Source organism: Couchioplanes azureus (genome assembly GCF_014648355.1).
Classification (GTDB): domain Bacteria; phylum Actinomycetota; class Actinomycetes; order Mycobacteriales; family Micromonosporaceae; genus Actinoplanes; species Actinoplanes azureus.
On sequence record NZ_BMQY01000010.1, the window covers coordinates 91567 to 148255 of the forward strand.

Sequence of the window (56689 nt, forward strand, 5' to 3'; positions counted from 1 at the left end):
AACTTCCCTCGGTCGGCGACTTCAACAATGACGGCCGCGACGACATCGTGACGTTCACCCGCGGCAGCGCCGCCGACGTGTACGTCGCCACCTCGAACGGGTCGTCGTTCCAGGGCACCGGCTGGAAGTGGCACAACTACTTCGCCGTCGGCACGGAGATCCCGGGTACGGGCGACTTCACCGGCGACGGCCGCACCGACATCGCGACGTTCACCCGCGGATCCGCCGCCGACGTCTACATCGCACGGTCGACCGGCAGCACGTTCCTCGGCACCGGATGGAAGTGGCACAACTTCTTCGCCGTCGGCGCCGAGATTCCGCAGCCCGGAATTCTCTGGTGACCTGACGGCTCTGGAACCGGGCCGGAATGCGGATGTGCCGCTCCGCATTCCGGCCCGGGGTCGCGGGCGTGCCGATCGAGGAACCACTCGCTCGGACCGTCCGGTCGATCCGGCCGCCCGCCCACGCCGGGGCCACCGGACCTTCCGCCGCCTGGAAACGCCACGGCCGGCGGCAAGCCATGTTCTCTCGCCATTTCCACGTCCCTGGGCCGGAGGCGACACCGATGTCGCGTCGGAGGGGCATTCATTCGAGGAGACAGCCGTGGAAGATCAGACCTGTGGAAGGTCGGGTGGCGGCGTACCGTCAGTATGCCGAGCCACGCAAGAGCGAAGAAAGGGCACGGCGCAGATTCATCGTGAACTCTTTCTTGCGATGATGACGCCGGCCGATCGCCGTTCCCCGCATGCCGTCAGCCTTCGCCATCTGTCGTCCCGCGCTGCATCGCGCTGATCTCGTTGACGATCCGGGCCAGGGAACGGCGCGTCGCATCGTCCATGCACAACGCCCGCAATGCGATGTCCCGGACCGCCGAGTCCCGCAGCGCGGCCGCGAGCGCGAGTTGCGAGTTGACGTCGTCGACCACCTGGTCGTCGAAGAAGTAGGACACCGGCACGCCGAAGAACGCGGCCAGGGCTTCGAGGTGGCGCTTGGTGGGGTTGTCCCGTTGGCCGGTGCGCAGCTGCCAGACGTACGTCTTGGAGAACGTGCCGACGGTCAGCGCCTCACAGCCGCGGGCGACCTCCTCGTAGCTGTATTCACGGCCTTTCGGCTGCACCGCCTTGAACAAGTGGTCGATGCGCCGCGCCAGAGATCCGTCCTTCGGCTCGGTCACGGCAGTCGCCGGCGTTCGCTGTTGTGGACGGATGCCATGCTCGTCACCGTACCATCACATTGACAGACATCAGTCACCCACTATCGTGGAGACTGCCCGTCAACTGAGATGAACGGCGAGCCGGCCGGTATCGGCAGCACGGGGGTGCCCGATGCCGGCCGGACGACCGGCTCTGGCCTTCCCGTCCCCCACGTCGTATAGTTCCATCTCGATGTAGCCGACTCCTTCCCCCGTGGGAGCCGGCTACATCACCACAATGGCGGCAACGCCATTCACCCAGTGCCACCATCGACGCGCGAGACCCCGGGAAGAGGCTCGGTCGGATGGTCCTCCCGTCTCGGCGCCTGAAGGCCTTCTGGCAGTTCCGGACGCTCCGGCGCCGGTGCCGGCGCCGGCTGACCGCCCTCGACCTCCCGGCCACGCCGAGCATGGCGGCACTCTGCGAGCAGCTTGCCCGGCGACGCCGGCGGCCCATCCATCTGCTGGCGATGCCCGCGCAGGACGCGCAGCCGTGCGGCGTCTGGCTGTCGCTCTCCGACGCCGACGTGATCGCGTACGAGGCCGGCACGAACTCCCGGCACCAGGACCACATCATCGCGCACGAGCTGGCGCACCTGATCTGCGGGCACTCCATGATGGACGGCTCCGGTCCGCTCGACACACGGCGGCTGTTCCCCGATCTGGACCCGGCTATGGTCCGCGCCCTGTTGCAGCGCGGGCACTACTCCGACGAGCAGGAACAGGAGGCGGAGGTCATGGCCTCGCTGCTGCTGAGCCGGGCCCGCCGGACCGCGGTCGCGCCGGGCGGCACCGAGCTCACCACCCGATTGGCGCAGGCACTCCTGCCGCCGCAGAGACGAGGACACCGCACCGATGCATGACCTGATCTACGGGATCGGCGCACTGGCCGGATGGATCGCGTTCGCGTACAAGCTGAATCACCTGCGGCAGGACTGGCACAATCCCGGATTGCGTACGATCACCGCGGCGTTCGGATTCTCCGCGCTGGCCTTCACCCTCACGGTCGGCATCGTCTACCAGCCGATCGACGCCGCCCTGGGCGTACCCAATCTGACGAAGTTGTTCATCCACTCCAGCATGGTGCTGTTCAGCATGCTGATCCTGCAGATGCTCGGCTACTGGCGTCATCCGGTACGGCGGGCCCGGCGGCGCGCCCGCGTCTATCTGGTGCTCGGCCTGGTGGTCGTCGGTGCGATGTCGGCGCTCATTCTCGTCGCGCCCATCCACGACCGGTACACCATCCACTTCTGGAAGAGCCACGCGGGCCAGACGTCGATGCTCTGGTATCTGACGATCTTCCTGACCGCGCTGAGCGTGGCGCTGGTCGCGATCGCGTACCGTGCCTGGCGTTTCGCGGCCGTGACCCGGCAGCTGCCGTGGCTGCGCCGCGGGTTGCTGACCACGGCGCTCGGCGCGGTGCTGAGCTTCGGCTACTGCGCCTGCCGCGGCGGCTTCCTGCTGCTGCTCGCCGCCGGCGTCCGGGTCGATCCGCTGGTGGACATCGCGATGCCGTTCGCCACCGCCGGGCAGATCGTCTTCTTCACCGGGCTGACCATGCCGAGCTGGGGCCCGCGTACGGGACTCGACCAGCTCGCCGCCTACCGGGCGCTGGAACCGCTGTGGTCGGCGCTGCACCGGGCGTTCCCGCAGATCGCGCTGCACTCGTCCGCCGACGGCGAGTCCACCGTGGGCGGCGTCGACTACCGCCTCTACCGGCGTATGGTCGAGATCTGGGACGGGCAGCTGGCCTTGCGGCCGTACCGCGCCGGCACACCGTCGTCCGCGCGGGAGGAGGCCGAGGCGATCCGCGACGCGTTGCACCGGCGGCGGGAGGGCCGCCCGGCAGCGGTCTCGGCCGGCGTGCACCGGCCGGCGCCGCGCGAGGACGAGCTCGAATGGCTGGTGGACGTCAGCCGGTCGTTCGCCGCCCTGACCCCGGCCCGGGAACTGGACCGTGCCTGAGACCGCGCCCGCGCGCCCACGCGTCTCCTCGGGCGCGGTCTTCTTCGACGACGACGGCCGGGTCCTGCTCGTGGACCCGACGTACAAGGATTTCTGGAACCTGCCGGGCGGCGCGGTCGACGCCGGCGAGAGCCCGCGCGAGGCCTGCATCCGGGAGGTCCGTGAGGAGCTGGGCTTGAGCGTGCCGATCGGTGCGCTGCTCGTTGCCGCGTGGACGCCCGGGAAGCTCTACTTCGTCTTCGACGGCGGCACGCTCACGCCCGCGCAGCGCGCGGCGATCGTGCTGAGCCCCGGCGAGCTCGCCGCCCATGAGTTCGTCGGCGAGCAACGGGCCAAGCTTCTGCTCGCGCCCGCACTGTGGCCGCTGATGGGCGAGATCCTCCGGGCCCGCGCGGACGGTACGACCCGCTACGTCGAGATCTCCTGACCGCTCCCCCACCGAACGGCAGTTCATACCTGCCGTTATGGTCAATTGTCATCGTCCGAAAGGCCCGTTAGCGGAGCGAGCTTCCCATTCGCCGAACCGCCGCGGGCAACCGGCCTACGCTCCGTGGTAGCCCGCTGCCCTCTCCTTCCGAGACGCCGGCGCGCTCTGGTCAGCGACCGATTCAGCACACCCGTGCCGCCGACGCGGCATCCGCGACCATGCCCGGAAAACACCACGTGGAGGACCATCATGACCAAAGTACGTACGTCCCTGTGCCGCAGGATCCTCATCGCGGCCGCCGCGGCGACGATCAGCTTCCCGCTGCTGCTCGCGCCGGCCCACGCCGCACCGGCACCGCAGGGGCAGGCCGCGCTCGCCCCCACGGGCGCCGCGGCGATCTCCGTGGCACGCAACAGCAACGGACGTCTGGAAGCCTTCGTCCGCGGCACCGACCAGGGACTCTGGCGACAACGTCAGACCGGCGCGGGCAGCGCCACCTGGACCGGCTGGACGAGCCTCGGCGGCGGCCTCGCCGGCGCACCTCGCGCGGCCGCCAACGCCGGCGGCCGGCTCCAGGTCTTCGCCCGCGGCACCGACAACGCCCTGTGGTACCGGCGCCAGGTGGTGGCCGGCAGTGCCGCGTACACCGGCTGGACCAGCCTGGGCGGCGGACTGACCAGCGACCCGACGGTCGTCCGTGACGCCCTCGGCCGCCTGGTGGTCTTCGTCGAGGGCACCGACCAAGCCCTGTGGATGCGCCGGCAGGTGGTCGCGGGCAGCGGCGCGTTCACCGCATGGAGCAGCCTCGGCGGCACCCTGAACGGGGAGACGAGCGCCGCGCTGGACCGGTTCGGCCGCCTGCACGTCTTCGTCCGCGGCACCGACAACGCCCTCTGGACCCGCCGGCAGAACTTCGCGGGCAGCAACGCCTGGATGTCCTGGACCAGCCTCGGCGGCGGCCTCACCAGTGACACGGCGGTCTCCCTCGACGCCGCCAACCGCCTGCACGTCTTCACCCGTGGCACCGACAACGCCCTCTGGACGCGCCGGCAGATGTTCGCCGGCAGCGGCGCCTGGACCGGCTGGACCAGCCTCGGCGGCGGCCTGTCCAGCAACCCCGCCGTCTGGCGCAACACCAACGGCCGCCTGCAGGTGTTCGTCCGTGGCACGGACAACGCGCTGTGGTACCGCTACCAGACCGGAGGCGGCGGCTGGAACGCCTGGACCAGCCTCGGCGGCGGACTGACCAACGAGCTGGCCGGCGCCCTCAACAGCAACGGCCGCCTGCAGGTCTTCGTCCGCGGCACCGACAACGCCCTCTGGACCCGCCGGCAGAACTTCGCGGGCAGCAACACCTGGACGGGCTGGGCCAGCCTCGGAGGCATCCTGACCTGAACCGGCTCTCCGCAGTGACGCGCACCCCGGCCGCCCGGCCGGGGTGCGCTGCGGTGTCCCGGCGACAGCCGGCACGGACGGGAAAACCACTGGTCGCGGCCGCCCACCGTGGCCTAGCGTGCTTCTCGCGGAGGCACCGAGCGGCGCCCCGGCATCGCCGGACCGCGTTCCGCGCGTGCGGTTCCTCCGACTTCCTGGCTGGCCTGAAGAGCCGAGGTTCGACTCCTCCACGGGCTGCCCCCACGACCGGTCCCCCGGGAACCGGCGGCACGGCTCTGCGGGCTTGCGACTCCGTCGCAGACGCCCCCGCCGGGCCGGCGGCGGTCGTGGGGGCCGCTCCCGGCCCGCTCTCCCCGTACCCGCGAAACCCCGAGGTGGACGACATGGCGACGATCACGGTGATGGAGTGGCAGCGCACGCTGCTCTTCACGGACGGCCGGTTCACCCGCGTGCTCGGCCCGGGCCGGCACCGCTACCGGCGCCGGCGCGTCACTCTGCACACGGTGGACGTACGGCCACGTGCCACGGCCGTGCAGGGTCAGGACGTGCTCACCGCGGACGGCGTCACGCTGAAGCTGTCGGCGCTCGCGCACTGGCGGATCGCCGACCCGCACGCGTACCTGACCGGTGCCGCCGCGGCGGATCTGCGGCTGTACTCGGCGGTCCAGCTGGCCGTCCGGGACGCCGTGGCCGCCGTGACCTTCGACGAGGTGCTGGCCGACCGGTCCCGGCTGTCGGCCGGCCTGGTGGAGGCCGCGAGCCCGGCGCTCGACGGGCTCGGCATCGAGCTGACCTCCGCCGTGGTCAAGGACCTGATGCTTCCGGGGGAGCTGCGCCGGGCCGCCACCGAGACGCTGCTCGCCCGGGAGAACGGCCGCGCCGAGCTGGAGCGGGCCCGGGCCGAGGCGGCCGCGCTGCGCACCCTGGCGAACGCGGCGCGGCTGCTGGAGCAGCATCCCGCGCTGCTGCGGCTGCGGACGATCCAGGCCGCCGCGGCGCCGGGCGCCACGGTGGTGCTCAACCCGGACCCGCACTCCGCGGTGCCGCACGGCTGAGCGCCGGGTGGGGCTCCACGATGGACCTGCCGCGGTGGATCGGGTCAGGCCGCCGCGGCCGGCGGCGCCTGCCAGGGGCCGGGCAGGAGCAGGGCGTCGAGCGGCAGGCGGGTGCGGGGTGCGCGCTCCCGGGCGGCCAGGTCGTCCGGCAGCGGTGCGGCCGGGTCGTGGCGGCCGATCGCGAGCACCGTCACCGGTCGCACCGTCGGCGGCAGCGCCAGGGCGGTGCTGACGGCGGCGGTGTCGAAGCCGCCCATCTGGTGCACGGCCAGGCCGAGGTGCTCCGCCTGCAGGACGAGCGTGGCGGCGGCCTGACCGGTGTCGTACAGCGCCCACGGCCTGGTGCGGCCGGTCTCGTCCTCGGTCTGCGCCGCGACCAGCAGCAGCATGCCGGCCGACGGCGCCCAGACGCGGTTGCCGTCGGCCAGTGCCGCGGCCAGCAGGTCGAACGTGTGCTCGCCGCGGCGGGCGGGCAGGAACCGCCAGGGCTGGCTGTTGTTGGCCGACGGCGCCCAGCGGGCGGCCTCCAGCAGCGCCGCGAGCGTGGCGTCGTCGAGGCGGTGACCGGCGTCGAAGCCGCGGGGACTCCAGCGGCGGGCGACCAGCGGGTGCAGCGGGCTCATGGCAGAACTCCTTGTCGCGTACGAGGAAGGCCGGGTCAGCCGAGGTCGGCGTGCATCTCCCAGACGAGGATCTCGGCGGGTTCGGTGGCGGTGATCCGCTGGCCCCCGGTGGCGGTGAACCGGACGGCGTCGCCGGCGCCCAGCACCCCGGTGCCTTCCAGGGTCACGGCGCCGCGCGGCACGAACAGGTGCAGGAACGGCGCGTCGGGCAGCCGTACGCTGCGGCCCGGTTGCAGGCGGGCGGCGTGGAGCGCGGCGTACTTGTTCCTGATGCGGATGGCGGCGTCGTTGCGATGCTTGTCCATGCCGGAGGCGACGGTCACCAGACCGCCGGCCAGCAGTTCGCCGTCGATCTCCAGCTGCTCGTAGCCGGGCGTGATGCCGGGCTCGTCGGGCACGACCCACATCTGCACGAAGTGCACCGGGTCGCTGTGCTGCTCGCCGGAGAGCCGCCAGGAGTCGTTCTTCTCCGAGTGCAGGATGCCGGTGCCCGCACTCATCCGCTGGGCCAGGCCGGGATAGATGACCCCGGAGTGGCCGGTCGAGTCCTGGTGCACCAGGGAGCCCTGCAGCACCCAGGTGACGATCTCCATGTCGCGGTGCGGATGGGTGTCGAAACCGGCGCCGGGGCGCACGACGTCGTCGTTGTTGACGAGCAGCAGGCCGTGGTGGGTGTTGCTGCGGTACCGGTGCTGGCCGAACGAGAACGAGTGCTTGGAGTCCAGCCAGTCGATCTTGGTCGCGTAGCGCTTCCCGGCCGGGCGGACATCGACCTTCGGCGTGAGCAGAGCGTTCATCGTGGTGCCTCCTCATGAACATGACGTGTCATGCAGTAACCAAGGTACATGACATGTCATCAGCTGGCTAGATGATGCGTCATGCAAATTGGGTATCATGGGCGTCATGGGCACCGTCTGGCTCACCGACGAACAGCAGCGCGCCTGGCGCGCCTACCTGCGCATGCAGGCCCGGCTGACCGCCGAACTCAACCGGCAGCTCCAGGCCGAGTCCGGCCTGTCGCTGCCCGACTACGAGGTGCTGGTGCAGCTCACCGACGCGCCGGCCGGCCGGCTGCGCCCGTACGAGCTGCAGAAGCTGCTGGAATGGGAGCAGAGCCGGCTGTCGCACCACCTGGCCCGCATGCAACGGCGAGACCTCATCGCCCGGCAGGAGTGCCACGACGACGCCCGCGGCGCCTACATCGCCATCACCGGCACCGGCCGCGAGGCCATCACGGCCGCCGCACCCGGGCACGTCGACACCGTCCGGCGGCTGTTCTTCGACCACCTCGACGGCGACCAGGTCCGCCTGGTCGAACAACTGAGCGGCGGCGTGCTCGCCGCCCTCGACCAGCCACCCAGCAGAAAAGGAACTCGCCGCGCTCGCAGGCCCGGTCCGCAAGGACGGTGAAGCCGGCACCACCTCAGGCAGAGACTCCGGATCGGCACACCGACCGACGGACCCTCGTGCGCCGTGTCCTGCGTCCGACTGATCACCGGCGCTGGTCGCGGTTGGCGATTCCCGACGAGGTGATCTAGCTTTTCAGTCCTTCACGGGAGGGGCGACGCATGCTGCATGACATCGACGCGGCGGCGGACTGGCTGGATTCCTGGGCCGCCGGGGTCAGTGCGCAGGCGGAGCGGGCCGCGGCGTTGTCGCGGCGGGTCGCCGGACTGACCGCGAGCGCGGCGAGCGCCGACGGGTCGATCGGCGTCACCGTCGCCGCGTCCGGCCAGGTGGAGAAGCTCGAGCTCGACGACCGGGTGCAGCGGCTGCCCGGCGCGGAGCTGGCGCGGCAGATCATGGCGGTGATGCGCTCCGCACAGGGAAAGCTCGCGAGCCGGGTGGCCGACGAGGTGCAGGCGACGGTCGGCGCGGACAGCGAGACCGGCCGGGCGGTACTCCACTCGTTCGAGTCGCGATTCCCGCGGCAGGACGAGGACGCTGCGGACAGCGCCGGCGATGGGCGCTGACGGATCGGTGCAGTTTCCGATCGACCAGGTGCACCGCCATGCCGGCACGGTGACCAGGTGTCCGACGCGATGCAGACCGCCCGCGCCGCGGTGCGTGAGGCGACCATGGACTCCCAGGCGAGCCACTTCTGCGGGTGCGGGTCGTTGCCACGTACATGCAGGCGACAGAGATCAGTGCGGCAATGTCGGCCGTGTCGGCGACGACTGCCGTCGCCGTGCTGGGGTGGACGGTGTGGCGAGCCAGAAACGACGAGAGGCAGAAGGCACTGGACCGCCGCCGCGCGCAGGCGGAGGCGGTCACGTGGTTCCTGGACGAGAATCCGCCGTCCGGCAGCCACCACACCAGGAAGGCCATCGATGCGGCCGAATTCGGTGCCTCGACCGAGGGAATGGAATTCGCCGACTTGGTGGTGTTGAACGCGAGCACGGGTTGTCTGTACGAGTGCGTCGCAGTCTTCAGCGACTTCAGCCGGCACCCAGAGACCGAGCCACTGGCGCGCCGCCTCCTCGGCGTGATCCCCCCGGGACCGACCCGGATAAGACTACCGATGCGATTCTTCCCGGGCGAAGGATCCGGGGCCTGGCGGCACATCGGCGCTTTCCAGCAGAACCGGCCGATGGAATATCTCCAGTTCAGGGATCACGACGGCATCACGTGGAAGCGGACGTGGCTCGGAGAGCTCCAGGAGCTCCCGTACCGGAAGCCGGGAACAGACCTTCCCGACTATGCGCCTTAGTCACCGAGCCATTTTCATCCTGACGGAGCAGGTCACGGAGGGACGGATTTGATGCCGAGGGTGGCCCGCTCTCGGTGGGTGCGACCGCGCACCGGTGGAGGCTGCCGTGGGACCAAGGGCGGCAAGGTGGTGTGGGCGAGCCTGCGCACCCGGATGGCTTCCCTCGGGTGACCCGGATCCGGCTCGCGCGGATCAGGCAGGATGGTCGAGTGGCACTCACACCCTGCTCCGACCTGTCCCCCGCGAGCTGGCTCGTGTCCGGCAATCGACGGTGGAACGAGTTGGTCGTCTTCGGGCCCGCCGGCTTCCCCGCGTACGCGAGGCTGCGGTTCCTGCCCGACCCAGCCTTCGAGGGGCAGAGCGAGAACGACGTCGACGACGATGGGATTGACCCATCCACTGCGCTGCGTACCGTGCTGGAGACGCTGTCACGCCACACCCGCACGCCTGACGAATGTTACTTCTGCCTGTGGGAGGGCTGGGGAAGCATGATCTGGGGCGAACACATCGACGAGGATCGACCGGCTGACACCCCTCGGCGGCCTCGGATCGCACCAGCATTCCCGTCCTCGGTGCTGAACGGGCCGAAGGTCGTGGTGCCGCACCGCTCCTACTTGCTGTTCCGCGGCCGATTGGCGGACATCGGGGACTGGGACGCGGCCGAGTTGTGGCCGGGGCAGCCCAGACCGGACATGCCCGACCCCGCGTTCATCTGGCCGGCCGACCATGCGTGGTGCGTCGCCAACGACGTCGACCCGCACTGGGCCGGAATCGGTGCGGACCTGCCGGCGATCGACGAGCTGATGGCGAATCCGGACGTCGACGTCGTTCCGGCGGACCCGCGTGAGGACCAGCCCTGCTACCGGTAGACCGCCCGCGGCCGAAGCGGGTCACTGAGCCTTCCCAAGCTGATCTTGCAGTCAGGGCAGGTACGGCCGACCCGCCGATCGATGGATGCAGTGCTCCAAGTAGGACAGCTGTCGACCAAGACCCGAAGCACCGCCCGGCAGCCTCGCCATGCTGTCCTCCCCCGCCGCTGTCGGCGTTGTCCAGCCGAACCCTGAATGACCTCGCCGACCGGAGCGCTGCCGGGCGTGACTCACGACCTGACCGCGGCCCGAGCCCACGGGATCATCGACGCACTGACCAGCGCAGACGTGATGACATTTGCCGAAAGGGCTACCAAGGTGCCCGGCGGCAGCGTGCGCACCCCGTTCAAACGACGCCACTACCGGCCGAAGCTGTCCCGCCGACAGAGGGCCGGGGACCGGGCTCACGCGAAAGTCCGTGCCCGCGGCGAACGAGCGATAGCCACCCTGAAGACCTGGAAAGTACTGGCCAAGCTGCGCTGCTGCCCACGCCGCGCCACTGCGGTCGTGCAGGCCCTTCTCTCTCTGCACCACGTCGAGGCCAACCACTACGCAGGATGAGAAGGGCTCACTGCTGCGTACCGTTCGACCGTGGCCGCTGGTCATGATGGCGTGTTCGGCGTCAAGGTGCTTATTTCGAGTCCAAGAGGCACGGTGTGCTGACCGACAGTCGCACCGTGGTCGGCGGCTCGCCGCTCGTCGCCGAGTAGACGACCGACTTCTCCAGCTCGTCCCCGCCTACCGAAAAGCGACCATGGCCGAGCGGCGTAAAGATGTCGAACCGTCCAGATCTGTGCAGCGCCAGCATGGTCCGCTCCTGATCCACCGCCGCCAGCGGTAGCTCCCAAGAGCCCTGCATCACATAGGCGCGGTCGACGTCATGCCATCGAGCGCTGTCGCAACGGGACTCGAACTCGCGCTTCGGTGGCGGCAATGTCCCGAACTGCTCCTGGAAAGCGTCGGCGGCGGTCTCCCGCACGATCGCCCGTGCCCGGTCCCGAGCCATCTCCTCCGGCGGTCGCGGCGCCTCATGATCGTCCGCGATGCAGCCCGCTGCCAGTCCGACGCCCACCAGGGCACCCACCATTCCAAGGAGACGCTGCATGCGCGGCATCCTATGAGGCGTTGGCGAACTCGCCTCACCCCTGCCGCGGCGAATCCCCGCCAGCGCCGGTTGATGCAGCGGTTGGCGAGGGCTCTTGGCACTGGCTTGTACGCGCGGCTTCCCGCCCGACCGCGTCGTCAGGTGGGCCAACGATGTCGGATCAGCGCAGCGACTCGTCCAGCCGACGGACGAGTTCTCCGACCCGTCCACCACCGGCGGGGGCGGCCGGATAACGCCCCAGGACTTCGACCACGACCGGAGATGCGAGGGCCTGCGCCCGCGCGATGTGGTCCGCACCGACTGCGGGATCGTCCCCGGCGTCGAGTTCGAACGCCCGTGCGGCATGCGCGGCGGGTCCAAGGATGTGCTTGACCTGGGTGGCCTTCGCCAATGGGTGCAGGAACGCCGCACCGGCCGCGGCGAGGGCCGCGCGGGCCGCGTCGTGCGCCGCGACCAGCCCCGCGTCGCGTGCCGCGTGGGCGGCCCGCTGGGCTGCCCACGCGCTGTCACGGATCGCCTTGGTCCGCTCGGCTCCCGCAGCGAATGCCTCCGCCGCCTCGATCGCGGCTCGCGGGCGCCGATCGTCGGGACGTTCGCGCTCGAAGATCACCAAAGCGGGCCGAGCACACGCCACCGCGTACCCGGCGACGTCGCGAAGCTCGGGGAGGCTGAGTTCGATAGGTGCAGAGTCATCCGTCACGACGCCCATTCTCCTGGTCAGCCGTTGACGGTGGACCACGCCGGGGCGTCGTCGGTGGGTCGTCTGGAAGGCGACTTCACCGTCGCAGAGAGGACGTTGATTCCCTCGCAGCCCATGCTTGAGCGTCGCAAGGCTCGTGCCATGTCATGACCGACCGACCAGAGGTGAACGCTCGTGGCGTCATCGAGGTCTTCGAGGCCCATCGCATGCTCGCGTGACACGACGAGAAGATGGCCGGGTGTGACGCGGTTCAGGTCCATGAAGACGACAACGGTCTCGGCCTCGTACACCATGCTGGCCTCGGCCTGTCGCGCCGCAATGGCGCAGAAGATGCACTTCCTGCGCTGACGATGTCGCGTTCTGTGTCGTGCGCGCAATCGTTCCGGTGGGCCCCAGACAGGTGCAATCCAGTATTGGCCTACACCTGATCGTAGCTGTCCAATCGGTGCGCGCGCTTCCGTAGCCGTCCGCGCTCGTAGCCTACGGTTGCCATCCAGTTGGACATCTACACTGCCAGGACGGTACTCGAACCAAGATCGCTGATCTGGAATCCGCTGATCGATACGGACGTAGATCGAGTGACCGTCGTTCCGTCACTCGACTACCGCTGCCCCGAGCTTGACACGAGTTGCCCTGCCGACCAACCCGCCATGGCCGTCGCGCGCGGCGACGGGCTCGCCGTGACCACCACCGCATACACTATCTAGATGGCGAGCGGAGACAGCCTGAACATCGGTGAGCTGCTCGACGGTCCCGGCACTCCGGCAATCCCCGACGGATGGGCCGTTTGTCCGCCCAGCTTCTTCGCCGGTCTCACGCCCGAGTCGAATCTGACGAAGTTCTTCAACGGTGGCGATCCCTACTGGGAAGCGGTGGTGAACCCCGGGCTCGTCCGCATCCAGCTGACGCGGGCCATTCTCGAACGCACCCGCCGACGCATCAACGAGAACAAGACCGGCATCGAGCTCGTGATCGGACCGACCGGCGAGGGCAAATCCACCGCGATTCGCCAGGCGGCGGCAATACTGGGGCTGGAGGATTCTCGTACTGTCCTCTGGCGCGAGCAGGGCTACGCCATCCTGGATGAGAGTGTGTTGGCCGCCGCCCGGGCGCTGGGCGCGAACACCGTGTTGGTGTCGGACGATGCGCACCTCGTTCTCCAGCCCCTCAACGAACTCGTCATGAACGGCAGTGTGCCGCGCGAGGGCCTGCAGATACTGCTGGCGAGCCGCGACACGGACTGGATCCGACAACGCCGCGTTCTAGGCTTCAAGCTTGACCCGAAGGACTCGTGGACGTCGAAGCTGCCCCTCGTGTCCACGAAACACCCGTTCGGACGGGTGACCGAGGACGACGCCCGCAAGATAGTCCGCAGCTGGCGCACCTTGGAACCGGACCCACCCAGCACCATCAGCAACCTTGACGACGTCGATGCGGCCAAACTGCTCAGCGAGGCCAGCACGGGCGCCGACCCTGAGAACGGCGCGCTACTCGGCGGCCTGCTGAAAATTCGCTACACCCCGGAGGAACTACGGGCCCACTTGAGGGACCTTCTGGAGTCGCTGTCGCAGGACGCCACCGAGAGCCCGATGACGCTCGCCGACGTCGTCTTCGTACTGGCCTTGGTCAACGTCGCTGGCATCGACGGTGTCCCCACCGAAGTCGTCGCCCGCTTCTGCGGCGTCGACCAGTCGCTGTTCCGCCGCGACGTGGCAAACCGGCTGGGCCGCGAAGCGGTCGCCAACTACAGCGACGACGTCATGCGGACCCGCCATCCCACAGTAGCATCGACGATTGTCGAGATCGCCATGTCGCATGACAGCGATATCGCCGCGGAGGCATCCGCGTTCCACCTGCTCGCCGCGGTGGAGCAGGCCGGCTCCAACAGCCAGTTCAGAGTCGGGTACGGGCAACTATTCGGGCTTGGCCGCAAGCTCTACAAGGCAGCCGTTCCGGCAACCGTTGCCCCGCAGAGCAGGGCGCTTGGCATCGCACTCGCCCGGCGGGTCTGCGAGCTGAGGCCCAAAACGCTGGCCAACTACATGGCGCTGTCGGAGTGCCTCCGACTAGAGAAGCAGGCACCAAAGGCGCTCACCACCGTCTGGGCACCGCTCGCCGACGAGCTCATCAGCCGAGGCGCATGGGAAGACTGGAACAAGAATTGCCGCACAGCGGTCAATGAGTTCGCCATAACCGCCAGCCTCTGCGGCGACGAGCGTGAGGCGGCGATCATCCGAATGGCCGCGTTGTCGGACATCTACCAGGCCAATCGCCTCGAATACGACAAAGTATCGTTCAGCATGCGCGGGCTTGTTCTACACTTCTCGCGGCTGTATCACAACTATGGCCAGCCCTGGGCGGAGGAAGCGCTCGGGGAGATCAACGGGTGTCTTGCCGCGTTCTTTCCCGAGTCATACCCGGTCGAGCACGGCACAGAGCAACCACTCACTCCGTTCACCACTGCCGGGACGCTGATCCGGCAGCTCAACGCCTTACAAAGCACGCTCAGGACGCATGAAAGCGACTACCTCGACATCCCTCTGTGGGTGGCGCGAAGCACCTTCTCGGAACTCGACAAATTCCTGACCAAGGCCATTCGGGAAAGCCATGGCTGACCGCAGCCGACGCCTGGCCGTCTACTGGCTCGCCGCAGCGGTCATCGGCGGCGGCATCGCGGCCGGGGCAATGCTCAACGCAACTGCGACGACAGCCCGGGCTCAGGCACCCGCGCCTTCCGCCGCACCCGCTGCGCCCATCCAGATAATAGTGCCTACGCCGACCCAACAACCGTCATCGTCGTTCGGCACCAAGGACCTCCTCGCGCCCATGGGCACCTTGCTGGGCGCGGTGGTCGGATTCCTGGGAGCAGTGACCGGCGCCCGGCTCACAGCCCGAGCCCAGGACAGACGGTCTCAGAAGGAGGCGGAACTGAAGAGAAAGGACGAGGACCGCGCCCGGGCGCATAAGAGAATCGAGGCGTTTGGCGATCAGGCCCGGGAGCTCTTCGCGGACACGGCCAAGGTGGCCAGAGGGGCCTCGTCCGCGTGGACCACCGAAACGGCAGTCGGTCGAGACGCGCTCAGGTTGAGCGCAGCACAATTGCTGGCGACTAGCCGCCTACTCGACGTCGAAATCCAGAAGATGGCGGAGGAGTTCATCCGAGCCGCGTCAACAGTCGCCAGCGCAACGACGCCCCAGGCAGCACAGGTACCGGCCCGGCAGTGCGGCGAGAAGCTGGATGACCTGATGAAGGGAATCGGCAGCAGACTCACACCGACTGCGACAGAGGCTGCGAAGCCGAGCAGGTGGTCGCTCTTTCGTCGACTCAGCTCAAGACATCTGAACTAAGGAACGCGACCATTCTAGCCAGCCCCGTTGATTCGGGGTTTTCATCTACCGGGCGGCTTGCCGTCGTAGATATGCAAGAACGTCTTCCTATCAAGGAAAAGGCATGATTGCTTCATCTGCATCGTTTCTCTTAACAGAGGCTCTTGCGAGGTGCAGGTACGGCCTGGGCGAAGGATCTGCGACCCCGGGCACCGGACGGGGATAGGGTCGCACGTCAGCACGGCGCCAGTGCGGATGCTGGCGGACCGGGTCGGGCTGACCGCAGCGCTGACCCGCGCTGCCCGTGGCCAGTCCGTCGCCCTCGACCCGCCGGTAGTGGGAGCGGGCCGGCGCCGACGCACACCACGTCAAGACGGCCTGGACGTTCGGCAGCCAGGCTGACGCGCGCCGGCGGCGGTCTGGTGCGGCATGGCACGAGAACGGCCTGGTAGTCACGACCAAGTGGGGTCGAACCCCGCAACTTCCTGCGGTTCTTGGACCGGCGCTGCGAGCTGGCGGGCGTACCCCGGATACCGGTGCATGACGCCCGGCGCACCTGCGGGTCGCCGCTGGCGGGCATTGATGCTCATCATTTGTTGTTGCTGCAACGGTCCCGCCGGGCCCATCTCCATCGATGGAACCGAACCCCCGCACCGTGGGGCGTCCGGGGGCCCGGCCCCGGAGCAGACATGACGAGTGGACTCGGACCGCGCTTCCCGCAGACAGACTCCACCCCTTCACTCGTGGGGCCGGCGGGACTCGAACCCGCGACCGAGGGAGTACCGGCGAGATGGTTGGATCAAGCCGCGTACGAGGTCGGAGCACTCGACGGAGGCTCGCATCGGTCGGTGCGGTTGCTGGCGTTGCTGTACTTCGCTGCTGTACCGCGGCAGGCTCGCACCCTGCGTTGCGAAGCGATCAGGTTGGCGGACCATCAGAGCAAGGGCCTGTAGACACCCTGGACTCCGGGGGCGGGGGGTCTTCATACGCTCGGTACCGTCGGGCTTCATGCCGTCGCCTCTAGAGAAGCGGCGTCGCCGAGCGTTCAGAGGAAGTCCATCGATTGGGTGAAATGCAGCGACGTTGTCGCTTGTAGGGTAGTCGCATGCCCAGACACCTGATGGGAGCCGCCGAAATCCGCCTACGGCTCGGAGGGATCAGCCGTCAGCGCGTGTACCAGCTCACGCATCGGTCGGACTGGCCGACACCTTACGACGAGCTGATTCAGGGCAAGGTGTGGCGCCGGGATGACGTTGAGTCCTGGATCAAGCAGCATCGGCCGGACTTGAACGACCAAACCCCTTGACCTCCGCGCAACGTACAGCGGCATAGTGCGGGCCGCCGAAGGGGTCGGCCCGTCGCCCGGGTGGTGGATGACTAGGTCCGTTGTCCAAGGGGCGGATCGGTTCGTTCGACGGACTATTGCCGTATCCTGGAGCCCGTGGTTTCTGCCGCCGAAGCGCCGAATGTCACCGATTGGATGCAAGGCTGGGGCTCTGTTCTCGGCCTGCCCCTTGCGTTCGGCGCGATGATCTTTACCGGACTCCTTCTCCTTCATGAGATCCGTGTCCGGCGTCAGGAGCGGTACCACAACGACACAGCCCAGGCTAGGTTGGTCCGCGTCGACAGAATTCATCACGATGACGGCGTGGATCGGGCAAGCGCGAGAATCACATATCGGGTGCATAATCGAAGCGCTGCTCCGGTCTTCGACGTCCACGTTTTACACCCATCGCAGGACGGCGACAGGTACGATTCACCGAGTCGAATGATCACTATAGAGGGTGGCGAGAAGGGATCAGTGTCCATCACAGACCCTTCGCTCGTTGCCGACGTCGGGCCGAATGCTAAATATTCCCATTCGCTGGACCTCCCATTCGTGCTTGTCTTCACAGACGCGGAAGGTCGCAGATGGTCGCGCTACTTAGGTGCAGGGTTGCCTGAAAGGATGCTTCGCGAGCTAAGTCCGGGACCGGGAAGCATCTTCGGGCTGCTCTTGGAACTGTTGTACCTTCGAGGCAAACTGCAAACGGCATTGCAATGGATCGATCGTCCGAGGCGCTGGGCGAAGAGTACGCTTCGACGTAAGATCTGGAAGCGACGCCAAGAGGGCATCCATCGGACAACAGAAGAAATCAAGGCATTTCTTAAGCTTCAGGATAATGCGATGGCGGCCGACGAAGGTGATGCGAAACGGGATGCGCCTTGAGGTCGCAGACGAGCGAACTGACACCCGCCTCAATACGGCGAAGATGCTCTTTGAGGATTGCAACAAGGACCATTTCGGGGAGTGATGGCCACCGCTACTGCATGCTCCTCCGATTCACCATCGGCCTACCTGCCCGATCCGTGCCCGCGGCGCTTACCAGGCGCTTACCTCCCATCCCGTCGGCCTTCGTCCACACACCGTGGTGCAGACAGGGCCTGCCTGGGCAAGGTGGAGCACCCTACGTCTGAACGACCTTGACCAGGCAGGCCCTGTCTGATCGGCTTCGCCTGGACGAAGGGTGACGGGATGGGAACCCCATCCCAGAGCGCCCGAGCGCCCCGCCGGAGGCGTAGTGCTTCACAAGCTGTAAGCCCCGGATCCGCCGGCTACCTCGGCGGCCCGGGGCTTTCCATGTTCGCGTCTGCCGCAGGGCTGTAACCGACGACGCCGTGGACGCAGTCCTAAGGCGTCGGCGGCGGGCCTCCGGCCCGGCCCTGCTGGGCGGCGCGAGCGGCCTGCGAAGCGGGCCGCCTTGAACCCGTACAGAAACTTCTCACAAGCGCTGATTGCCATGGTTAGTATCGGTGCTTGAAGCGGACGCATCTCCGTCAAAGTGCTTCGTGTCAGGTGGGCAGCGCCTGGATCGCAGCATCTGCGTACGACCAACGCGGACAACTGAGCAAACGGGGCCTACGTGTAGGTGTGGCAAACTGGTGAGCGCTCGTGCCGCAACCGTTTAACCTGGAGCTGTGGCTCAGCTCGTCTACATCGACGAAACAGGTTCAGTTGGTAGGGGCGCAAGGACCCAACCCCTTCTCACGGTCGTCGCCGCACTCGTGGACGAAAACCAGGTTCAGCCGCTAGGTGCGGCATTCAAGAAGATTGCATGGAAGCATCTGAGATGGCTCCCCGTAGACTTCGAGTTCCACGGCGCCGAGGTCTGGAACGGCATGCGTCACTGGCAGGGGAAGACTCCCACGGAGTTGATTGCGGCGTACGAAGAAGCCATAACGGTCCTCGATCAATTAAGTATCGAGATATCGTATGCGAGTATTGACAAGGCGCGTCTTCATGCGCGCCATGAAGGCGCCGCTGACGACAATGCATACCTACTGGCGCTTCAGTTTCTTCTGGAAAAGATTGACGTTTACTCCACGAAGAAGATTCTTATAGCAGACGAACAGAAAGAACATCAACTGCGGGCAATCAAGATGGTAGCCGACCTGCAGGATTGGGGAGTGGGCGAGGTTCGAGGCCGGAAACTGGAGTCGATCATCGATTCCATGCATTTCGTTAGTTCCCGTGCAAGCCCGGGTGTGCAGCTTGCGGATATGGTGGCGTTCGCATTGCAGCGCAAGTGGAATGAGCGGGACAGCCACCCCGAGGCGAGGAATGCCCTCAACCGCATCGTTGCAGTGATCCAGAATCATACCTCCACTTGGCGGGAGCCTTGGCCAGCCTCGACTCCATGACCGTCCCGGAGAGCGTTGGCGTGAGCCAGGCCACGCCCGCCTGGCGTGCGAGGGTTAGGAGTCAGTTCGCAGGCTTAAGCCAGCTGGAACTGGGCGACAGTTGCATCGTCGTGCCGCTTGGTTCGTGGATAACGCTCCCCATCAGGATCAGCGACCTCGATAGCGCGGACGTGCTGGATTAGACCTGCTGGACCGAGTTCGTCGAGGAGGTCGAGGTAGGCGCGCCAGCCGAAGCAGCCCATCTGGTCGACCGGGCGCGTCGCACCGTCGGTGAAGGCGCTCGCTCGCAGCATTGCTGCTCTTGGGTAGCTCCTCATGTGGGCGTACTGAGCCGCATTCGGGTCGGCTGCAGCCACCCACCAACCGTCTGGGCGGTTACGTGTTGCGGTTTGTCTGGCGACAAGGTCCGCCAAGGCTGCCTGGTGGCCGTCGGTGCCAAAGCGGAGGCCTGCGACGGCGTCCGGTTCGGTCCCGCTGATGTGTTCGATCGAGAGATCGCACGTCACCTCAGTGCCCGTTTCGAGGTCCACCACGATGCTGACATCGGAGAGTGCCAGGGTGTCGACCTGGTGCTCCCGAATGCGAAGAATGCCAATGGCCGCGCAGGGTGTGCCAGGGTTTGCAAGGTCGCAGGTGTCATCGTGCATGCCTGCTACCGCCGCTATGCCTGCTGCGAGTCCGTCTGCTAGCGAGATGACGGGATCCTGGGTCAAGGCTGCCAAGGTTCTTATGCCAAGTTGCCTGGCGTACCACGCGACTCCGTGGTGGCAGCCGCTGTATGGGATGCCTGCGCCGTCGACGACGACGGCGATCTCGGGGGTCGCTACGACGAAGTCTTCGTTGGGCCGGCCGGGAGCGGCGTCGGTAGCTAGCGCGAACACTCGGCGGGTACCTCCGTCACTTCCTGCCGGCCGTGCCTTGAGCCTACGACCGTTAAGTACTGCAGCCAGCGTTCCAGGTGCTGTGGTTCTTACAGCGCGCACGGCTGACGGTAGGCTTCGTCCCGTGGCAGCGGATACGACGGCGGAGTGGTGGACAACCTCCGACGTGGCTGCTTACCTGGGAGTTCAGGTAGCGACCGTGAGCAGTTACCGCAACCGGGGCCAGATGCCGGAGCCGGAGATGAGGCTCGGTCGAACCCAAGCGTGGAAGCCGTCAACCATCATCGAGTGGCACGCGTCACGGCCGCGTCCAGGCGTCGGCGGCCGGCCTTCCTCCAAGAGCACGGAAAGCGACGAAGCCAAGGAGTAGGAGCGTCAGGATCTTGGCAACAGCGGCCCCGTCCTTCGACAAGACCACTGCTGACGTCTCCCTGGCGGCTGCCGCCTTGCGGCTTGGCATCTGCTCCGAGGATGCCGAGCTGATCCGGATCGGGTCTGCGGCGGTCTACTGGCTCAGGAACCGCACCATCGTTGCTCGGGTTTCGCGGTCGCTCGACCTGCTGCCTGTAGCCGTGAATGAGATCGCGGTCTCCAAGTGGCTCGCCGGAGCGGGTGTGCCGGCCGTCATCGCACTCGAGGTGGCTCAGCCTGTCGTGGTGGGCACGCATGTCGTCACCTTCTGGGAGTCGGTGTCAGATCGCGAGGCGTACGGGACGACCTCCGAGTTGGGTCGACTTCTTCGGGCACTTCATGATCTGAATGCCCCGGAAGGCATCACGCTTCCCGACTTGGAGCCATTCGGCCGTCTCGAATCACGGATTCGAGGTGCGGTAGCACTCGATGAAGCGGATCGGGAGTTCCTGCTCCGGCGTGCTCGCGACCTATCCATGGCTTACGAGCGGCTGGCATTTCCTCTGGGGGTTGGGGTGGTTCATGGGGACGCCAGCGTCGGTAACGTCCTGCGAACCTGGACCGGCACCGCTGTGTTGTCCGACCTGGACGGGCTCGCCTACGGACCGCGGGAGTGGGACTTGCTGCTGACGGCGATGTTCTTCGAGCGCTATGGGTGGCACACGGAGGACGAGTATCGCGCGTTTGTTGACGCCTACGGCGTGGACGTCATGGATTGGGACGGCTACAAAGTGTTGGCCGATACCCGCGAACTCTCGATGGTCGCGTGGCTTTCGCAGAACGTGGCAGCAAGCGTTTCAGCCCGGCAGGAGTTCGCGAAGCGAATCCAGTCGCTGCGAACGGACGGCAGTCGCCAAGAGTGGAAGCCGCTTTAACGCTGGGCTGACAATGCCCACATCTCGTTCTCTGCGAAGGATTCTATGAACTCCTTGGCTGCCGAGCAGCTCTCGAAGGGAACGATGAGGGATCGGAAGTGACGCACATAGTCCAGACACCGGGCAGATTTCAGCGAAAGCCCCGCTGTCAGCGCCTCCCCCGCTGCACGAAAGGCCGCCTCCGGGTCGCCTTGGCCGGCGTGCCCAGCCGCGAGAACCATCGAAACGAAGAAGTCGCTACGAGCAGAGGCTCCGGCGTTCGCTAGAGCTTCGCTCGCGTACATCGCGGCTTCCCGATGACGTCCAAGATCCCTCAAGCAGTGGCAGAACTCCGCGTTCAACTCGGCCACGTCGAAGTACGCGATCCACTCCGGGTCGTCCTCCGGTCGTCGCCGCTCGAACAAGCGAGATGCTTCGGAAAGCGCGGACAGACTGCCTTTCGCGTCGCCGCCGCAGGCGAGTGCGCGAGCCTCCATGGCGTAGAAGTGGGCGGTCAAGGTTGCCGTCGCCTTGCCTTGAGTACCGGTCCGAGCGGCGCGTGCAAGATCTGCCGCCTCGCGGTGACGCCGCAGGAACGTTGCCTGGTGACTCATCGCATCGAGCACGCTGCCTGCGAGCAGCGGGTTGCCCGCCTCCTGCGCCAGACGCAGGGCCTGAATGAAGTAACGCTGGGCAGCGCCGTGCACGCCTGCGTCATATGCGGTCCATGCGGCCAAGAGGGTGGCCTCAGCGACTGCCGCATGGAGATGGCGCCCGATCGCGTCGGAGTAGCTGCCTCTGAGTAGCGCCGCACCTTCGGTGCTGAGGAACTGAATGAGGGCTTTGCGGGCCTGCCCGCCTCCGTAGGCATTGTCGAGGTTTGAGAAGGCTTTGACGGTGGCTCGGAAGGCCTCGATATCAGGCAGTCCTACACGGCGTCCAGCCGCCGACGGTGGCGAGGTAGCGCTCTGCCCTCGGACAAGCCAGGACAGCGCCGCGGCGATGCCCGCATTGCCATGCGCCGGCACGCAAAGGATCTGCGGATCGTCGGCTACGTCCGCGCGCCAAAGTTCCGCAAGCTTCTCAGTAGCGTCGTCAACGGAGTCTGCGTATACCGTCCCGAAGTCGTCGGGCAACGTTTCCATAGAGGAGAAGCCGACGTCAGCTGGTGTGACGCTTCGTGACAGGCGGGCGCTTAGGGCCTCCGCGATGTACATGGGGACTCGTCCGCGCGGGCGCATGCCGCTCAGCCAGCGACTCACTGAAGTGTGGTCGCAGTTGATCGGCTGGCCATGGCGTGCGGACACCTCGCGCACCGCCCGCGCGAACGCCTTGTTGGACAGCGCGGCCTCACTGAGGACCTGGGCTAGCTCCTCGTTGCGCTTCGGCACGCGGCACCTCCTGCCACTGCAACTGCGTCTGCACGAGTGCGCCCCCGAGTGCGCCCTCCCTGGAGGAGTCGTTCGGCGGCAACCTTGGGTTGTGTAAGTGATCGTACTCAATATCAACGACATGCGATCCTTGCCGAATACAAACCTAGTTTGTACTCTGATCCATGGGGCGACCGCCCCGCGGCCCAGGCGCCGAGGCCGGCGCCGTCGTGAACAAGAGGAGTCAGCCGTGAATCAGCCTCGTATCAGTACTCAGCCGCGTCTGATGCTGGACACGACCAACGTCATCTTTGAGATGGCGGACGACATCATGCCGAAGCTCGACCCGGATGGTGTGCAGAAGCGGGATCGGGAGACTGGTCTGCCGATGTGGACTGCACCGATGTTCGGTCGTGGTCGCGCGATCGGTCGTAAGTGGTCGGGTCAGCTCACCGTCACGATCGTGTCGGCGGAGAAGCCGGCCGCCGAAGACGGCGACCAGGTCGTGCCTCTGGACTTGGAGGCGCTGCCGTGGGTGTCGGAGCAGAACGGCAAGGCGCGCAACGGTGTCGCGTTCAAGGCCTCGGGCCTGGACGTGGTGTCCGCCCCGGTGGTGAAGGCCGCCTGAACCCTCGACCTACCTGGCTTCTGTAGCCACTGAATACAGGACGCGGGGCCGCCAGAGATTGGCGTCTGAGTGCGGCCCCGCACCTGTGCGAACTCATCCAGCCCTGTCGTAGGGAGGAATCGTCGTGTCCAAGTCTACTGGCCGTCGCCTGTTCGGCTCGCACACTAAGGGCCACACCGTCACGGTCATTGAGGCCCCGACCCGTTACAACCAGCGGCGTAAGGCCATCATCGCGTTCTGGGTCACTGTCGTGATCGTCGCCCTGTTGGGCGGCACCGTCGCCGCGCATTACATGCACCCAATCCTGGGTGGCCTGCTCGGCATCGTCGGCGGCGCCGTCTCCGGCGCAATCGTCGCTGTCCTGATCATCATCTGGCCGGTACTGCGGATGATCTGGCACTGGCTACCGGAGATCCTGCTCGCCGGGTTCCTGATCTACGGGTGGAATACCCTGATGTTCGCCACCCCGGTGTGGCTGTCCCTGCTGATCCTGGCTGTGCTTGTGGGTGGTCCGGCCGCGTACGGCCCGACCCGCCGGGCAGTGATGTCGCTGTTCTGGTGCCTGACCGTCAGGCATCGGCTGCGGATGTGCTTCGCCGCATTCGTCGCGCACAACCGGCAGGGCACCTTGCCGTTCATCCTGCTCGCCCGACCGACACCGGCCGGGGAACGGGTCTGGCTGTGGCTGCGCCCCGGCCTGTCCTTGCACGACCTGGAACAGCCCGGCCAGGTGCAGAAACTCGCGGTCGCCTGCTGGGCCAACGAGGTCCGCGTCATCCGCGCCTCGCGCAAGTACGCACCGTTCATCCGCGTCGACATCACCCGCCGCGAACCACTGACCGACACGGTCCTGTCTACCCTGCCGGACCACGTCCCAGCGCACATGCCGGCCACCGGACCGGTGTCCCCGACGGTGCCTCCACGCGGGGTGAACCTCGCCGAGGTACCCATCCCGCGCACCCCGCGGGCGAGCAATGACAACACCCATGACCGGCCGCGCACACCGCGCAATCCGCGTCCCCCGGCCGCACCGCCTGCGGACTTCGACCCGTCCGACTACGCCTAACCGTCCCTGACACGTACGTGTCAAAGCGCCCGTGTGCTCCGGCGCGACCCCGACCTCACGTCACCCAGCGTCGCGCCGGACACCCTTGCGATCGGAGCCACCCATGAGTCCCGTCCTCGCGGCCCCGCCGAGCGTTCCGGTCGGCACGGGCATGTCCATCTTCGATCCGATGTTCGTCGGCATGGACGAGTACGGCCACCCCGTCTACCTGCCGATGATCTACCGCAACATCCTCATCGGCGGTGAACCCGGCGCCGGCAAATCCAGCTTCCTGAACACCGTCATCGGCACCGCCTCGCTCTGCCTGGATGTGAGCCTGTGCCTGCTCGACGGCAAGCAGGTGGAGCTCGGCCTGTGGGAGAACTGCGCCGACGTGTTCGTCGGACCGGACCTCGATCTGGCCATCCTCACCCTGCAACGGCTGCAGACCGTGATGGACAACCGGTACGCGTTCCTCAAGTCCGTACGCCGGCAGAAGATGGTGCCCGGCGACGTGTTCGGCGCGATCCTCATCGCCATCGACGAAATCGCCTTCTACTCCGCCACCGCCGGAGACAAGAAGACCCAAGAGCAGTTCTCCTCGCTACTGCGCGACCTGGTCGCCCGGGGCCGCGCGGTCGGCATCATCGTCGCCGCCGCCACCCAACGACCCAGCTCCGACATCATCCCGACCTCGCTGCGCGACCTGTTCGCCTGGCGCTTCGCCGGCCGCTGCACCACCAACGTCTCCAGCGACATCGTGCTCGGTCACGGCTGGGCTGCCCGCGGCTACAGCAGCAACACCGTCGACCCCACCAATCAGGGCTGCGGCTACCTCATCGCCGAAGGCGGCAACCCCGTCCTGATCAAGGCCGCCTACATGAGCAACGACGACATCATCCGCGTCGCCGACTACGCCGCCTGGACCCGCCGCACCACCACGACGACCGCCTCCGCCGAGCTGCACGCGGCCGCCTGATCAGAGAGGCACCACCAGCACAACCCCATAGGAACAGCCGACGAACCGAGACCAGCCCTAGGAAAGCGAACCCGGCTCGTCGGCCACCACCACCGCCCACGAAAGGACGTGGCGTCATGAACCGTACCCAAAACCCGACCGGCACCGCCGCCGACACCGACAGCCCCACCGTGGTTGTCACTCCGGCTGACATCCTGCGCGGCGCCGCCCACTATCTCGAAACCTACGGCTGGAACCGCCGCGCCTTCTACGCCGAGGGCTTCAAGCCGTTCCCGCCTGCCTGCGTCGCGGGCGCTATCGGTATGGCTGCCTTCGGTCGCTGCGTCGACCTGCTCTACCCGGACATGGACTCCGGAATCGACCCGGAGGCCTTGCATGACCACGACGACGCTGTCGCCGTCTTCTGTAACTACCGCCTGGATCTGATGCGCAAGGCACTCGACGGCCAGGACCCTGCCACCGTCGACCGGCTCCCGGAATGGGACCTCAACACCTACGAGTGGAACGACTACGCCGACCAGACCGCCGACAAGGTCATCACCACGCTGCGCGCTGCTGCCGACGAGTACGACTCGACCCACTCCAGCGACCACCTGCCCGACGCCGACGCGGCTGACGTGCCGCTGCTCGACACCGGCGGCTACCTCGCCTGCGGCTGCCACGGCTCGCAACGCGACCACACCTGCGGCCCCCTCGACTGACCGGGAGGCCCGCCATGACCACCACGATCGCCGCTCTGCCGACCGGCAACACCGACATCATCCTCGACCGGGCCGCCAGCTACCTGGCCCGCCACGGCTGGCTCCCGTCCGGCCTCTACGACGCGCACGACGGCTGCACCCGCAAGTGCGTCTGCCACCGCACCGGCGCCTACCCCGCGTCAATTATCGGCGCGATCCGCTACGCCGTCTTCGGCCAGCCCCGCTGGTACCTCGACCTCGCCGACGGCCAGGCGCTGCACGACTACACCGCCGCCGTCGAGTGGCTCAACACCTACCTCATCGCCACCGGCCACGCCGGCCTCCACGCCCCGATCTTCGCCTGGCAGACCACTCCCGGCCGCACCGTCGTCGACGTCTGCGCCGCCCTGCACGCGGCTGCCGGCGCCTACCGCCACCACACCCTGCGGAGGGCCGCATGACCACCACCGACACCTCTGGCCTGACACGTACGTGTCAACCCACCTTCACCACGGCCGGGCTGTTGACCGCCCTGGAAACCGCCTGGGCCGCTATCCGCACCCGCCACCCGGAAGTCCCCGACGCCGTCCTGGTCGTCGGCTCCGGCTCACCCGCCAAGGGCAGCCAATCGATGAAGTGGGGCCACTTCGCCTCGCTGCGCTGGCAATCCGGCGACACCCAACTGCCCGAGGTCCTCGTCTCCGGCGAAGGACTCAAACGCACCCCCGCCGAGGTCTTCACCACCCTGCTGCACGAAGCCACCCACGGCCTCGCCGACACCCGCGGCATCCAAGACACCAGCCGCCAAGGCCGCTGGCACAACAAGAAGTTCGCCACCCTCGCCGCCGAACTCGGCCTCACCGCCGAGAAGGACGACAAGCTCGGCTACTCACCCTGCACCCTCACCGACCACGCGGCTGCTAAGTACGCGGCCACCATCACCACACTCGCCGCCGCCCTCAACGCGTACCGGCATCCCGAACCCACCGGCGACGGCAAGCAACGCACGAACAACAACAACGGCATCGCAGCCGAATGCGAGTGCCCGCGCAAAATCCGGCTCTCCAAGACCGCCTTCGAAGAGGGCGGCCCGATCGTCTGCGCCGACTGCAACGCCGCGTTCCTGCCCGAGGACATCGACCGCGACACCTACCCGCATCCCACGTTCGGCCCCGCCTGCACCCACGGCGACACCCCGGCCGACTCGGATCCGGAGGACCCGATGGTGTTCTACGACCCCACCGGCGAGCGCTACGGCATCCCCACCTACCCGTTCAAGTTCGCCCCTGACGGGCTGGCCACCCTGCGCCAGCTCCACGCCAAGAATCTGCGTCCCGGCGGGCAATCCGTTGTGGCGCAACTGATGTGGCGTCGCGGCAAACGCGTCGCCTACCTGTACCGCATCGACCTCGCCGTGCCGAAACGCACCGCGACTCCCGCGCAGCTCGCCGCCCTCGAACGGGCCAACCAAGCCAAGAGGGTCTGCCCCGCCTGCGGCCAGCTCAAGCCCTACCAGATCCCGCGCCGGACCGGCGCCTGCCTCGACTGCACCCCGGGCGGTGCCTCATGACTGCCGCCCTCACCGACTGTCTGTTCTGCATCGAGGGACACATGCCCGCCGGACGCGACGAGTCCATGGGCGAGCTCTTCGAAGTCTGTCCTGTCTGCCGCCCTGTCTGCGGCCTCTGCGACGGCCTCGCCGTCTACCCCGCGAACTACAACACCCCGGCCGAACTGGCCGTCGACCTGCTTCCCCTGCGCCTCGCCGCGGTCCTGTGCCCCGGCTGCTCGGGCGTCATCGCCCTCATCTCCCTGTGAAAGGACACCTGCGGTGACCTACATCTACAGCGCCGACTTCACCTACGAAACCACTGATGGTCAGCCGGTTTCCGGCACCCGCGAATTCAAGTACCCGCAGCTCGTCACCGACCCCACCGACCTGCGAGACATCGCCGAACACATCATCGGCATCACTGTCAGCAGCCGCCGCCTGCAGATCCTCGCCGTGCGCCCCGTGCGCGCCCGCCTCAAGACCGACTTCGTCTGACCACCCGCTTCCGGAAAGGACCACCGCCATGCCTCGCTACTACGTCTCCTTCAGCTTCCCTGGCCCGACCGGTCTCGGTATCGCCTCGGCCGACATCACCGTGCCCACCCTCGTCGCTTGCGCCGACGACCTCCAGCCGATGTATGCCTTCCTCGCCCAGCAGGGCTACCGCACCGGCGTGAAAATCCTCGGCTTCTCCCTTTACGCCGAGCCTTCGAATCCCACCAAGCCGCAGCAGAACCCGGCTCCCAAGCCGCAGCACAACACGGCGCCGCAACACTCGCGTCGTCGTCCCTCGCCCCGACCCGGGCGGTCCTGATGACCACACCACACCGATCCGCGATGGATCCCGCCAAGCCCGCGCTGACGCGCGTCGACCGTCTCCAAGACGGCATCCTGCTCGTGATCGTTCTGCTCACCGGTCTCATGGCCGGCGCTGCCTCGTTCCACCACGTCCACGAATTCACCATCAACAACTCGCCGAAGAACACCGCGGACTGGTTCGGCTGGGCCAACGCGGTCATCTGCGAACTGATCCCGACCGCCTGCCTGATCGAGATCGGACGCCGCCGACGTCACGACCCGCAGGCCTCCGTGCGCTACCCGATGGCGCTGCTCGTGGCCGCCGTCGCCGTCTCACTCACCGCACAGCTCGCCGTGGCCAAGCCCAGCGTGTTCGGCTGGATGGTCTCCGCCCTGCCGGCGCTGGCCTTCTTCGCCGTGTCCAAGCTCGTCTTCTCCGCCACCGCACCACCTCGGCCCACCCACCCGGTCACGGCGCTCACGCCGGCCACCTCGCCCGCCCCGTCACCCGACATCCCGCGCGCAGAGGTTCGCCCGGTCGCCGCAGCTCACGAAGACCAGGGCCACGACCGCCGTCACGACAGCGATACCGGCGACGAAGACCGCACCACGGATACCGGCCTCGAAGACCACCCACCGGTCACCACGGAAGCCGTCCCTGCCGTAACCGCGGCGGCTTCCGCCCTGGCACCGGCTGCTCCGGTCGAGCGTTTCCCGGCGCCGCTGCTGGCTAACGCCCGCACCATCGCCGTCTCGCACCGCGACAGCCACGGCGAAGACATCAAGGCGAACCAACTCGCCGTCAGGCTGCGCGTCCCGACCCCGATCGCGGCCGACATCCTGACCCACCTCACTAGCCCGCCCGCGGCGGCGAACACCACGCCGCACAACGGCAGCACCGTCGCAGCCCACTCGTGACCAGCTCGACGCTGCCTCTCACACCCACAACCAACTTGGTTGTGGGTGCGGGGGACACCGCCGAGACCCGCACACCCGGCACCACGCGAAAGGAGGACCGGCCGATGACGACCTATCTGGTCGACGTCCACCACCGCACCCACATTTGCCCGGCCAACCCAAAACCCCACCCGTACGACACCCGCCGCACGATCGTCGCCGTGCTCCCCGCACAGCCGTGCCAGCGGCCGGTCACCGTGCGAAGCGGCAACCGCTCCGCCGTCATCGACTGCGGACGCCACGAGCCGGCCGAACGGCAGTGCGACGCCTGCCGCACCACCATCGTCAAACGCCGCACCACCGCCACCTTCACCGGCCCCGTCGGCACGGCCGGAGCCGCGGCATGACCAGCTCAACGCGACCTCTCACACCCACCCCCGCTGTGGGTGCGGGCGAGCGCGCCGAGACCTGGCCCTGGGCCACTCCAAGTCCGGTCACCGCTCACCCGGACGCGCGGCTTGGCTTCGACCCGGGCGAAGTGGCCACCGCCCGCCGGCGGGTGCGTTCCGGCGAGTTCCTTGAATGGCTCGACCACGTCAGCGCGGCCGCCGCCTGCACCCGCCCGATCCGGCTGACCGGCGCGATCGACGTGAACAACCCCGACGGCACGCTCATGCATTCGATCGACACCGACACCATGCCCGACGGCGCCATCTACACCCCGTGCGGCAACCGCCGCGCCAGCGTGTGCCCGTCCTGCGCCGAGGTGTACCGCCGCGACACCTACCAGATCATCCGCGCCGGGCTGGAAGGCGGCCGCTACGGCCTGCCCCCACTCGGGCAGCACCTGGCCGTGTTCCTCACCGCCACCGCCCCCTCCTTCGGCCCCGTGCACCACCGCGTGGTGAAGACCCACGCGGCCGACTGCCGCAGCAAGGACCGGTGCACCTGCCGCGCCAGTCTGTGCCGGCCCTTCGGCAAGACCTGCGAGCACGGCGTCAAGATGCGCTGCACCAGCCGGCACAAGACGACCGACCCCGCGCTGGGCACGCCGCTGTGCTTGGACTGCTACGACCACGACGCCCAGGTCGTGTGGAACCACGAAGCCCCCGAACTGTGGCGGCGCACCATCCAGGAAGCCGACCGCGAACTCCAACGCCTCGGTAAGAGCCTCGGCGTCATGCTGCGCCGGCGCTACGTCAAGGTCCACGAATTCCAGGCCCGCGGCGTGATCCACTACCACGCGATCATCCGGCTCGACGGCTACCACCCGGACTGCCCGAGCGCGATCGTGCCCGCCGACCAGGTCGTCACCCGGACGATGCTCGCCAGCGTCCTGGAGACCGCGTTCCGCAAGACGTCCTACGTCAGTGCCTCACACCCCGCCCACGGCGGCCAAGGTTGGCGGATCGGGTGGGGTGATAAGGGCCTCGACCTGAAACACATCAACGTCCCGGGCGGGGACGCGAACATGGCGAAGCTGATCGCGTACCTGGCCAAGTACGTCACCAAGAGCACCGAAGCCACCGGGCAGATCTACCGCCGTATCGATGACCTGACCATCGAGCTGCACGCCACCCCGGACACCCACCTGGGCCGGCTCATCCGGGCGTGCTGGGATCTCGGTACCGCCGAGGGGTGGCATCGGCTGCGCCGCTACGCCCACCAGTACGGCCACGGCGGACACGTCACGACCAAGAGTCGGGGCTTCTCGGTCACCTACGCCTTCAAGCGCCTCGAACGGACCATCTGGCGCCGCACCCAAGGCTTTCCCCACCTCTGGGACGAGCAGCAGGCCGACCTGGTCGTGTACCGCCTCGGCTACCACGCCACCGGCTGGATCACCACCGGCGACGCTCTCCTGGCCAACAGCGCCGCCGACGCCGCCCGCCGCCGCGCCGACACCGCCCGCGACTACGCCGACGACGACCACGTCCCGGCGGCCAGGCCCATCGCCGCCTGACACGTACGTGTCAAGAACACCGTTCCTTGACAACTCCACAGCGACAGCGAGCGCCTACCTGTGGCCACCCCACGGACACTGCAACGCGACGTATGCGATCACCAATGCAAAAAGAAGTGCAGCAAGGCGCCGCGGTGGTAGGTCGAGCATGCGCGGCAGCCTAGATCAACACCGTCAGCAGGCGATATGCCCTGCCCACCCGCTCCAGCCTCGTGGTCATGCTCATCGGCCGGCCGGCCGGCCGGCCGGCTTGCCTGGCCGCCCGACCGGGGGCGCCGACACCTACGCAATTTCTTACTGAGGGAGGTTATTAATGACGCTTCAACCGCTTCGACCCCGTTGGTACTCGCCCGCCGAAGTCGCGGTGCTCCTCGGCTTCGGGCTTTCCAAGGTGAAGATGAGGATCGCCACCGGTGAGCTTCGGTCGATCAAGGACGGGAAGTACCGCCGCATTCTGCCCGAGTGGGTCGATCAATACGTTCAGGACCAGATCGACCGCCAGGACATGGTCTCCTGATGGCCGGCCGCGCCCGCGCCAACGGAGAGGGCTCGATCTACCCCTACCGCAACGGGTTCGCCGCATACGTGTGGGTCACCAAGCCCGACGGCAACCGCACCCGCAAGTACGTCTATGGCAAGAGCCGCGAGAGCGTTCACGAGAAGTGGGTGGAACTTCAGCGCCGGGCAAAGAGCGGCCCTGTTGCCGCCAAGATGCAGACACTCGGCGGCTATGTCAGCTACTGGCTGGCAGAGGTCATCGAGCCGAATCTTTCACCGGCGACGTGGGCCACGTACGACTACGTGGCTCGCCGCTATCTCGTGCCCGGCCTCGGGAAGAAACGTCTCGATCGCCTTCTAGCCCGTGACGTTCAGATGTGGTTGAACGAGGTCGGGCGTACGTGTCAGTGCTGCGCGCAGGGCAAGGATGCACGAAGGGCGCCGACCAGGCGGAAGTGTTGTGCGGTCGGACATTGCTGCCGGGACCTTCCCTCCCCCACCACCATCGACCATGTCCGGCGGGTGCTGCGGGCCGCATTGTCCCAAGCGGTCCTGGATGGGTACGCCTCGTCGAACGCCGCCATGTCGGTACGTCTACCGACCATCCGCACGCGCAAACGGAAGGCATGGACGAGTGAAGAGGCTCGTCGCTTCCTGGAGTCCGCGCGTGCGGACAATGACCGGCTCTATGCGGCTTACGTCCTGGTCCTGGTCCTCGGCCTGCGGAAAGGCGAAGTCCTCGGGCTGGGATGGGATGACGTCGATCTGCACGCCGGAGAAGTCACCATCGACTGGCAGATTCAGCGCGTTGGCAAGGTCCGGGGAATCGAACGGCGTCGCACCAAGACCGTCTCGTCGGACGCAACGCTGCCGTTACCGCCGATCTGCGTGGCCGCCCTGAAGGATCACCACAAGGCGCAGGCGGCCGCCAAGGCCGAGGCGGGTCCGGCATGGCACGACAACGGATTAGTCATCACGACTCGGTTCGGCACGCCGATCGAGCCTCGGAACTTCCTCCGGTTCTGGGACCGCCGATGCGAGCAGGCGGGCGTCCGCCGCATCACGGTGCACGACGCCCGCCGTACGTGCGGGTCCCTTCTTGCCGACCTGGACGTGCACCCACGGGTGGCCATGCAGATCCTGCGACACGCCAACTTCAAGATCACGATGGAGATCTACACCCAGGTCACGGACCAGCAGACCCGCGATGCGCTCAAGCGTCTCGGGGAAAGCCTGGGCTGATGACCCCCGCTGCTGTACTTTGCTGCTGTACGAGCCCCGCCGACCTCGGCCTAACCGTTCGTAGACGGCCGATTACCAGGCCGTTCGTGGGGCGGGCGGGACTCGAACCCGCGACCGAGGGATTATGAGTCCCCTGCTCTAACCCACTGAGCTACCGCCCCGTACCGGCGGCGATCCTATCCCGCGGCGTCCAGCGCAAGCCAGCGATCTCGCCCCAGGTCGCGCGCCGGGCGCCGGGCACGACCGGCTCATCGGCCGGCGCCTGCCAGCGCTCCGAGGGAGGCCAGGACCGCTCCTGCCGTACGCCACCCGCCCGCCAGCGCTCCCTGGATCGACGGGCTGTCGCGGTGGTCGCCCGCCACGAACAGGCCTTCTCCCAGCGACACCGGCTTGCGGAGCTGGGCCTGGGGCACCGGCGCCGCGGGCAGGGCGTGGCGGATCGGGATCACGCTGATCAGTTCCCAGTCGTCGGTCGGTACGCCGTACAGGCGGGCCAGTTCGACCCTGAGCACCGTCTCCGAGGCGCCGGACGGGGCCGCCACGCCTACTGTCGACGCCGCGATCAGAGACTTGCCGGCCGGGGCGTATTCGGGGGCCGCGTTCGACATGACGACGGTGTTGGCCACGATCTCCCGGCGGTCGCCGTCGAGGAGCAGGGTGGGTTCGTCGATCGGGGCGTGCGGGGCGCCGAAGTAGTACGTGGTGAGGCCCCGCATGTCGGGGCGGGGCAGCATGGGCAGCAGCTCCGAGGCGGTGACCGGGTCGGTGGCCACCACGACGGCCCGGCAGCGGATCTCGCCGCCCTCGGTGACGACGCGGCCCGGCTCGACGGCGAGGGTCCGGGCGTTGACCAGCAGCTGCGGGTACGGCAGCGGCCCGGCGACCGCGGCGGGCAGCATCGCCATGCCGTTGGCCGGCACGCCGATCCTGCCCCGGGTGAGCGAGCGGAGGACCATGGCGAGGACGTGGCTGGAGGTGTCGAGGCTGCGGTCGGCGAAGATGCCGGACAGGAAGGGTCGCAGCACCTCCTCGATGATGCGGTGCGACAGACCGGCCTTGCGCAACGCCTCCTGGGTGCTCATCTCCGGGGCATCGAGCAATCTCTCCGGGGTGTACGTGGCGCAGCGCGTCGCCAGCGCCGCGAACTTGAGCCGGTCGGTGAGGGAGCCGACGCCGCTGCCGAGCGCCTGGGGCGCGGTCATCGGGTCGCGCAGCGGGTTCTCCAGGCGGTGCAGGCGGCCGCCGCGGCGCACCAGCACGCCGGACGTGAAGTAGCGCATGTCCAGGGCGTCGATGTCGACGAGCGCGGGGACCCTCGGGTACGCGGTGTTGAGCACCTGGAAGCCGCGGTCGAGCCGCCAGCCGTCGACGACGTCCGTGGCCACCCGGCCGCCGATGCGGTCGGCGGCCTCGACGAGCAGCCATTCGACGCCGGCCCGATCCAGGCGCCGGGCAGCGGCGAGCCCGGCGAGACCGCCGCCCACGATGACGACGTCCACCTCTACCGGCTGCGACACGGGCACCTCACAGGAGGACAAACAAGGCAGACCTCAGCCTAGCCGCGGACTCTGCGCCCGGCAGGGAAAGAGCGAGGACCGGCCGCACCGGAAAGTCCGGCACTGCCTATCACCCGGCCATCCGCTCGTCAAGATCCCAATTTCGCCATCTGCCGCGGCACCGGGCCCGGCTCGTACCGTCGACCGCAGCGCCACGGGGGATCGAGGAGGGCGGCCTTGCAGTGCATCGACACCGGCGACTGGGAGGCCGCCCTCACGCAGGCCCGGCGGATCGCCGCAGAGGCCGGGCCCCTCGCCGCGCGCACGGCGTGGCCGGTCACCATGATGCTGTACTTCCAGGGCGACCTGACCACCGCGGGGGCGGTACTCCGCCGGGTCTCCCCTACTGTGTCCGGTGACGGCCCGGCGGACCGGGCGCTGCTCGCCGGCTGGGCCGCGGGTGTCCGCTGGGCCCTGAACGATCTGCCCGGCTGCCGCCGGGAGACGGACCGCGCCCACGCCCTCGCACAGCTCAGCGGCGAGCCGCGGGCCCTGGCGCTGGCTCACACGATGCTCGCCCTGCTGGCCGCAGCCGAGGGAGACCGCCGCGGCAACGACCGGCACTACGAGCTGGCCCTCGGTGCTGCGGTGCGCGCCGCGGACGCGACGCAACAGCTGCGGATCCGCGCGAATCGTGGGTCGCAGCGGCTGGAGGAGGGCGACCTCGAGGGCGCTCGCGCCGAGCTGGACCGGGCGCTCGACGCGGCGCCCGGGGGTCCGGTGCCCCATCCGGCGGTGGTGGGCCTGGCCCGGCACAACCGGGCGAAGGCGCTGCTGCGGAGCGGCCGCCTCGCCGCGGCCCGCGACGGGTTCCGGGCGGCGTGCACCACCTTGCAGCGGATCGGGGCCGGCTTCGTCGCGTACCCGCTGACCGGTCTCGGCGAGTGCCATGAACTGCGGGGAGATCTGCCGCAGGCGCGCGCCGCGTACGAGGAGGCGGTGCTGGTCGCCCGGAACGCCGCGATCTCCCCCGCGCTGGCGTCCGCGCGGTGCGGGCTGGCCCGGGTCCTCGCGGCCACCGGCGACGACGCCGCGGCCCGGACGGCCGCCGAGGCGGTCGCCGAGTCGACGGCCCTCACCGAGGCGCCGGCCCACGCCTGCGCGGGCTGGGCGGCACTGGCGACCGACCCGGTGGCGGCGCGCGCGTCCGCCGACACGGCGATCGCCCTGGCCCGGGCCGGACGCCACCCGGCGGCCCTCGCCGACGGGCTGGAGCTCGCCGCCATGACCCACCCGCCGGCCGAGGCGCAGCGGTTGCTGGCCGACGCGGAGCGGGTCTACGCCGACATCGGCGATCCGGTGGGCGTGGCCCGGGTCGCGCTGGCTCGCGCCCGCACCGGTCCGGGCGGGCCGGCGGCCGCCGCCCACCTCGTCGCCGAGCACCGGCTCCGCGCGCTGGACGTCGACCCGTCCACCGGCACCCGCTCGCTCGCGCGGCACCTGGGGCCGCCGGAGAGCCCGGTCGCCGTACGGATGCTGGGCTCGTTCGCCGTCGCCCACCGGGGCGCACCGGTGCCGCTGACGGCCTGGCAGAGCCGCAAGGCCCGCGACGTGCTCAAGCTCCTGGTGGCCCGGCGCGGGCGCCCGATCACCCGGGCGGCCATCGGCGAGGCCCTGTGGCCGGGCGAGGACAAGGTCGGGAACCGGCTGTCGATCGCGCTGTCCATCCTGCGTACCGTGCTGGACCCGGAACGCGCCGCCCCGCCGGACCACTTCATCGTCGCGGGGGCCGAAGGCGTCGCGTACAACCCGCGGACGCTGGTCGTGGACGTCGACGTCTTCCTGGAGATCGCTGCCGCCGGGGCCGCCGCCGCGGCGGGCGGACGGATCGGCGAGGCCCGGATGCTGCTGGAGGCGGCCGCCGCGGCGTACACCGGTGACGTGCTCGACGACGAGCCGGATCTGGAGGCGGTGCTGCCGCTGCGCGAGGAGGCCCGCGCCACGTTCCTGGCGGCCCTGCGCACCCTGGGCACGGTCTGCTCGCAGGCGGGCGACGTCGACGGCGCGGTGCGGGCCTGGCTGCGGCTGCTGCAGCACGATCCCTACGACGAGGACTGCGCGCTGCGGCTGGTCGGCGTGCTCGGCGCCGCCGGGCGGCACGGCGAGGCGGCGCGCCACCACCGGACGTACGCCCGGCGCATGCGCGAGCTGGGACTGCCGGCGCAGCCCCTGCGCCGGTCCGTCCGCAATGGAGCCGGCGCGGCGGTCCATTGCAAGATCTCCCGGGCGAGCGTATAGACGGTCATCATGATATTCCGCGCGCGGTCCCCGCGTGCCGGAGCCGAAGGGGGCACCGCATGCGCCCGTTGTCCGCCGTCGTCCGCGCCGTACCGATGCTCGTGGCCGTCCTGCTCGTCACGCTGACCCCGACCGGCGGCGCCGCCACCGCGGCGGGCGTGGTGCCGGGCTCCTACTACCTGCAGAGCGTCGTCACCGGTTTCCACACCGCCGCCGCCGGCGACGCCGTGCTGCAGCATCGGCCCAAGGGCGACGAGGACCACCAGCAGTGGGCGGTGCGCGCCGACGGCGCGGAATACCGGGTGGAGAACCTCGACCTGCCCGGCCGCTGCCTGGCCCGCTCCAGCGGCGCGCCCGTCCTGGCCTCCTGCGCGGCGGCGGGGACGCGGTGGGAGATCACGGCGGCCGGCGACGACCGGTACGCGGTCAAGGAGCCGGGCGCCGACCGTTATCTGACCGTGGTGCCCGCCGGCGACGTCTGGGCCGAGGCGCTCGCCCTCGGCCCCGACGGCGAGCGGGCCCGGTGGTATCTGACGCCGTTGCTGCCGCCGCGCGTCCCGGTGCCGGCCGACGGCGACCGCACTCTCGACCAGGTGACGTTCCTGACCGCGCACAACGCGTTCGCCAACGGCGTCGACGGCGGCTTCGCCCCGCCGATCGTCAACCTCTTCCCCAACCAGGCACGCGGCATCAGCCAGCAGCTGGCCGACGGCGTACGCGGGTTCATGTTGGACATCCACCAGACGCCCGACGGGGCGATCCTCTGCCACCACAGCTGCACCCTGGTCGCGCGTCCGGTGGCGCTCTGGGTCGACCTCCAGCGCATCGTCACCTACCTCCAGGCGCACCCGTCGGAGATCGCCACAATCTTCCTCGAGGACTACGTGGCGCCGGCGGTGCTGCGTGCCGAGCTGGCGCGGGTGCCCGGCCTGGCCGGCATGCTGATCCGGCCGGACGTCGAGGGCGTGCGCGAGCACGGCTGGCCGCGCCTGGCCGACCTGCGCGGCCGCGACAAGCGGTTGCTGATCTTCACCGATCACAGCCGCGCCGAGGACGAGGCGGCCGGACTGACCCGCGACACCTTCGGCGTGCAGTACCAGCGGGAGTGGACGGTGGAGAACTACTGGTCGATGGGGTCCGGCACGGGCACCTCGGACTGGTCCTGCTACAGCCGCTGGTACGGCGGCCCGGCCACGATCCCGCTGACGCACACCGAGCCGAATTTCCGCCCGCTGTTCGTCATGAACCACTTCCGGGACGTGCCGATACCGGCCACCAGCTCGGGCGACAACGCCAAGGTGCTCAACCGGGCCGAGCGGTTCTGCACCCCGGCGGCCCGCAAGAAGCCCAACTACCTCGCGGTCGACCGGTACGACCTCGGCGGCCCGGCCACCGCGGTCGACCGGCTGAACACCTACGACGTCTTTAGTTGATCGGCCAGCGCACGCGGGGACGCTGGGTGGAGACGGCCGGCCTCGCCCGGTTCACCAGGTCGGCCGGATGCCGGGCGAGCTGCTGAGGCGCCGGCCATTCGGGGCGCGAACCGGCGTGCGCCGTGGCGGCGCCGGTGCGCACCATCCGGTGCCACCGCAGCCTGCCGCCGAGCAGCGCCATCACGGTCGACTGGATGACCACGAGGTACATCAGCTGCCGGTAGACGATCTGCTGCAACGGCAGGCTCCACAGCGGGGTCCAGCGCTCGCCGTCGAGATGCAGCGCGTACGCGGCCGTGGCCGCCTGGACCGCGGTGAAGCCCGCCCAGGTGGCGACGACCGTGGCCGGTTCGAGGAAGAACGCGCCGTACACGGCGTACACGTCCACCATCGGCGCGGTGAGCGGCAGCAGCACCTGGAAGAGCAGGAGGTAGCCCAGTCCTCGCCGGCCGAGGCGGCCGGCGGGGCCCCGCTCGCGCAACGCACGGCGGTGCTTCCACATCGCCTGCATCGTGCCGTAGCACCAGCGGTACCGCTGCCGCCACAGCTGGCGCAGCGAGGCGGGAGCCTCGGTCCAGGCGACCGCGGTGGGCTCGTAGACCACACGCCAGCCCGCCCGCAGCACCGCCATGGTGAAGTCGGTGTCCTCGGCCAGGGTGTCCGCCGGCACGCCGCCGGCGTCGCCGATCGCCCGGCGCCGGAAGGCGCCGATCGCGCCGGGCACGGTCGGCATGCACTCGGCGACGTCGAACATGCGCCGGTCGAGGTTGAAGCCGATCACGTACTCGAGGTGCTGCCAGCGGCCGAGCAGGCCGCCGCGGTTCGCGACCTTGGTGTTGCCCGACACGGCGCCCACCCGGGGGTCGCGCAGGGGCTGCACCAGGCGGCCGACCGCGTCCGGCTCGAAGACGGTGTCGCCGTCGACCAGGACGAGGATGTCGTGCTGGGCGTACGCGATGCCGTGGTTGAGGGCCGTGGGTTTGCCGGCGTTGCGCTGGCGCAGGACGTGGACGCCGGGCAGGCCGAGGCGCGCGACGATGTCGGCGGTGCCGTCGGTGGAGCCGTCGTCGACCACGATGACCTCGACGCCGGGGTAGTCGCTGCGGACCAGCGAGCGTACGGTCGCCGCGATGTTGGCGGCCTCGTTGAAGGCGGGCACGATCACCGAGACCGGCCCCACGTACGCCGGCGGGCCGCTCTCCCGGCGCAGCCGGCGCAGGTGCAGGCGGGCGCTGACGAGCTGGGCCAGCAGCCGCAGCGCGGCGAGGACCACGGCGACGAGCATGAGCAGGGTGAGGGCGTCGGCGAGCCAGGCACCGGCGGACTGGGCGGCGCGGAAGGCGTGGCCGCGCCACTTCTGGCCGGTGCTCGCCGCCGGCATCGCGGAGAGGCCGAGGCCCTCCGAGACGGTGACGAAGCGGTAGCCCCTCGCCTGCAGGGCGGGGACGAGCCGGTCGAGGGCCGCGACGGTCTGGGCACGGTCGCCGCCGGAGTCGTGCATCATCACGACCGCGCCGGCCGAGCCCCGGGGCCGGGCCGCGGCGGCGATGGCATCCGCGCCCGGGCGGCGCCAGTCGGCGGTGTCCAGATCGGTCAGTACGAGCAGGTAGCCGGCCTCCGCGGCGCGCCGGTGGGCGCGGTGGTCGGCCGCGGTCACGGCCGCCGGCTTCGACGAGTACGGCGGGCGCAGCAGCACCGGCCGGCGCCCGGTGGCGGCGGCGACCGCGTTGGTGGTCAGGGTGAGCTCGGCGTCGAGCCGCCAGTGCGGCAGCGCGGCGACGTCGGCGTGGGAGAACGTGTGCACGCCGATCTCGTGGCCCTCGGCGAGCACCCGGCGCGCGATCTCGGGGTGCTCGTTGACCTGCGACCCGACCTGGAAGAACGTGGCGTGCGCCCGGTGCCGGGCCAGCACGTCCAGGATGGCCGGGGTCCAGCGGGGGTCCGGGCCGTCGTCGAAGGTCAGCGCGATGGTCTTGGCCGGCATGCCGCGGGTGCTGACGGCGGTGCCGGGGCCCAGGCGCTGGACCGCCGCGCCACCGGTGACCGCCGCCGGCGCCGGGCCGGATGCGGGCGCGGGCGCGGGGCCGTCGCCCTCGCCGCCCACGTGGTTCACGTAGCCGTTGAGGCTCAGCTCCGCCAGCAGCACGCCCATCGCCAGGACGAGCAGGACCCAGTGGGCCCGTGGCTCCCGCCGCAGCACACGCTTGCCCATGTCAGCGCCTCTTCCCCGGTGGTGCGGCCGGAGTGTGGGTCGGGATCCGGCGGCGGCTGCTCGGCGTCGGTGCCGCGGCGGACGTGCTCGCGGACGCGCCGGGCGTGGGCCGGGTGGTCGTGGCGGTGCGGCTCGGCTCGTTGGCGGGTGCCACCGGGACGGCGGTGCGGATGCGCGGGCGCACCGGCGTCGGGGACGGTGCCGGGTCGTGGCCGCGCAGCCGCTCCGTGCGCGACTCCGCCCAGCCCGGCAGCGACGCCGGGCCGGTGCCGGTGAAGCCGGCGACCAGCGCGAGCACGGCGACTACGAGGACGAGGGCACCCGCCGAGCCGGCCAGCGCGACCACGCGGCGGCGGCGCCCGGTGCGGTCGACGAAGACCGGCTCGACGGTCACTTCGGTCCTCGGGTCTTGTCGCTGCCGTTGTCGTCGCCGTTGCCGTCACCGGATGTGGGGGTCGGCTTGCCGGGGTGGGCGGGCTTGCCGGTGTGATCCGGCTTGCGGGTCTGATCGGGCTTGCCGGGGTGGGCGGGCTTGGCCTCGCCCGGCGCCGGGGTGGTGCCCGGCGCGCCGGGCTGGGTCGCGCAGAAGTCCGCGACGCGGTCCTCGCCACCGGCCGCGGCGATCAGGTCCCGGCGGGAGTCGGCGCTCATCGCCTTGCCGTGCGGTGTGCGCTGCGCGGCCCAGGCCCGGCAGAGCCCGGGTACGGCCGGATCCGCCGACGCCGGCCCGCCGGTGGGCGACGGGCCGGGCGCCGATCGGGCGGATGTCTGGGGGGACGGTGTGGCGGACGTCGGGGACGGGGGTCGTGCGGACGTGGTCTCGGGCGCCGGCGCGGGGACGCCGACGGCCGAGAACAGGCGATGGGCCTGTTGCTGTGCCCCGGCGGGAAGATGCCCCGTCTCCGCCGCCAGGGCGACACCACCGCCCGCCAGGACAGCCACTCCGGCCGCCACCTTCACAGCGGCCGTCCTGGCGGGCAGTGGTATGCGTACACGGCGTCTTCCTCTCGGCAGGCTGGTCGTTTCAGCGTCCCGATACGCCGCCACGAACGCGGCCACCGCCGCCCGCTCGCCGGCCAGCTCCCGGGGGGAGGCGGGCGCCTTGGCGGCGTCGAGCAGTGCGGCCAGCCCACGGTGGTCGGCCCCGGCGGGGTCGCCGGTCATCAGCCGGTCGGCCTCCGCCGGGCCGAGCCGGGAAGTTCGCCGTGTACGCATCGCAAACAGAAGAGCGCGCCAGCCTCCCATCGCGTTACACCCCCCTCGTACGGATGACGTCCTCGTCCTCGCCGCGCGCCTGCACCCGCGGGTCGGCGGCGAGTTTGCGCAGGCCACGCAGGGTGGCCACGCGGACCGCACCGGCCCGTTTGCCGAGCACCCGGGCGGTGGTCGCCACGTCGAGCCCGGCCACCACGCGCAGCATCACGGCCTCGGCCTGGTCCGGCGGCAGCCCGGCGATGATCGCGATCGCCCACTCGGTGCCGGAGCGCTCCAGGGCCTGCGCGGCGGCGTCGCCGGTCCGGCCGGCGTCCTCGGCGGTGAGCTCGGCCGGATCCTCCTGCCGCCGCCCGGCGCGCCGCCGCTCGTCGATGCCGCGGTGCCGCGCGATCCGGAACAGCCAGCCCCGGAAGGCGGCCCCGTCGCCGGTGAAGCGGTGCAGATCCCGGGCGGCCTGCAGCCAGGTCTCGGAGGCCACGTCCTCGGCGGCGTCGCCGACCACGACCCGCAGGTACCGCAGGACGGCGGGCTGCAGCGAGCGCCACAGGGCGGTGAATCCCGCCTCGTCGCCGGCGCACGCCGCCCGCACCGCCGCGGTCAGTTCGTCGTCATCCCACACGCTTGCTCGTCGACCCCTCACCCCGGCGCCGCTGTTCCGGCCCGGACAAGGCCAGCACGGTACACACCGCCGCCGGCGCGGGGTGGACGATGGGTACCGCGGTCAGACGCCGGGACGCGGGCACACAGGGGGACGCCACGGCACAGGGGAGTCAAGTGGCCACGAACGGGCCGAGACGAGGTGGAAGAGAGCTCCCCCGATTGGACTCGAACCAATAACCTGCCGGTTAACAGCCGGCTGCTCTGCCAATTGAGCTACAGGGGACTGCTGGGGCCCGACCTCCCGCGGCGCGGGTTGTCGTGGCGACCGGGGAAACAATACATCACCCGGCGCCCCGACCGCCTGCGGGGTACCCCGACACTCCCGGAGCGGACTCAACCGGCGGAAACGAGGACGGGGGGAATGAGCGGGCGGCAGGATGGGTATGCACCGGACCAGACGCACGCGCGTCACCGAACGGAAGGAGCCGCCATGCGCGGAAAGCTCATGTTCATCACGGGTCTCGCGGCGGGCTTCGTCCTGGGCAGCCGTGCCGGCCGGGAGAAGTACGAGGAGATCGCGGCCAACGCCAAGAAGGTGTGGGAACACCCGACGGTGCAAGAGGCCGCCGGCGTTGCCCAGGCGCAGGCCAACAAGCTCTACACCGAGGGCAAGGACAAGCTGAACCAGTCCAAGCTCGGTGAGAAGCTGCACTCCGCCAGCAGCAGCACGTCGTCGTCCAGCTCGGGCGACCTGTCGACCTCCACCGTGAGTTCGAACAGCACGGGCACCACGTACTGACCTGTCGCCGCATCCGGTGGCCCGGCCCGTCTCCGCACGGGCCGGGCCGCCGGCGTGTCACGAGGACGACGAGAAGGCCGCGTCGAAGGCCGCCGAGGGTGCGTCGAACGCCAGGCGGCGCACGTACCGCAGCGCCTCCGGGGCGCCCACCAGGCGGTCCATGCCGGCGTCCTCCCACTCGACCGAGAGCGGGCCGTCGTAGCCGATCGCGTTGAGGGCCCGGAAGCAGTCCTCCCACGGCACGTCACCGTGGCCGGTGGAGACGAAGTCCCAGCCCCGGCGCAGGTCCGCCCACGGCAGGTGGGACGACATCCGGCCGCGGCGGCCGTCGCCCGTACGGACCTTCGCGTCCTTGCAGTCGACGTGGTAGATCCGGTCCCGGAACTCCAGGATGAAGTTCACCGGGTCCAGGTCCTGCCACACGAAGTGGGACGGGTCCCAGTTGAGGCCGAACGCCGGGCGGTGGCCGATCGCCTCGAGCGCGCGCCGGGTCGTCCAGTAGTCGTAGGCGATCTCGCTGGGGTGGACCTCGTGCGCGAAGCGGACGCCCATCTCGTCGAAGACGTCGAGGATCGGGTTCCACCGTGCGGCGAAGTCCGCGTACCCTCGCTCGATCATGGCCGGAGGCACCGGCGGGAACATGGCCACCGTGTGCCAGATCGACGAACCGGTGAAGCCGACCACGGTCGCGACGCCGAGCCGGGCCGCCGCGCGCGCGGTGTCCTTCATCCGCTCCGCCGCCCGGGTGCGGACCCCCTCCGGATCGCCGTCGCCCCAGACGGACGCCGGCAGGATGTCCCGGTGCCGCTCGTCGATCGGATGGTCGCAGACCGCCTGGCCGACCAGGTGGTTGGAGATGGCGAACACCCGCAGGTTGTGCTTGGCGAGCTGCTCGCGCTTGCGGTCGACGTAGTCGTCCTCGGCGAGCGCCCGGTCCACCTCGAAGTGGTCACCCCAGCAGGCGATCTCGAGGCCGTCGTACCCCCACTCCGAGGCGAGCCGGCAGACCTCGTCGAACGGCAGGTCGGCCCACTGGCCGGTGAAGAGCGTGATCGGTCGCGCCATCTCATCTCCCTGTTCGCGTGCGTGACGAAGAGGGTTCCGGGCCGGGGCGAGGGTGACCGGCGGCGGCAACCGTCCGGCGGCGGGCGTTCGCGGCCGCGCCGGGACTGCGCCGCCCGGCGGACCCGCCCGCGCCGGGCGGGGTACCGGCTCAAACTCTAGGGAAACGCGACCCGGTCAACAAGGGAGGCGGGCGCCGACGGGAGCCGCGGTGCCCCCGGTGGCGAGAGCCCCAGGTCGGCGAGGTCGTCCGCGCCCGGCCGCGCGATGTCCACGTATTCGGTGGCCGGCACCGCGCCGGCCAGCAGGTGCCGCAGCGCCGCGCGCCGCACCGCGGTGGTCGCCGTGAGCGGTGGGGGCGGCTCGGATCGCCACGGTACGCGCCGGAGCACCCGCCACGGCCCCGGCGGGAACTCCCGCAGCGCCTGGGCCAGGTCGGCGACGTAGCCCCCGTCCGGGGTGGTGACCGCGTGCGGCCGCCCGTCACCCGCATAGCGGCGCAGCGTCTCGGCGGCGGCGACCGGATCGGCCACCTGCACCGCGTCCGCCGCCTCGACGCGGATCACGGGCACGCCGGCGCCGGCCAGCCGGTCGAGGTAGGCCACCGGGTCCTCCCAGGTGCACGCGAGGTGCGCCAGGTCCAGGGACACGCCGAGGCGCTCCTTGTCCACCCGGGCGAACGCGGCCGCCACGGACGCGGAGCCGTCGAGCACCGCGCCGGGCTCGGGCCGGAAGCCGACCCGCACGGCGCGGCCGGTCTGCCAGGCCACCTCCGCGAGGCCGCCGGAGAGCCGTCCCAGGATGCGCGCGCAGGCCTTCTCCTTGCCCTCGTCCCAGCCCTCGCGCCGGCCCAGGCCGACGGTGGCGACGGCGCCGCGGACCGCGTCGTCGGGCAGCAGATCCACCAGGATGCGCGCCAGGTCGAGGGTGTATTCGAGGCGCGCCGGACTGCTCCAGTCGGGCTCGTCGGCGGCGGCGCCCGGAGCGGCCTCGCCGTCGGGTTCGCCGTCCGCCGAGCAGGCGACGCCGTTCAACGTGACGACCTCGAGCCGGCGGGCGTCGAGCTCGGCCCGGAGCCGGGTCCGGGAGCGAGCGTCGATGGCGAGGGCAGCCGCGAGGGCGGGCGGGAACCAGAGGCTCACCCCGACGGTGCCCGCTTCCCGCCCGGCACGGACGGCGGCATACGTGTCGAGCTGCTCGACGACGTCGGACAGAGTCGTGGCGGGCCGCGGCTCGATGCCGTGGCTCAGGTGGACGACCCGTCCCGAGTGGTGGCGCAGACGCATCAGAATCCCTCCTGGAGCGGGGCGTCACCAGTGCCTCCGTACGCGCGTCGTCCGGCGTGGACGTCCCGGCCGCGGGTGGTCGCGGCCGTCGTGACGGACCGGCGAGATGCCATGACGCCTCCATCCGTACGGTTGCCTGCCCTCAGACACGAGCCTCGACGGCCTGCCGGATCAGCGGCGTACTCGCCGTGCGACACCCCGGCCGACCGGAACATGATCCACAAAGGTCGGTCCCATCGCCAGCCGCCGATGCGTTCTCCCTTGGTGAGCTGCCCGGACGGAAATCCGACAGCAACGGAACAGCCAGGAGGAGAGCACGCAATCCGTGCACCAAATGCACACTCGGACAGCCATTGGCATGTCACGCACGGATTACCGGCCAGGTGGGACGCGGCAAGGAAGGAGGTGCGGCAGAGCCCGGCGGCGGACACGCGACCCGGCCGGATGCGGGCGCTACGGCGCCGGGGACGGCAGGGCGCGGCCGTGCGCCACGGGAACGTTCTGTGCCCGTACTCGTGTCGGGAAAGGCTGCCCGGCAGCGACCCGGAACCCTGGGGTCGATGCCGGACACCCGTTCCGCCGCCGGCCGGTACGGCCCGGGGCGCAACCGGACCGCCCTCGCGGCACCGCGACGGACATCTCTCAGACGGAAGCCAGTTCCGCCTCCACGGGGACCCAGGCCGAGGTGGCCGCCGACCGCTCCACCGCGTCCAGCACCAGTTGCACCTGCAGGGCGTCCGCGAAGGACGGCGCCGGGTCATCCCCCACCGCGATGGCCGCGATCAGGTCCCGCACCTCGTGGGTGAAGGAGTGCTCGTAGCCGATCGGGTGCCCGGCCGGCCACCAGGCCGCCATGTACGGGTGGTCCGGCTCCGTCACCAGGATGCGGGTGAAACCCTGCTCGCTGGACGGCGCCGTGGCGTCGTAGAACTCGAGCTCGTTCATCCGCTCGAAGTCGAACGCCACCGAGCCGAGGGAGCCGTTGAGCTCGACGCGCAGGCCGTTCTTGCGGCCGGTGGCGAAGCGGGTCGCCTCGTAGGTGGCGATCGCCCCGCCGTCGAGGCGGGCCAGGAAGAGCGCCGCGTCGTCCACGGTGACCTCGCCCGATCCGGCGCGGCCGTTGCCGGTGGCCGAGAGCCCGGCCGCGTCGGCGGGCAGCGGCCGTTCCCGGACGAAGGTCTCGGTCAGGGCGCTGACGCCGGTGATCCGGGCGCCGGTCACGTACTGGGTGAGGTCGACGATGTGCGCGCCGATGTCGCCCAGCGCCCCGGACCCGGCCACATCCCGGCGCAGGCGCCAGACCAGCGGGAACTCCGGGTCGACGATCCAGTCCTGGAGGTACACCGCGCGGATGTGGCGCACGGCGCCGATCCGGCCCGCGGCCACCAGGCGGCGCATCAGGGCGACGGCGGGCACGCGACGGTAGTTGAAGCCGCACATCGTGCGTACGCCGCGGGTCTGGGCGGCCGCCGCGGCCGCGGCCATCTCGCGGGCCTCGGCGACCGAGTTGGCCAGGGGTTTCTCGCAGAGCACGTGCTTGCCGGCGGCGAGCGCCGCCAGGGCGATCTCCGCGTGGGTGTCGCCCGGCGTGCAGATGTCCACGAGGTCGACGTCGTCGCGGGCGACGACCTCGCGCCAGTCGGTGGCGTGCGATTCCCAGCCGAGCGTGGCGGCGGCGGCCGCGACGCGCTTCTCGTCGCGACCGCAGACCACCGACATCCGCGCCGACAGCGGTAGGTCGAACGCGTGGTTGACGGTGCGCCACGCCTGTGAGTGCGCGGCGCCCATGAACGCGTGACCGACCATGCCGACCCGCAGCTGCCCCATCATGCTCTCCGTTCGTCAGAAACCGAGCTTGCTGTACTGCGCCGCGTTCTCTTTGGTGATCGTCTCGGAGGCGAGCGTGATCTCCTTGGGCACCTGGAGCTCCACCAGGTCGGACATGCCCTTGCCCTGCCCGATCAGGCGGGCCAGCGAGATCGCGGAGGACGCCATCGAAGGGCTGTAGGTGACCGTCGCCTTGAGCGGGGTGTTGTCGGCGGCGATGGCGCTGATGGCGGCCTTGGAGCCGGCGCCACCGACCATGAGGAACTCCTTGCGGTTCGCCTGGTTGATCGCGGCGAGCACGCCGATGCCCTGGTCGTCGTCGTGGTTCCAGAGCGCGTCGATCTTCGGCAGGGCCTGCAGGATCTCGGTGGCCGCGCGCTGCCCGGTGTCGGCGGTGAACTCGGCCGGGCGCCGGTTGGCGACCTTGAAGCCGTAGCCGGCCAGGGCCTCGTTGAAGCCGGCGGTGCGCTCCTGGGTGAGCTCGAGCGAGTCGATGCCCGGGATCTCGCCGATGATGGGGTTCGCGACGCCCTTGGCCTTCATCTGCTCGCCGATGTAGGTGCCGGCGGCCAGGCCCATGCCGAAGTTGTCGCCCTTGATCTGCAACCGGTACGCGCCCCGGTCCGGGAACGCACGGTCCAGGTTGACCACCGGGATGCCGGCCCGCATGGCCTGGAGCCCGACCGAGTTCAGCTCCTTGCCGTCGTGCGGCAGCAGCACGATGACGTTCGGCTTCTGGGCGATCAACGTGGACAGTGCCGCGCGCTGGGCGGCCGCGTCGGTGCCCGCCTCGACACTGCGGAACTCCACGTCGGGGTACGCGGCGGCCTGCGCCTTGGCGTTGCTGGTGATCGCGGCGACCCAGCCATGGTCGGCGCCCGGGGCGGAGAAGCCGATGACGACCTTCTGGCCGGGAGCCGCGTTGTCGTCCTTGTTGGTGTTGATCTGGGTGTTCTCGCTGGGCGTGTTGCTGGTGCAGGCGGTGAGCAGGGCGCCGGCGCCCACGGCGGCGCCGCCGAGGAGGATACGACGGCGGGACAGTTCGTTCATCGATTTCTCCCAGGGATGACCGGGCGGCCGTCGCCGGTCGCCGGTGGGGGGTGAGCCGGGTGCAGGTGCGCTAGCGGGGTTCCGACGGGCGTGCGGATTCGGGCGGGCGTGCGGATTCGGGCGGGCGTGCGGATTCAGGCGGGCTTGCGGCCGAGCAGCTGGGTGAGGGAGCGGTAGCGGAACTGCTGGACCAGGACGGCGGCGACGATGATGCCGCCCTTGACCATGTTCTGCACCTCGGTGGAGAGGTTGTTGATCGCGAAGAGGTTGGTGATGGTGGAGAAGACCAGCACCCCGAACAGGGCGCCGATGATCGTGCCGCGGCCGCCGCTGAGCAGCGTGCCGCCGATGATCGCCGCGGCGATCGCGTCCAGCTCGTAGAGGTTCGCCATCGCGGCCTGCGCGCTGGTCGCCTGCGACGTCAGCATGATCGCCGCGATGCCGCAGCACAGGCCGGAGAGGGCGTACAGCAGCACGGTGTGCAGCCGGACGTTGATGCCGGCCAGCCGGGCCGCCTCGACGTTGCCGCCGACGGCGACCGTGCGGCGCCCGAAGGTGGTGCGGTTGAGCAGGACCCAGCCCGCCGCCACCACCAGCGCGAGGACGATCACCAGCATCGGGATGCCGAGCAGCTTGCGGCTGGCGAGGTCGTTGATGGTGACGTTCGTCGAGACCTGCGTCTGCTTGCCGGAGATCTGGGCGGCCAGGCCGCGCGCGGCGACCATCATGGCGAGCGTCGCGATGAAGGGCACCAGTTTCCCGTACGAGACGAGCACGCCGTTGACGAGTCCCACCACGACGCCGACCACGATCGCGGTGAAGATCATGCCGGCGGCGCCGTAGCTCTGGGTGGCCAGCGTGGTGCACCAGACTCCGGCGAGCGCGACGATGGCGCCCACGGAGAGGTCGATGCCGCCGCCGATGATCACGAACGTCATGCCGACGGTGACGACGCCGATCGCGGAGGCCTGCTGGAGGATCGTCCAGACGTTCCCGGTCACCCAGTTCGCGTCGCCGTAGAGTTCGGGGCGGGTGACGATGCCGATGACCACCAGGACGACGAGGACGCCGACCAGGCCGAGGTTGCGGCGTACGGGTTCCGCGCCGTCGCTCCGCCACCAGCTGCCCCGCGGCGGCGGCGCGGCGTGGTCGGAGGTCTTCGGCTCGACCGGCGGAGATTGCGCCGGCACGCCGGGCCGGGTGCCTTGATCCGTCATGCCGGTTCACCCTCCATGAGGGACCCCGCCATCACGAGGTCCAGGACAGTCGCTTCGTCGATCCCGTCGGCGGGCGCCTCGTGGACGAGGTGACCCTCGCGCATGACCAGCACCCGGTCGGCGAGGCCGAGCACCTCGGGCACCTCGCTGGAGACCAGCAGCACCCCCACCCCGCCGGCCGCGAGGTCGTGGATCACCTGGTAGAGCTCCGCCCGGGCGCCGACGTCGACGCCGCGGGTCGGCTCGTCGAGCAGCAGCAGCCTGGTGCCGCCGAGCAGCCACCGTCCCACGACGACCTTCTGCTGGTTGCCGCCGGACAGGGTGCGTACCGCCCGCTCGGTGTCGCGGGGACGCAGCTCCAGCAGGTCGGCGGTCTGCGCGGCGGCGGCCCGTTCCCTGCCGGTCCGGGTGAAGCCGCCGCGGGCGTACCCGGCGAAGGACGAGAGTGTCATGTTGCGGTAGATCGGCTCGTCCAGCAGCAGCGCCTGGCTCTTGCGCTCCTCGGGCGCCATGCCCATGCCGTTGCGCACGGCGGCACCGATCGAGGCGATCCGCCTGCCTGAGAGGGTGACCGTGCCGCGGTCCGCGCGGCGGGCGCCGAAGATCGTCTCCAGCAGCTCGGAGCGGCCCGAGCCGACCAGCCCGGCGATGCCGACGATCTCGCCCGCCCGGACGGTGAGCGACGCGTCCGCGAACTCGCCTTCGCGGGTCAGCCCCTCCACCTCCAGCAGCGGCGCCAGGCCGGACTTCGGCTCGCGCCGGGGGAAGACGTACTCGATCGCGCGGCCGGTCATGCGGCTGACCAGCTCGTGGGTGGGGGTGTCGCGGGCCGGCAGGTCGGCGGCGGTGGTCCGGCCGTCCTTGAGGACGGTGACCCGGTCGCCGATGTCGCGGATCTCCTCCAGCCGGTGCGAGATGTAGACGACCGCGATGCCGTGCGAGGTCAGCTCCCGGATGATCCGGAACAGGTTCTCCACCTCGTCGTGGGCGAGCACGGCGCTGGGCTCGTCCATGACGATCAGCCGGGCGTCGTGCGACAGGGCGCGGGCCATGCTGACGATCTGCTTGCCCGCCGCGGGCAGCGAGCGGACCAGGCGGCGGGGCGGGATCTGCGGGTGGCCGAGACGGGACAGGATCTCCCGCGTCCGGGCGGCCGTGGACCGCCGCCGCAGGAATCCCCCGCGGCTCTGCTCGTGCCCCAGGAAGGCGTTCTCCGCCACCGACAGGTCGTCGACGAGGTCGAGCTCCTGGTAGATCGTGGCGATCCCGGCGCGCATCGCGGCCTGCGGCGTGGCCGGGGCGAACGGCTCGCCCAGCCAGGTGATGGATCCTTCGTCGGCGTGGTGCACGCCGGCCAGGATCTTGATCAGGGTGGACTTGCCGGCGCCGTTCTGACCCAGCAGGCAGTGCACCTCGCCGGCGCGGACCTCCAGCTCGACGCCGTCCAGGGCCCGGACGCCGGGGAAGGTCTTGACGACGCCCTCGAGGCGCAGCACGACCTCGCCGGCGCCTCCGGGGGCGCTCACGACGCCTGCTCGAAGGCGGTGTCGCTGGCCAGGACCGCGGCACCCGTGACGCCCGCGCGGGAGCCCAGCTCGCTGAGCACCACCGGGAGGTTCCCGGTCGCCAGCGGGAGCGAGCGCCGGTAGACCACGCTGCGGATCTCGGCGAGCAGGATGTGACCCAGCTGCGCGAGCCCGCCGCCGATGACGATCATCGACGGGTTCGCGAAGCTGACCAGCGTGGCGAGGGTCGCGCCGAGCCGGCGCCCGCCGTCGCGGATGAGCCGGATGCAGGTGACGTCCCCCTCGGCGGCGCCGTCGGCGACGTCGCGCGCGCCGAGCTCACCGTGGAGGGCGAGGCGCTCGGAAAGCGCCGGCGACTCCCCGCTGCGGGCGGCGGCCAGCGCGTCGCGGGCCAGCGCCGCACCGCTGAAGAGGGCCTCCAGACAGCCCGCGTTGCCGCAGGAGCACACGGGACCGTGGGCGTCGACCTGGATGTGGCCGATGTCGCCGGCGCAGCCGTCCACGCCCCGGTAGACGCCGCCGCCGAGGTGGATGCCGCAGCCGATGCCCGTACCGATCTTGACGAACAGGAAGTCGTCGACGGAGTGCGCGACGCCGCCGTGCCGCTCGCCGATGGCCATGATGTTGACGTCGTTGTCCACCACGGCCGGGCAGCCGTGCTCCCGGGTGAGCAGCTCCCGCACCGGGTAGCGGTCCCAGCCGGGCATGATCGGCGGCGACACGGGGACGCCGTCGCGGAAGCTCACCGGCCCCGGCACGCCGATGCCCACGCCGTCGAGCCGCTCGTAGGCGCCGTCGGTGCGCGCCTTGGCCAGCAGCTCGTTGACCCGGTGCAGGATCGCCTTGGGACCGCTGCGGATGTCGGCGCTCTCCCGGTACGCCGCCACCGGTTCGAGCCGCCCGTTGGTCACCTCGATGTCGATGGAGCTGGCGCCGAGGTCCACGGCGGCGAACCGCAGCCGGGGGTGCAGCTCGACCAGGGTGGAGCGCCGGCCACCGCGGGAGGCGGCCATTCCGGCCTCGGCGATGTAACCGGCCGCGACCAGGCGCTCGACCTCGGCGAGCAGGCGGGGCCGGGTCAGGTCCAGCCGGTCGCCGAGCTCGGCGCGGGAGACGGGTCCCTCCTCCCGCAGCAGGCGCAGCAGGCGCAGGTGGGGGGCATCGACGACGTGCACGGGCAACCTCCGGACCGTCCCCACCGCCGATACACCGACGGTGTCACGTCCGTCACACTAGGGCCCTTCCGGCACGGTAGTCCATACCTTCTCGTTGATCACCGTAAACTTTTGTCGCCAGATACAAAAGTGGCGGCCGCGCTCCCGGGAGGGTGCGCGCCCGTCGACGGTGTCGGCGAGGGTCAGGACGTACTCAGGCCCTTCTCGCTGCCCTTCTTCAGCTTGCGGTCGTCGCGCAGCTGCAGGAACGGCTCGTCGTCCGGGGAGTGCCCGGCCGCGATGGCCCGGCCGCGCTCCAGCTCGGCGTCCAGCTCGGCCCCGAGCATGATGGCGATGTTGGAGATCCAGAGCCACACCAGGAAGGCGATGACGCCGCCCAGCGTGCCGTACGTCTTGTTGTAGCTGGCGAAGTTGGCCAGGTACACCGCGAACGCGGCGGAGGCGGCCACCCAGACCAGCACGGCGAAGACGCCGCCGGGGCTCACCCAGCGGAAGCCGCCGGTCTTGGCGTTCGGCGAGGCCCAGTACAGGATCGCGAACATCAGGCTGACGATGACGACCAGGACGGGCCACTTGGCGATGTTCCAGGTGGTGACGGCCGCCTCGCCGAGGCCGATCTTCTCGCCGACGACGCGGGCCAGGTCACCGGTGAAGACGACGATGAAGGCGGAGACGATGAGCATGAGGCCGATGACCGCGGTGACCCCGAGCCGGATCGGGACCGTCTTCCAGACCGGCCGTCCCTCGGGCACGTCGTAGATGGAGTTCGACGCCCGCATGAAGGCGCCGATGTATCCCGAGGCGGACCAGAACGCCGCCACGATACCGACGACCGCGGCGAGCCCCGCCTTGCCCGGGTCCTGCACCTGCGTCAGCACCTGGTTGACCAGACCCTGGATCTGCTCGCTGGGCGCGACCTGCTGCACCGTCTCCTGCACCGTCTGCTGGCCGTCGTTGCTGAGCATGCCCAGGATCGACACGAGCACCAGCGCACCGGGGAAGATCGACAGCACTCCGTAGTAGGTCAGGGCGGCCGCCCAGTCGGTGACGTTGTCCTGGGAGAACTGCTTGAAGGTCCGCTTGAGGGCGCCCAGGACGCCCTTGCCCTTGAGCTGTGCGGGGCTGTCCGGCCCGGCGTCCGGGCTCGGCGCCGAGAGGTCGGCGTCCCGGTCGTCCGCCGTCCGGGAGGTGGCCGCGGCGTCGAGATCGAGCCGCTCGCCGCGAGCGCCGGCCGCGTCCCGCTCGCCGGCGGCCTTCGCCTCCGCGGCGTCGGCGGGGGCGGTCGTGCCGCGGTTCGCCGCCGGGAAGGCGGGGTCGTCGTCGTGGCCGTGCTCGTGCGATGTGTCGCCGGCCTTGCCAAGAAGTCTCATCGCCGGGATACCTCCAGGGCGCTACGCGTCGTCTGCACGCCGCGTTCCGCTCCCGCTCGGCTTACCCGCCGGCCGGGCGATTCGCGACCTGACCTGGAGATGCCCGGGACTCCACCGCTTTAACCACCTTCTTCCCAGCCAGCTCAGCTCACCGGAGGCCGTCGCGGAAGCGGCGCCGCTCCGCGATCGTGACCCCCGGGTCCAGGCAGAGCCGGTCCCGGCCGCCGTTCTTCGCCTCGTAGAGGGCCTCGTCGGCCCGGGCCAGCACCGCGCCCTGGGTGTCCCCGGCCGCGGCCGCGGTGACGCCGATGCTGACCGTGACCGGCAGCTCGCCGGTGAGCGGCCGCCACGGGTGGCCGGCGACCGCCTGGCGCAGATCCTCCAGGAGCAGCGCCGCGCCCGCGACGTCGACGCCCGTGACGACCAGCAGGAACTCCTCGCCGCCGAGGCGGGCGACGAACCCGGACGGGCCGACGTCCGTACGCCCCAGCATGGCCGCCACGGCCGTCAGCACCTGGTCGCCGGTCTCGTGCGAGAGCGTGTCGTTGACGCGTTTGAAGTGGTCGAGGTCCGCCAGGGCCACTGTCACCGGAGAGCCGTCGGCGGTGGCCTTCTCCAGCAGGGCGGGCAGGCGCTCGTCGATGAACCGGCGGTTGTGCAGGCCGGTCAGCGGGTCGCGCCGCGCCTGGTCGCGGAACCACTCCGCCTGGCGGCGCGCCTCGTGGACCTCGAAGAGCGCCTGGCGGTTGCGGGCCTGGGCGTCCCGCTGCGCCGACTGCAGCCGCTTCTCCGCGGTGTGGAACCGGTGCATGGTCGCGTACGCGTGGGCGAAGTCGCCGGCCGCCGCCTCGATCTCCGCCTGCTCCAGCAGGGCCTGGACCTCGTTGAACCGCAGCTGGTGCCGGCCGCAGAGCGCGTGCACCCGGGCGATCGTCTGCTGCGCGTCGTCGAGCTCGCCGCGCAGCCGCTGCACGAAGGCGAGCGTCAGCAGCAGGTCGGCCTCGGCGTCCGCCTCCCGCGCGTTCTCCTCCCGGTACGCCCGCAGCGCCGCGTGCGCCGCCCGCTCGGCCGCGTCGAGGTCACCGAGCAGCGCCTCGACCCGGGCGATGGTGTCCAGCGCGGAGAAGTCCAGCGGCCGGCCGTGCTCCTCGCCGGCGGCCCGCAGGCGTTCCAGGACCCGCCGGGCCATGGGCAGGTTGCCGCGGTCGTACTCGGCGTACGCGTAGTTGTTGAGCGCCATCATCTGCCGGCGGGCGTTGCCGTGCTGCGTCGCCGTCAGGACCGCCTGCTCGTAGCGGTCCCGGGCGGCCGGCATCGAGCCGGTCTCGGCGTACGCGTCGGCCAGCTTGATCAGGCAGGCGATCCGCCCGGAGACCGGGGTGGTGGCGTCGAGGGCGTCGACGCATTGGATCATGTGTTCGAGATTCGCCGCCGGATCGCCCATGGCGCGGTAGAGCCGGGCCAGCACCCGGTGCGCCCGCGACCGCACGCGCGTGCAGCCGCTCACCTGCGCCCACTCCAGCACCTCGACGATCGTCTTCGCCGCGGACGCCAGCTCGCCGCGCCGCTCGACCATGTCGGCCCGCAGCAACCGCGCCCGCCAGCGCAGCTCGTCCTCCCCCGCCTCCTGCGCCGCCTGCTCGATCACCAGGGCGGCCGACTGGGCCTCCGCCACGTCGAAGTCCGCGAGGTCCTCGTACTCGTCCAGGATCTGCGCCATCCGGGCCGGGTCCAGGGGCACGCCGGTGCCCGAGCGCGTCATCATGGCCATGGCGACTCCCGGCTTGCGTCACGCCGCGGTCGGCTCCGCGGCCGGCGGGAGGGTTTGCTCCCGATCTACCGATCGGCCCGGGCCGGGCAAACCTGCGGAGAGTCGGCCGGTCACTTGCAGAGCAGTTTCTCCATCCGGCGCCCGGCGACGGCCAGCCCGAGACCGAGCAGCACCAGCAGGTACGCCACGTCGACCAGCTGGAGCCAGCCCACCGCCCCGGTCGTGATCGCGCGGATCAGGTCGACCGAGCGGTACAGCGGGGTGACCTCCACCAGCCAGCGCAGGATCGAGGGGTACGCCTCGGCCGGCACGAACGTGCCCGAGAAGAGGAAGAGCGCGAACTGGGCCGAGGCGACCAGGTCGAAGTCCTGCCAGCTGCGCATGAACGTGGACAGCGCCATGCCGGTGGCGCCGAAGGCGAAGCCGACCAGCACCGCGCCCGCGAAGCCGGCCAGGGCCCGCCCCGGCGTGGTGAGCTCCATGACCACCATGACCACCAGGAAGGCGGCCGCGTAGATGTTGCCGCGCAGCATCGCCCAGGCCAGCTCGCCCATGGCGATCTCGATGGGGCGCACGGGGGTGGCCAGCATCCCGTCGTACAGCCTCATGAACTTCATCTTCCCGAAGAAGTTGAAGGTGGTCTCCGCCAGCGCCCCGGTCATGGCCGAGGAGGCCAGCATGGCCGGCGCCACGAAGGCGGCGTAGCCGACGACCCGGCCGCCGGGCAGCGTCAGGTCGCCGACGAGGGTGCCGACGCCCACCCCGATCGAGAACAGATAGAGCACCGGCTCGACAAACCCGGACGCCATGACCAGCCAGTACGCGCTGCGCAGCGTCGCGATGTTGCGCTCGACGACGGAACCGGAACGACGGCCGGCGCCCTCGAAGGAGACGAGTCGCGGCAGGACCAGGGTGACCACGGTGAACCCCCTCAGCGCATCGGGAACGGTCGGCACGGCATCTCAGACCACCGGCCGGCGGCCGGTCGGCACGGCATCTCAGACCACCAGCCGGCGGCCGAACTGGCGCAGGGCGAGCAACCAGCCCACCGCCGCCCACAGCGCCAGGTAGAGCAGGTGGCCGAGGACGGGCCAGTCCGGTGCGGTGCCCAGGGTCGCCGCGCGGCTGAGATCGACGCCGTGCCAGAGCGGCAGCGCGTACGCGATCCAGCGCAAGGGCTCCGGCAGCGACTCGACCGGGAAGAACACGCCGGAGAACAGCGACATCGGGACGACGCCGAGCCGGAACAGGATGGCCAGGTAGCTGTCGCTGCGGATCGTCGACGCGTAGGCGAAGGTCGGGGTGGACACCGACAGGCCGACCAGCGCGGCGATCGGCAACGTGGCCAAGGCCCACCAGGAGTGCATGGTCCCGAAGACCGCGGCGATCACCAGGAAGGCGGCACAGCTGGTCAGCGTGCGGAAGACGATGAAGAGCAGGTGACCGTCGAGGATGTCCACGACCCGCAAGGGCGTCGCCGCCTGGCCGAAGTAGGTGCGCTGCCA

57 protein-coding genes, 2 tRNA genes and 1 pseudogene (2 of these 60 running past the window's edge) are annotated in these 56689 nt (G+C 70.0%); 34 read left to right on the forward strand and 26 right to left on the reverse strand.

Annotation, left to right across the window (positions count from 1 at the left end; translation table 11 throughout):
- Nucleotides 1–341, forward strand: the 3' end of a protein-coding gene (locus tag IEY99_RS28265; protein ID WP_189207126.1) for an FG-GAP repeat domain-containing protein. 733 nt of this gene lie to the left of the window's left edge; 341 of the gene's 1074 nt are visible here — the last part of the coding sequence; the start codon falls outside the window, past its left edge; it ends in the stop codon at nucleotides 339–341.
- 410 nt (nucleotides 342–751) lie between these two features.
- On the opposite strand, the gene IEY99_RS28270 is transcribed toward IEY99_RS28265, so the two are convergent.
- On the reverse strand, nucleotides 752–1174 hold the full coding sequence (locus IEY99_RS28270; protein ID WP_189207127.1) for a helix-turn-helix domain-containing protein: 423 nt from the start codon (nucleotides 1172–1174) through the stop codon (nucleotides 752–754).
- A gap of 323 nt (nucleotides 1175–1497) precedes the next feature.
- Between IEY99_RS28270 and IEY99_RS28275 the strand changes: the two genes are divergently transcribed.
- From IEY99_RS28275 to IEY99_RS28295, 5 genes are all read left to right on the forward strand, one after another.
- Nucleotides 1498–2055, forward strand: a complete 558-nt coding sequence (locus IEY99_RS28275; protein ID WP_189207128.1) for a toxin — start codon at nucleotides 1498–1500, stop codon at nucleotides 2053–2055.
- On the forward strand, nucleotides 2048–3157 hold the full coding sequence (locus tag IEY99_RS28280; protein WP_189207129.1) for an MAB_1171c family putative transporter: 1110 nt from the start codon (nucleotides 2048–2050) through the stop codon (nucleotides 3155–3157). The genes IEY99_RS28275 and IEY99_RS28280 overlap by 8 nt, the downstream gene beginning before the upstream one ends.
- Nucleotides 3150–3584: an NUDIX domain-containing protein gene (locus IEY99_RS28285; protein ID WP_189207130.1), complete on the forward strand. Its 435-nt coding sequence runs from the start codon at nucleotides 3150–3152 to the stop codon at nucleotides 3582–3584. Before IEY99_RS28280 ends, IEY99_RS28285 begins: the two co-directional genes overlap by 8 nt.
- A 249-nt stretch (nucleotides 3585–3833) precedes the next feature.
- Entirely contained in the window at nucleotides 3834–4979 is a 1146-nt protein-coding gene (locus IEY99_RS28290; protein ID WP_189207131.1) for a PLL family lectin, read from the forward strand.
- A gap of 383 nt (nucleotides 4980–5362) precedes the next feature.
- Nucleotides 5363–6034 carry a slipin family protein gene (locus IEY99_RS28295; protein ID WP_229799325.1) on the forward strand — a complete coding sequence of 224 codons (672 nt, stop codon included), beginning with the start codon at nucleotides 5363–5365 and terminating at the stop codon, nucleotides 6032–6034.
- Between the two features lie 44 nt (nucleotides 6035–6078).
- On the opposite strand, the gene IEY99_RS28300 is transcribed toward IEY99_RS28295, so the two are convergent.
- Nucleotides 6079–6657, reverse strand: coding sequence for a nitroreductase family protein (locus tag IEY99_RS28300; RefSeq protein WP_189207132.1), 579 nt, complete (start codon nucleotides 6655–6657; stop codon nucleotides 6079–6081).
- Between the two features lie 35 nt (nucleotides 6658–6692).
- Nucleotides 6693–7454 (reverse strand): pirin family protein, encoded by a 762-nt coding sequence (locus tag IEY99_RS28305; RefSeq protein WP_189207133.1) that lies wholly within the window; start codon nucleotides 7452–7454, stop codon nucleotides 6693–6695.
- 106 nt (nucleotides 7455–7560) lie between these two features.
- On the opposite strand from IEY99_RS28305, the gene IEY99_RS28310 reads away from it, so the two are divergent.
- From IEY99_RS28310 to IEY99_RS28330, 5 genes and pseudogenes are all read left to right on the forward strand, one after another.
- Nucleotides 7561–8067, forward strand: a complete 507-nt coding sequence (locus IEY99_RS28310; RefSeq protein WP_189207134.1) for a MarR family winged helix-turn-helix transcriptional regulator — start codon at nucleotides 7561–7563, stop codon at nucleotides 8065–8067.
- Nucleotides 8068–8225: 158 nt separating this feature from the next.
- Nucleotides 8226–8630, forward strand: coding sequence for a YbaB/EbfC family nucleoid-associated protein (locus tag IEY99_RS28315; protein ID WP_189207135.1), 405 nt, complete (start codon nucleotides 8226–8228; stop codon nucleotides 8628–8630).
- 134 nt (nucleotides 8631–8764) lie between these two features.
- On the forward strand, nucleotides 8765–9367 hold the full coding sequence (locus IEY99_RS28320) for a hypothetical protein (protein WP_189207136.1): 603 nt from the start codon (nucleotides 8765–8767) through the stop codon (nucleotides 9365–9367).
- A 131-nt stretch (nucleotides 9368–9498) separates the two neighbouring features.
- On the forward strand, nucleotides 9499–10236 hold the full coding sequence (locus IEY99_RS28325; protein WP_229799326.1) for a hypothetical protein: 738 nt from the start codon (nucleotides 9499–9501) through the stop codon (nucleotides 10234–10236).
- A gap of 213 nt (nucleotides 10237–10449) precedes the next feature.
- Nucleotides 10450–10797: pseudogene (locus IEY99_RS28330) on the forward strand (transposase family protein); the annotation flags it as partial.
- 70 nt (nucleotides 10798–10867) lie between these two features.
- On the opposite strand, the gene IEY99_RS28335 reads toward IEY99_RS28330, so the two are convergent.
- From IEY99_RS28335 to IEY99_RS28345, 3 genes are all read right to left on the reverse strand, one after another.
- Nucleotides 10868–11341, reverse strand: a complete 474-nt coding sequence (locus tag IEY99_RS28335) for a hypothetical protein (RefSeq protein ID WP_189207137.1) — start codon at nucleotides 11339–11341, stop codon at nucleotides 10868–10870.
- Between the two features lie 160 nt (nucleotides 11342–11501).
- Nucleotides 11502–12041 (reverse strand): putative immunity protein, encoded by a 540-nt coding sequence (locus IEY99_RS28340; RefSeq protein WP_373293451.1) that lies wholly within the window; start codon nucleotides 12039–12041, stop codon nucleotides 11502–11504.
- 17 nt (nucleotides 12042–12058) lie between these two features.
- Complete coding sequence (locus IEY99_RS28345; RefSeq protein ID WP_268245154.1) at nucleotides 12059–12418, reverse strand: HIT family protein; 360 nt, start codon at nucleotides 12416–12418, stop codon at nucleotides 12059–12061.
- A 330-nt stretch (nucleotides 12419–12748) separates the two neighbouring features.
- Here IEY99_RS28345 and IEY99_RS28350 point away from each other — a divergent pair, with 330 nt between their 5' ends.
- From IEY99_RS28350 to IEY99_RS28370, 5 genes are all read left to right on the forward strand, one after another.
- A complete protein-coding gene (locus tag IEY99_RS28350) occupies nucleotides 12749–14656 on the forward strand; it encodes a P-loop NTPase (RefSeq protein ID WP_189207138.1) in 1908 nt (635 codons plus the stop codon).
- Entirely contained in the window at nucleotides 14649–15389 is a 741-nt protein-coding gene (locus IEY99_RS28355; protein WP_189207139.1) for a hypothetical protein, read from the forward strand. Before IEY99_RS28350 ends, IEY99_RS28355 begins: the two co-directional genes overlap by 8 nt.
- 1084 nt (nucleotides 15390–16473) lie before the next feature.
- Nucleotides 16474–16674 (forward strand): helix-turn-helix transcriptional regulator, encoded by a 201-nt coding sequence (locus tag IEY99_RS28360; RefSeq protein WP_229799328.1) that lies wholly within the window; start codon nucleotides 16474–16476, stop codon nucleotides 16672–16674.
- Between the two features lie 135 nt (nucleotides 16675–16809).
- A complete protein-coding gene (locus IEY99_RS28365) occupies nucleotides 16810–17577 on the forward strand; it encodes a hypothetical protein (RefSeq protein WP_189207140.1) in 768 nt (255 codons plus the stop codon).
- Between the two features lie 749 nt (nucleotides 17578–18326).
- A complete protein-coding gene (locus IEY99_RS28370; protein ID WP_189207141.1) occupies nucleotides 18327–19049 on the forward strand; it encodes a DUF3800 domain-containing protein in 723 nt (240 codons plus the stop codon).
- A gap of 74 nt (nucleotides 19050–19123) precedes the next feature.
- On the opposite strand, the gene IEY99_RS28375 is transcribed toward IEY99_RS28370, so the two are convergent.
- Nucleotides 19124–19930, reverse strand: coding sequence for an integrase (locus tag IEY99_RS28375; protein ID WP_189207142.1), 807 nt, complete (start codon nucleotides 19928–19930; stop codon nucleotides 19124–19126).
- A 383-nt stretch (nucleotides 19931–20313) separates the two neighbouring features.
- Here IEY99_RS28375 and IEY99_RS28380 point away from each other — a divergent pair, with 383 nt between their 5' ends.
- A complete protein-coding gene (locus tag IEY99_RS28380) occupies nucleotides 20314–21216 on the forward strand; it encodes a phosphotransferase family protein (protein ID WP_229799329.1) in 903 nt (300 codons plus the stop codon).
- On the opposite strand, the gene IEY99_RS28385 is transcribed toward IEY99_RS28380, so the two are convergent.
- Entirely contained in the window at nucleotides 21213–22586 is a 1374-nt protein-coding gene (locus tag IEY99_RS28385; RefSeq protein ID WP_189207143.1) for an NsdA family TPR-like regulatory protein, read from the reverse strand. The genes IEY99_RS28380 and IEY99_RS28385 overlap by 4 nt on opposite strands.
- A 229-nt stretch (nucleotides 22587–22815) precedes the next feature.
- Between IEY99_RS28385 and IEY99_RS28390 the strand changes: the two genes are divergently transcribed.
- From IEY99_RS28390 to IEY99_RS28455, 14 genes are all read left to right on the forward strand, one after another.
- Nucleotides 22816–23193 carry a hypothetical protein gene (locus tag IEY99_RS28390; RefSeq protein WP_189207144.1) on the forward strand — a complete coding sequence of 126 codons (378 nt, stop codon included), beginning with the start codon at nucleotides 22816–22818 and terminating at the stop codon, nucleotides 23191–23193.
- Nucleotides 23194–23443: 250 nt separating this feature from the next.
- Nucleotides 23444–24259: a hypothetical protein gene (locus tag IEY99_RS28395; RefSeq protein WP_229799330.1), complete on the forward strand. Its 816-nt coding sequence runs from the start codon at nucleotides 23444–23446 to the stop codon at nucleotides 24257–24259.
- A 103-nt stretch (nucleotides 24260–24362) separates the two neighbouring features.
- Nucleotides 24363–25217: an FtsK/SpoIIIE domain-containing protein gene (locus IEY99_RS28400; RefSeq protein ID WP_189207146.1), complete on the forward strand. Its 855-nt coding sequence runs from the start codon at nucleotides 24363–24365 to the stop codon at nucleotides 25215–25217.
- A gap of 116 nt (nucleotides 25218–25333) precedes the next feature.
- Nucleotides 25334–25918, forward strand: a complete 585-nt coding sequence (locus tag IEY99_RS28405; RefSeq protein WP_189207147.1) for a DUF6197 family protein — start codon at nucleotides 25334–25336, stop codon at nucleotides 25916–25918.
- Nucleotides 25919–25932: 14 nt separating this feature from the next.
- On the forward strand, nucleotides 25933–26358 hold the full coding sequence (locus tag IEY99_RS28410; protein ID WP_189207148.1) for a DUF6197 family protein: 426 nt from the start codon (nucleotides 25933–25935) through the stop codon (nucleotides 26356–26358).
- A 761-nt stretch (nucleotides 26359–27119) separates the two neighbouring features.
- Nucleotides 27120–27467, forward strand: a complete 348-nt coding sequence (locus IEY99_RS28415) for an RRQRL motif-containing zinc-binding protein (protein ID WP_189207269.1) — start codon at nucleotides 27120–27122, stop codon at nucleotides 27465–27467.
- The gene (locus tag IEY99_RS28420; protein ID WP_189207149.1) at nucleotides 27464–27715 is read left to right on the forward strand and encodes a hypothetical protein; all 252 of its coding nucleotides are present in this window, start codon (nucleotides 27464–27466) and stop codon (nucleotides 27713–27715) included. Before IEY99_RS28415 ends, IEY99_RS28420 begins: the two co-directional genes overlap by 4 nt.
- 13 nt (nucleotides 27716–27728) lie before the next feature.
- Nucleotides 27729–27944 (forward strand): hypothetical protein, encoded by a 216-nt coding sequence (locus IEY99_RS28425; RefSeq protein ID WP_189207150.1) that lies wholly within the window; start codon nucleotides 27729–27731, stop codon nucleotides 27942–27944.
- Between the two features lie 28 nt (nucleotides 27945–27972).
- Complete coding sequence (locus IEY99_RS28430) at nucleotides 27973–28263, forward strand: hypothetical protein (RefSeq protein ID WP_189207151.1); 291 nt, start codon at nucleotides 27973–27975, stop codon at nucleotides 28261–28263.
- Between the two features lie 23 nt (nucleotides 28264–28286).
- Entirely contained in the window at nucleotides 28287–29165 is an 879-nt protein-coding gene (locus tag IEY99_RS35145; RefSeq protein WP_189207152.1) for a hypothetical protein, read from the forward strand.
- 104 nt (nucleotides 29166–29269) lie between these two features.
- Nucleotides 29270–29551 (forward strand): hypothetical protein, encoded by a 282-nt coding sequence (locus IEY99_RS28440; protein WP_189207153.1) that lies wholly within the window; start codon nucleotides 29270–29272, stop codon nucleotides 29549–29551.
- Between the two features lie 131 nt (nucleotides 29552–29682).
- A complete protein-coding gene (locus IEY99_RS28445; RefSeq protein ID WP_229799331.1) occupies nucleotides 29683–31107 on the forward strand; it encodes a replication initiator in 1425 nt (474 codons plus the stop codon).
- Nucleotides 31108–31420: 313 nt separating this feature from the next.
- A complete protein-coding gene (locus IEY99_RS28450) occupies nucleotides 31421–31624 on the forward strand; it encodes an excisionase family DNA-binding protein (protein ID WP_189207155.1) in 204 nt (67 codons plus the stop codon).
- Nucleotides 31624–32847, forward strand: coding sequence for a site-specific integrase (locus IEY99_RS28455; RefSeq protein ID WP_189207156.1), 1224 nt, complete (start codon nucleotides 31624–31626; stop codon nucleotides 32845–32847). Before IEY99_RS28450 ends, IEY99_RS28455 begins: the two co-directional genes overlap by 1 nt.
- 87 nt (nucleotides 32848–32934) lie before the next feature.
- Here IEY99_RS28455 and IEY99_RS28460 read toward each other — a convergent pair.
- Nucleotides 32935–33008: transfer RNA gene (locus IEY99_RS28460), tRNA-Ile, on the reverse strand.
- Nucleotides 33009–33095: 87 nt separating this feature from the next.
- Nucleotides 33096–34364 carry an NAD(P)/FAD-dependent oxidoreductase gene (locus tag IEY99_RS28465; protein WP_189207157.1) on the reverse strand — a complete coding sequence of 423 codons (1269 nt, stop codon included), beginning with the start codon at nucleotides 34362–34364 and terminating at the stop codon, nucleotides 33096–33098.
- Nucleotides 34365–34580: 216 nt separating this feature from the next.
- Between IEY99_RS28465 and IEY99_RS28470 the strand changes: the two genes are divergently transcribed.
- Together IEY99_RS28470 and IEY99_RS28475 are read left to right on the forward strand one after the other, a co-directional pair.
- Nucleotides 34581–36641, forward strand: a complete 2061-nt coding sequence (locus IEY99_RS28470; protein WP_189207158.1) for an AfsR/SARP family transcriptional regulator — start codon at nucleotides 34581–34583, stop codon at nucleotides 36639–36641.
- 59 nt (nucleotides 36642–36700) lie between these two features.
- Nucleotides 36701–38074, forward strand: coding sequence for a PI-PLC domain-containing protein (locus tag IEY99_RS28475; RefSeq protein ID WP_189207159.1), 1374 nt, complete (start codon nucleotides 36701–36703; stop codon nucleotides 38072–38074).
- Here IEY99_RS28475 and IEY99_RS28480 read toward each other — a convergent pair.
- The 5 genes from IEY99_RS28480 to IEY99_RS28500 all read right to left on the reverse strand — a co-directional run bounded on the left by IEY99_RS28480 (nucleotide 38067) and on the right by IEY99_RS28500 (nucleotide 42384).
- Nucleotides 38067–40286, reverse strand: a complete 2220-nt coding sequence (locus IEY99_RS28480) for a bifunctional polysaccharide deacetylase/glycosyltransferase family 2 protein (RefSeq protein WP_189207160.1) — start codon at nucleotides 40284–40286, stop codon at nucleotides 38067–38069. The genes IEY99_RS28475 and IEY99_RS28480 overlap by 8 nt on opposite strands.
- A gap of 1 nt (nucleotide 40287) precedes the next feature.
- On the reverse strand, nucleotides 40288–40680 hold the full coding sequence (locus IEY99_RS28485; RefSeq protein WP_189207161.1) for a hypothetical protein: 393 nt from the start codon (nucleotides 40678–40680) through the stop codon (nucleotides 40288–40290).
- A complete protein-coding gene (locus IEY99_RS28490; protein WP_189207162.1) occupies nucleotides 40677–41501 on the reverse strand; it encodes a hypothetical protein in 825 nt (274 codons plus the stop codon). Before IEY99_RS28490 ends, IEY99_RS28485 begins: the two co-directional genes overlap by 4 nt.
- A gap of 34 nt (nucleotides 41502–41535) precedes the next feature.
- Nucleotides 41536–42120 (reverse strand): RNA polymerase sigma factor, encoded by a 585-nt coding sequence (locus IEY99_RS28495; RefSeq protein WP_189207163.1) that lies wholly within the window; start codon nucleotides 42118–42120, stop codon nucleotides 41536–41538.
- Between the two features lie 191 nt (nucleotides 42121–42311).
- Nucleotides 42312–42384, reverse strand: a tRNA-Asn gene (locus tag IEY99_RS28500).
- Between the two features lie 207 nt (nucleotides 42385–42591).
- Here IEY99_RS28500 and IEY99_RS28505 point away from each other — a divergent pair.
- A complete protein-coding gene (locus IEY99_RS28505; protein ID WP_189207164.1) occupies nucleotides 42592–42900 on the forward strand; it encodes a hypothetical protein in 309 nt (102 codons plus the stop codon).
- Between the two features lie 57 nt (nucleotides 42901–42957).
- Here the strand turns inward: IEY99_RS28505 and IEY99_RS28510 are convergent, their stop codons facing one another.
- The 11 genes from IEY99_RS28510 to IEY99_RS28560 form a co-directional block, all read right to left on the reverse strand.
- Nucleotides 42958–43965 carry a sugar phosphate isomerase/epimerase family protein gene (locus IEY99_RS28510; protein WP_189207165.1) on the reverse strand — a complete coding sequence of 336 codons (1008 nt, stop codon included), beginning with the start codon at nucleotides 43963–43965 and terminating at the stop codon, nucleotides 42958–42960.
- Nucleotides 43966–44120: 155 nt separating this feature from the next.
- Nucleotides 44121–45248, reverse strand: a complete 1128-nt coding sequence (locus IEY99_RS28515) for an IolE/MocC family protein (protein ID WP_189207166.1) — start codon at nucleotides 45246–45248, stop codon at nucleotides 44121–44123.
- 642 nt (nucleotides 45249–45890) lie between these two features.
- Nucleotides 45891–47078, reverse strand: a complete 1188-nt coding sequence (locus tag IEY99_RS28520; protein WP_189207167.1) for a Gfo/Idh/MocA family protein — start codon at nucleotides 47076–47078, stop codon at nucleotides 45891–45893.
- A 12-nt stretch (nucleotides 47079–47090) separates the two neighbouring features.
- Complete coding sequence (locus IEY99_RS28525; RefSeq protein ID WP_189207168.1) at nucleotides 47091–48125, reverse strand: substrate-binding domain-containing protein; 1035 nt, start codon at nucleotides 48123–48125, stop codon at nucleotides 47091–47093.
- Nucleotides 48126–48259: 134 nt separating this feature from the next.
- On the reverse strand, nucleotides 48260–49342 hold the full coding sequence (locus IEY99_RS28530) for an ABC transporter permease (protein ID WP_189207169.1): 1083 nt from the start codon (nucleotides 49340–49342) through the stop codon (nucleotides 48260–48262).
- Nucleotides 49339–50868, reverse strand: coding sequence for a sugar ABC transporter ATP-binding protein (locus IEY99_RS28535; RefSeq protein WP_189207170.1), 1530 nt, complete (start codon nucleotides 50866–50868; stop codon nucleotides 49339–49341). The genes IEY99_RS28530 and IEY99_RS28535 overlap by 4 nt, the downstream gene beginning before the upstream one ends.
- Nucleotides 50865–52043 carry an ROK family transcriptional regulator gene (locus tag IEY99_RS28540; RefSeq protein WP_189207171.1) on the reverse strand — a complete coding sequence of 393 codons (1179 nt, stop codon included), beginning with the start codon at nucleotides 52041–52043 and terminating at the stop codon, nucleotides 50865–50867. The genes IEY99_RS28535 and IEY99_RS28540 overlap by 4 nt, the downstream gene beginning before the upstream one ends.
- Before the next feature lie 182 nt (nucleotides 52044–52225).
- On the reverse strand, nucleotides 52226–53413 hold the full coding sequence (locus IEY99_RS28545; protein WP_189207172.1) for a YihY/virulence factor BrkB family protein: 1188 nt from the start codon (nucleotides 53411–53413) through the stop codon (nucleotides 52226–52228).
- A 148-nt stretch (nucleotides 53414–53561) separates the two neighbouring features.
- The gene (locus tag IEY99_RS28550; RefSeq protein WP_189207173.1) at nucleotides 53562–55184 is read right to left on the reverse strand and encodes a tetratricopeptide repeat-containing diguanylate cyclase; all 1623 of its coding nucleotides are present in this window, start codon (nucleotides 55182–55184) and stop codon (nucleotides 53562–53564) included.
- A gap of 110 nt (nucleotides 55185–55294) precedes the next feature.
- Nucleotides 55295–56104 (reverse strand): ABC transporter permease, encoded by an 810-nt coding sequence (locus IEY99_RS28555; RefSeq protein ID WP_189207270.1) that lies wholly within the window; start codon nucleotides 56102–56104, stop codon nucleotides 55295–55297.
- A 78-nt stretch (nucleotides 56105–56182) separates the two neighbouring features.
- Nucleotides 56183–56689, reverse strand: partial view of an ABC transporter permease gene (locus IEY99_RS28560; protein WP_189207174.1) — the 3' portion only. 246 nt of this gene lie beyond the right edge of the window; the window shows 507 of its 753 coding nt (coding positions 247–753); its start codon lies beyond the right edge, outside the window — the gene reads right to left on this strand; the stop codon is at nucleotides 56183–56185.

Excerpts from the sequence above, each read along its gene's own strand:
- IEY99_RS28275 (WP_189207128.1), top strand. The coding sequence starts at position 1,498 with ATGGTCCTCCCGTCTCGGCGCCTGAAGGCCTTCTGGCAGTTCCGGACG.
- IEY99_RS28280 (WP_189207129.1), top strand. The coding sequence starts at position 2,048 with ATGCATGACCTGATCTACGGGATCGGCGCACTGGCCGGATGGATCGCG.
- IEY99_RS28290 (WP_189207131.1), top strand. The coding sequence starts at position 3,834 with ATGACCAAAGTACGTACGTCCCTGTGCCGCAGGATCCTCATCGCGGCC.
- IEY99_RS28295 (WP_229799325.1), top strand. The coding sequence starts at position 5,363 with ATGGCGACGATCACGGTGATGGAGTGGCAGCGCACGCTGCTCTTCACG.
- IEY99_RS28300 (WP_189207132.1), bottom strand. The coding sequence starts at position 6,657 with ATGAGCCCGCTGCACCCGCTGGTCGCCCGCCGCTGGAGTCCCCGCGGC.
- IEY99_RS28305 (WP_189207133.1), bottom strand. The coding sequence starts at position 7,454 with ATGAACGCTCTGCTCACGCCGAAGGTCGATGTCCGCCCGGCCGGGAAG.
- IEY99_RS28310 (WP_189207134.1), top strand. The coding sequence starts at position 7,561 with ATGGGCACCGTCTGGCTCACCGACGAACAGCAGCGCGCCTGGCGCGCC.
- IEY99_RS28315 (WP_189207135.1), top strand. The coding sequence starts at position 8,226 with ATGCTGCATGACATCGACGCGGCGGCGGACTGGCTGGATTCCTGGGCC.
- IEY99_RS28335 (WP_189207137.1), bottom strand. The coding sequence starts at position 11,341 with ATGCAGCGTCTCCTTGGAATGGTGGGTGCCCTGGTGGGCGTCGGACTG.
- IEY99_RS28350 (WP_189207138.1), top strand. The coding sequence starts at position 12,749 with ATGGCGAGCGGAGACAGCCTGAACATCGGTGAGCTGCTCGACGGTCCC.
- IEY99_RS28355 (WP_189207139.1), top strand. The coding sequence starts at position 14,649 with ATGGCTGACCGCAGCCGACGCCTGGCCGTCTACTGGCTCGCCGCAGCG.
- IEY99_RS28360 (WP_229799328.1), top strand. The coding sequence starts at position 16,474 with ATGCCCAGACACCTGATGGGAGCCGCCGAAATCCGCCTACGGCTCGGA.
- IEY99_RS28400 (WP_189207146.1), top strand. The coding sequence starts at position 24,363 with ATGAGTCCCGTCCTCGCGGCCCCGCCGAGCGTTCCGGTCGGCACGGGC.
- IEY99_RS28405 (WP_189207147.1), top strand. The coding sequence starts at position 25,334 with ATGAACCGTACCCAAAACCCGACCGGCACCGCCGCCGACACCGACAGC.
- IEY99_RS28410 (WP_189207148.1), top strand. The coding sequence starts at position 25,933 with ATGACCACCACGATCGCCGCTCTGCCGACCGGCAACACCGACATCATC.
- IEY99_RS28415 (WP_189207269.1), top strand. The coding sequence starts at position 27,120 with ATGGTGTTCTACGACCCCACCGGCGAGCGCTACGGCATCCCCACCTAC.
- IEY99_RS28420 (WP_189207149.1), top strand. The coding sequence starts at position 27,464 with ATGACTGCCGCCCTCACCGACTGTCTGTTCTGCATCGAGGGACACATG.
- IEY99_RS28430 (WP_189207151.1), top strand. The coding sequence starts at position 27,973 with ATGCCTCGCTACTACGTCTCCTTCAGCTTCCCTGGCCCGACCGGTCTC.
- IEY99_RS35145 (WP_189207152.1), top strand. The coding sequence starts at position 28,287 with ATGGATCCCGCCAAGCCCGCGCTGACGCGCGTCGACCGTCTCCAAGAC.
- IEY99_RS28440 (WP_189207153.1), top strand. The coding sequence starts at position 29,270 with ATGACGACCTATCTGGTCGACGTCCACCACCGCACCCACATTTGCCCG.
- IEY99_RS28450 (WP_189207155.1), top strand. The coding sequence starts at position 31,421 with ATGACGCTTCAACCGCTTCGACCCCGTTGGTACTCGCCCGCCGAAGTC.
- IEY99_RS28455 (WP_189207156.1), top strand. The coding sequence starts at position 31,624 with ATGGCCGGCCGCGCCCGCGCCAACGGAGAGGGCTCGATCTACCCCTAC.
- IEY99_RS28475 (WP_189207159.1), top strand. The coding sequence starts at position 36,701 with ATGCGCCCGTTGTCCGCCGTCGTCCGCGCCGTACCGATGCTCGTGGCC.
- IEY99_RS28480 (WP_189207160.1), bottom strand. The coding sequence starts at position 40,286 with ATGGGCAAGCGTGTGCTGCGGCGGGAGCCACGGGCCCACTGGGTCCTG.
- IEY99_RS28490 (WP_189207162.1), bottom strand. The coding sequence starts at position 41,501 with ATGCGTACACGGCGAACTTCCCGGCTCGGCCCGGCGGAGGCCGACCGG.
- IEY99_RS28505 (WP_189207164.1), top strand. The coding sequence starts at position 42,592 with ATGCGCGGAAAGCTCATGTTCATCACGGGTCTCGCGGCGGGCTTCGTC.
- IEY99_RS28510 (WP_189207165.1), bottom strand. The coding sequence starts at position 43,965 with ATGGCGCGACCGATCACGCTCTTCACCGGCCAGTGGGCCGACCTGCCG.
- IEY99_RS28515 (WP_189207166.1), bottom strand. The coding sequence starts at position 45,248 with ATGCGTCTGCGCCACCACTCGGGACGGGTCGTCCACCTGAGCCACGGC.
- IEY99_RS28520 (WP_189207167.1), bottom strand. The coding sequence starts at position 47,078 with ATGATGGGGCAGCTGCGGGTCGGCATGGTCGGTCACGCGTTCATGGGC.
- IEY99_RS28525 (WP_189207168.1), bottom strand. The coding sequence starts at position 48,125 with ATGAACGAACTGTCCCGCCGTCGTATCCTCCTCGGCGGCGCCGCCGTG.
- IEY99_RS28530 (WP_189207169.1), bottom strand. The coding sequence starts at position 49,342 with ATGACGGATCAAGGCACCCGGCCCGGCGTGCCGGCGCAATCTCCGCCG.
- IEY99_RS28545 (WP_189207172.1), bottom strand. The coding sequence starts at position 53,413 with ATGAGACTTCTTGGCAAGGCCGGCGACACATCGCACGAGCACGGCCAC.
- IEY99_RS28550 (WP_189207173.1), bottom strand. The coding sequence starts at position 55,184 with ATGGCCATGATGACGCGCTCGGGCACCGGCGTGCCCCTGGACCCGGCC.